The following is a 54335-nucleotide window of genomic DNA, read 5'->3' on the forward strand; positions in this document are numbered from 1 at the left end:
GAAAAGCTACGTTGCATTCACAGAACTGACAACGAGCACATTGCATGCGATCGCCATCACCGCAGGTCAAGGCAGAGAAATCGTTGCAGTGACCCTGCTACTTAACGCAACAACCCACCCCCGTTCGTTGCAATGAAATGAGAGCGAACGCTATGCGGCGGGGTCCTGGCGCCTGGTCAGCCGGAAGAGTCTGATCTCCCGCTCCACCCGCGCCTGGTACGTGGCGTACGGCGGCCAGAACTCGAGCGCCGCCCGCCAGGCCTCCGCCCGTTCCTCCCCCGCGAGCAGCTCGGCCCGTACGGGCACGTCCTCGCCCTTCCAGTTCACCTCGACATCGGGATGGGCGAGCAGGTTCGCCGTCCACGCCGGGTGACCGGGGCGGCCGAAGTTCGAGCCGATGAGCAGCCAGCGCCCGTCCGGCTCCGGCATGCAGGCCAGCGGGGTCACCCGGGGGAGCCCACTCCTCGCCCCCCGGGCGGTGAGGACGACCCCGGGCAGCATCTGCGCGCTGAGCAGCACCTTCCCCTTGGTCAACCGGTGCACCGCCTTGTCCATCGCGGGCACGACACGGGGGCCGATCCGGGCGAAGGTCCTGGTCGAGGACATCTTCTGCATGAGTCTGCGTCCGACGGGCACCTACGCCGCCACCTCTCCGAAGAGTCCGGTCCGTTCCGCCGCCCGTGCGCGCAGCCGCCGCACGGGCCCGAAGAGCAGTTCGTCGGAGGCGGCCCGCTTGAAGAAGAGGTGCGCCTCGTGTTCCCAGGTGAATCCGATGCCGCCGTGGAGCTGGATGCACTCGCCGGCCGTGGCGTGGAGCGCCTCCAGCGCGTGGGCGAGGGCGAGCGGCCCGCTCTCCGGTCCGGGGCCGGGTTCCCTGGCCGCGCAGTAGGTGAGGGAGTGGGCCGCCTCGACCTGGACGAAGAGGTCGGCGAGGCGGTGTTTGACCGCCTGGAAGGAGCCGACGGGCCGGCCGAACTGCTCGCGGGAGCCGACGTGTTCGATGATCCGGTCGAGGGCGGCGCGGGCCGCGCCGACGGCCTCGGCCGCCAGCATGACGGCGGCGTCCCGGCCGGTGGCGGCGAGTTGGCCGAGGACGTCGGCCGGTTCCTCGCCGAGGAGTTCGGCCTCGGTGTCCCTGAACTGGAGGAGGGCCTGGGTCCGGGTGGGGTCCAGGGTGGCCTGCCGGGCGCGGACCAGTCCCCCGGCCTCCGAGGGCCCTGTCCGCACGAGGAAGAGCAGCGTGCGACTGCGGGCGAAGCCGCCGGCGTGGGCGGCGACGAGCAGCAGTCCGGCGCTGTGCCCGTCGACGACCTGGGCGGCCTCGCCGTAGAGCCGCCAGCCTCCGTCGACGGCGTGCGCCTGGACACCGCCGGCACGGCCTCCTCCGGACCAGTCCCCGGCGGTGTTGTCACCGGTGAGGCCGAGGGCGAGCGCGAGGGAGCCGCCGGGGACGGCGAGGGCGCAGGTGAGGCCTCCGTCGGCGAGGGGCGGGAGGAGGGCGGCGCGCTGCTCGGGGGTGCCGAGGGCGAGGAGGAGCGGGGCGGCGAGGACGCTCGTGGCGAAGAGCGGGGAGGGGGCGAGGGCGCGGCCGGTCTCCTCGCAGGCGAGGGCGAGTTCGGCGGGGCCGCAGCCGACTCCTCCGTACTCCTCGGGAAGGGCGAGCCCGGCGAGGCCGAGGGTGCCGGACATCCGGTCCCAGAGGTCGGGGTCGTACCCCTGGGGGGTGGCGGTGGCGGCCCGGTTCTCCTGCGGCCCGGCCCGTTCTGCGAGCAGGTCGCGCAGGGTGCGGCGGATCTCCTGCTGCTCCTCGGTGAGCGGGGCGGCGAGCGAGGCGTTTCCGGCGGCGGCGAGCGCTGCGCTGTCGGCGTCCATGGGGCTCCCTCCGTTTCTGACGGTGCGTCATGCTAGGCCCGCGCCGGGCCGGTTGCCAGAGTCGCGCCGGTCCCGATCGAATGAATCTGATGTACCGTCAGATTTATGCCGACCATCGCGCCCACCACCGCACGCAGCCCCCGCCGCGTCGCCGTCGCCGGCGTCGCCCTCGCCGACTGCGGCCGGGTCGACGAGGCCACTCCCTACGCCCTGCACGCCCAGGCCGCCCGGCGCGCCCTCGCGGACAGCGGCCTCGACCGCTCGCTGATCGACGGGCTCGCCTCGGCGGGGCTCGGCACGCTCGCCCCGGTCGAGGTCGCCGAGTATCTGGGCCTCCGGCCCCGCTGGGTGGACTCGACCGCCGTGGGCGGCGCCACCTGGGAGGTCATGGCGGCGCACGCCGCCGACGCGATCGCCGCCGGTCACGCGAACGCCGTCCTCCTCGTGTACGGCTCCACCGCGCGCGCCGACATCCGCGCCCGGCGCCGCACCGCGAACCTCTCCTTCGGATCGCGGGGCCCCCTCCAGTTCGAGGTCCCCTACGGGCACACCCTGATCGCCAAGTACGCGATGGCGGCCCGCCGCCATATGCACGAGTACGGGACGACCCTGGAGCAGCTCGCCGAGGTGGCCGTCCGGACGCGGGCGAACGCGGTGCTCAACCCCGAGGCGATGTTCCGCGAGCCGATCACCGTCGACGAGGTCCTGGGCGGGCCGATGATCGCGGACCCCTTCACCAAACTGCACTGCTGTCTGCGCAGCGACGGCGGCTGCGCGGTGCTTCTCGTCGCCGAGGAGTACGTCCAGGACTGCCGTACCGCCCCGGTCTGGGTGCTGGGCACGGGCGAGCACGTCTCCCACACCACGATGTCGGAGTGGGAGGACTTCACGGTCTCCCCGGCGGCGGTCAGCGGGCGGCTCGCCTTCGAGCGGGCGGGGGTGACCCCGGCGGACATCGATCTCGCCGAGGTCTACGACGCCTTCACCTACATGACCCTGGTGACGCTGGAGGACCTGGGCTTCTGCGCGAAGGGCGAGGGAGGGCCGTTCGTCCAGGAGAAGGACCGGCTGGCGGTGAACACGGACGGCGGCGGGCTCTCCGCCTGCCATCCGGGGATGCGGGGGCTCTTCCTGCTCGTCGAGGCGGTGCGGCAGTTGCGCGGGGAGGCGCCGGGACTCCAGGTGCGGCGGCCGGACGGGAGCCTGCCCGAGCTGGCGGTGGCATCGGGGACCGGGGGCTGGTTCTGCTCCTCGGGGACGGTGGTGCTGGGGCGCGGCTGAGCCGCGGGGGCCCCCGAGACGCGGTCGGCCGAGCCGCCGGCCCCTCCTAAGGAATCTATACAAGCGTCATAGACAAGCGTGTAGGACATCCGTATAGTCATGGCTGCGGGCAGGGGAACGGCCCGCGGCCACCGACAAGGAGTCCTGCCGTGAACAGCAGCGCGAACACCGCCACGAACAGCACCGTGAGCAGCCCCGCGGGCAGCCCCGCGAAGACGGTCCTCATCTCCGGCGCCTCGATCGCCGGCCCCGCCCTCGCCCTCTGGCTCCACCGCTACGGCTTCACCCCCACCGTCGTCGAACGCGCCCCCGAACTGCGCACCGGCGGCTACAAGGTGGACATCCGCGGCACCGCGATCGAGGTCTGCCGCCGGATGGGGGTCCTGGACGAGATCCGCGCCCACTCCACGGACATGCGCGGCGGTTCGTACGTCGACGACGCCGGCCGCACGATCGGCGAACTGTCCGCCGACGTCTTCGGCGGCCGCGTCGAGGAGGACGACGAGATCATGCGCGGCGAACTCGCCCGCATCCTCCACGAGCGGACCCGCGACGACGTCGAGTACCTCTTCGACGACTCGATCGCCGCCCTCGACGAGGACGCGGACGGTGTCACGGTCACCTTCGAGAGCGGCACCGTCCGCCGCTTCGACCTGGTCGTCGGCGCCGACGGACTGCACTCGAACACCCGGCGTCTCGTCTTCGGCGAGGAGAGCCGCTTCAAGCGCCACCTCGGCGCGTACGTCTCCATCTTCACCGCCCCCAACCACCTGGGCCTCGACCGCTGGGAGACGTACCACGCGCTCCCCGGCAAGCTGGTCTGCGTCTACAGCTCGGCCGGCGAGACCGACGCCAAGAACCTCTTCATCTTCTCCTCACCCGAGGAGCTCCCCGCCCACCACCGGGACGTCACCGCGCAGAAGCGCCACCTCGCCGAGCGCTTCACCGGCGACCGCTGGGAGATCCCCCGCCTCCTCGGACACGCCGCCGACGCCGACGACTTCTACTTCGACTCCATCTCCCTCGTCGAGATGGACCGCTGGTCGAAGGGGCGCGTGGTCCTGCTCGGAGACGCCGCCCACTGCTCCTCCCCCGCCTCCGGCCAGGGCACCGGCCTCGCCCTCACCGGCGCGTACGTACTGGCGGGCGAACTGGCCCGGGCCGGCGGCGACCACACCGTCGCCTTCGACCGCTACGAGGCGCACATGCGGCCCGGCGTGGAGCGCAACCAGCGGATGGCGGAGGGCTTCGTCAAGGAGATGACGGTGGAATCCAAGTGGAAGATCAAGCTGCGCATGCTCATGGTGCGGACCCTGCCGAGGACCCCGTGGAAGAACCTCATCGCGAAGAAGATCCGCGACGAGATCCAGGCGGCGGCGAACGCGGTCCCGCTCGTGGACTACCGGATGCCGGCCACCCGCGGCACCTCCACCGCACCGCGCCCTACCGTGGCCCCATGACGGACTTCCACCACGCCCTGCGCTCCCTGAAGGTCTGGGACACCGAACTGCCCGGCTTCGACCCGGCGGCCGCCCCGCCCGAGCCGCTCGCGCTCTTCCACGACTGGTTCACTGCGGCCGTCGCCGCCGGCCAGACCGAGCCGCACACCCTCTCCCTGGCCACCGTGGACGAGGAGGGCAGGCCCGACGTCCGGACGGTGATGCTGCACGACGCCGACGCACGCGGCTGGCACTTCGCCTCGCACGCCACCAGCGCCAAGGGCCGCCAGCTCGCCGCCCGCCCCGAGGCCGCGCTCGGCTTCTACTGGCCGGTGCAGGGCCGCCAGGTCCGGATCCGCGGCCATGTCGCCGTCGGCACGCCGGAGGAGGCGTACGAGGACCTCCACGCCCGCTCCACGGGCGCCCTGGCCGCGGCCCTGGTGGGCCGGCAGAGCGAACTCCTCGACTCCCCGGAGACCCTCGCGGAGGCGAGCGCGGCGGCCTGGCTCCGGGCCCGGGAGGAACCGGACGCGCAGGCCCCGACCTGGACCCTGTACGTCGTCGAACCGGCCGAGGTCGAGTTCTTCCAGGGCGACGAACAACGCCGCCACCTCCGCCTGCGCTACCGCCGCACCGCCGACGGCTGGACCCGCGAACTCCTCTGGCCCTGAGGGCCGGGGGCAAGCCGGAGTGCGGCTCCCCTGTTGCCGCGGGTGGATGGGCGTGGTCGTCCGTGCTCATCTGTCAGCCACTGCCCGGTACAACCTTTCACGACGTCAGAAGGTCGAACGGGTGTACAGCACCCGATGGCTTGGAGGACCTCGTGGCACGAGTACGTACGGCCGTGGTCGCGGCGGCATTGGTCGCGGCCCTGGCGCCGCTGACGTTCGGGGGTGCGACGGCCGTCGCCGCGCCCGTGACGACGACGGTCGCCGGGACGGCGGCGGAGGCGGGGTCGGTCGGGACGGTCGTCCAGCAAGGCGGTCGGCTGACCGTGCCGGCGGGTGAGGAAGGGGCGGTGACGTTGCGGTTCACCGCCACGCTGCCGGCGGGGACGCAGGGGCCCGTGAGTGCCGTGCTCCGCCTGCCCACCACACTGGTCGCGAGTGCGGGCGCTCCGCCGGTGAGCAAGGACGTGATCCGTTCGACCTGCGCGGTCAACGGCGCGGCGTACAAGGCGTGTCTGTGGGACATGCCCTACGTGCGCGCCGGCGAGGAAAAGGATCCGCCGTCCCTCGCCCTTCCGACCGTGACGGCCGCGGACACCCTCGCCTACGCCGTCACCATGGACGCGGACCGGACCGCGTTGGTCCTGGGCCACCCGGACGCCCGGGTCGAGCTGAAGGACAGCACGGGCACGGTGGTGGCCGAGGGGACGGTCGGCCTCGACTTCGTCCCCGGGACGCCCCCTCCGAGCCGGCGCGGCGCGCTGCACGGCCGGGACAAGTACGGCGTGCTGTGGCGGTACGAGGGCACCGGCGACGTCACCCGGCCGTTCGCGCCGCGCAAACGCGTCGGCGGCGGCTGGAACGCCTACACCGCCGTCACCACGCTGGACAGTCCCACCGCCGGGGGGACCGGCAGCCTCGTGGCCCGCGACCGGGCCGGGGTGCTCTGGTACTACGAGGGCACCGGCGACCCCGCCGCCCCGTTCGCGCCGCGCGAGCGCGTCGGCGGCGGCTGGAACGCCTACACCGCCCTCGTCGGCTCCGGCGACGGCGGTCTGGTCGCCCGTGACAGGGACGGCGTGTTGTGGGCCTACGAGAGGAACTACAACGGCTACAGCTGGCCGTTCGCGCCGCGCAAGCTCGTCGGCGGCGGCTGGAACACGTACAACGCGCTCGTCAAGTCGGGCGGGTACGACGGGATTCTGGGCCGTGACAAGGACGGCGTGCTGTGGAAGTACGACCGCCAGGGCTGCGCCCCCTGTGCGCCCTTCGAGCCGAGGCAGCGCGTCGGCGGCGGCTGGAACGTCTACACCGCCCTCGCCGGTACGGCGGAACTCGGGCGGGACGACAATCCCGACCTGGTCGCCCGCGACGCCGCCGGCAAGCTCTGGCTCTACCAGGGCGTGCGCTTCCCCAAGCCCGGCTCGTACGGGGGCACCATCGTTCCCGGCCCCACCCGCAGCCTCGTCGGCGGCGGCTGGAACGTCTACGACCTGATGTTCTGAGCGGTTCCGCGTACGGCAGCTGTGCCGGCCCGGTTCGGAGAGCTTGGGGAAAGAGTTGGGCCGTCTCTTCCGGATCCTGCCTGGCCGGCAAGATCCGGAAGAGACGACCTAGTCGACCGCCCCGGAGTCGTACATCTCGTCGATCTCCCGGGCGAAGTCCCGCAGCACCGCGCGGCGCTTGAGCTTCAGGGACGGGGTCAGATGGCCGGAGTTCTCCGAGAACTCGGCGGTCAGGACCCGGAAGGCGCGGATCGACTCCGCCCGCGAGACCAGCCGGTTGGCCTCGTCCACCGCGCGCTGGATCGCGCCGAGCAGCTCCTCGTCCCGGCTCAGCTCCCAGAGCGCCAGATGGTCCTTCTGCCGCATCCGCCGCCAGTGCGTCAGGCCCTCGTGGTCCAGGGTGATCAGGGCCGTGATGTACGGCCGGTTGTCGCCGAGGACCACACACTGGGCGACCAGCGGATGCGCCCGCAGCCAGTCCTCCAGGGGCGCCGGAGCGACGTTCTTCCCCGCCGTGGTGATGACGATGTCCTTCTTGCGGCCCGTGATGCGCAGATAGCCCTCGGCGTCCAGGGAGCCGAGGTCGCCGGTGGGGAACCAGCCGTCGTCGGTGTACGGCACGGCCGCCCCGCGCCGGGCGTCCCAGTACCCGGCGAAGACATGACCGCCCCTGAGCCAGACCTCGCCGTCGTCGGCGATCCGGACGGCGGTGCCGGGCAGCGGCCAGCCCACGGTGCCGGTGCGCGGCCGCTGCGGCGGGGTGACCGTCGAGGCGGCCGTGGTCTCCGTCAGGCCGTACCCCTCGAAGACCTCGACGCCCGCGCCCGTGAAGAACTCGACGAGCCGCGCGCCGAGCGGGGAGCCGCCGGAGATCACGTACTTCACCCGGCCCCCGAGCGCGGCCCGGATGCGCCGGTAGACGAGCGGGTCGTAGAGCGCCCGCGCGGCACGCAGCGAGAGCGAGGGCGCGGCCTCCTGCCCGTACTTGCGGGCGACCCGGGCGGCCCGATCGAAGGAGGCGGCCTTGCCGCCGCGTTCGGCGGTGGCCCGGGCGCTGTTGAAGACCTTCTCCAGGACGTACGGGATGGCGAGCAGGAACGTGGGCCGGAACCCGGCGAGATCGTCGAGCAGTTCCCGGCCCTCGACCGAGGGCGCGTGCCCGACCCGGACCCGGGCCCGTACACAGCCGATGGCGACCATCCGCCCGAAGACGTGGGAGAGCGGCAGGAAGAGCAGGGTGGCGGCGGGTTCCTTGCTCTCGGAGACGAAGACGGGGTGGAGGAGCCGGACGGCGTTGTCGACCTCGGCGAAGAAGTTGGCGTGGGTGAGGGCGCAGCCCTTGGGCCGGCCGGTGGTGCCGGAGGTGTAGATGAGGGTGGCGAGGGTCTCCGGGGTCAGCAGCCCCCGGCGGGCGGTGACGGCCTCGTCGGCGACCCTGGCACCCGCGGCGCGGAGCTGGTCGACGGCGCCGGTGTCGAGGACCCAGAGGTGGGCGAGACCGGGCAGCTGCCGCCGTTCGGCGGAGACGAGCCTGGCCTGGGCGGGGTCCTCGACGACGCAGGCGGCGGCGCCGGAGTCCTGGAGGATCCAGCGGGTCTGGAACGCGGAGGACGTGGGGTAGACCGGGACGGTGACGAGCCCGGCGGCCCAGGCGGCGAAGTCGAGCAGGGTCCACTCGTAGGTGGTCCTGGCCATGAGGGCGAGCCGGTCGCCGGGCCGCAGCCCCTGCGCGATGAGCCCCTTGGCGACGGAGTGGACCTCGGCGGCGAAGGCGGAGGCCGTGACGTCGTACCACTCCCCCTGCGGTCCCTTGCGGGAGAAGAGGACGGCTCCGGGGTCCTGGCGGGCGTTGTCGTACGGCAGGTCGGCGAGGGAGCCCCGGCGGACCACGGGCACGAGGGCGGGGACGGAGACCTCCCGCACCACCCCGTCCACCAGCGTCCTGGACGGCTCGACCGGTTCGCTCCCGGACAGTGCGGTGACGACGGACACGTGCGGCTCCTCGGTCTTCGCGATGAACTGAGGTCGTGCGTCGGTGAACCGGTCCGGTGCGGCCTCGAACTGCGCCGACGCGTCCGCGTACCGGTCCGTGCGGAGGTGAACTACGGCCGCATGACGGCACGTTGAACCCCCACAGGGCGTGACTAGCCGGTAACCTTACTGCGCGGTAAGCATCAACGGGGAGACCAGCGCTCGCTTTTCATGAGGTTCCCGAGCCCCGACCACGCGAAGTTCATCAGCGTCGCGGCCGCCTCCTTCGCCGTCACCCCCGGCGTCTCGTTGGCCCAGCCCGCCAGCGACTCGGCGGACCCCACGAGCGCCTGCGCGAGCGCGGCCACGTCCCGCTCCGTGATGGCGACACCCCCGCGCGCCTCCCGCGACGCCTCGCCGATCAGTCCGGCGACGAACGCCGTGATCTCGTCCCGCATCCGGGCCGCCTCCCCGGCGAACGGCTCCCCGTGCGTCCGCGCCTGCCGGTTGAGGACCGTCCAGGAGTCGGGATGCTCGGCGGCGTACGTGAAGAAGGCCAGCAGCCCCGCCCACAGACGCTCGTCGGGCGGCGCGCCCGGATCGACGACCGCCTCGGCCACCACCGCGAGAAGCGCCTGCGCCTCCCGCCGGATCACCGCGGTGAAGAGCTCCTCCTTGGAGTTCAGATACAGATACACCAGCGGCTTGGAGACCCCCGCGAGCTCCGCGATCTCGTCCATGGAGGCCGCCTGGTACCCGTGCCGCGCGAAGCTCCGCACGGCCGCGTCGAGCATCTGCCGCTCCCGCACGGCCCGCGGCAACCGCCGCGCCTTCACAGCCCCCACCCCGGCCAACCTTCCCTCCCGCACCCGCACGGGAACACCCCCGAGGAATCCCCCGCGAGCTCCCCGAGTAGTCCCCCGCCACCCTACAAAGCTCCCGACCCGGCCTCCCCGGGCCCGGCGGGCCCCGACGCACGTGTGCCCCGGACCCAAGAGGTCCGGGGCACACGGTCGTACGGGCAGAGCGAGGGGTCAGGCCGCGACCGCGACCTTCTCCTGGGCCTCGCGGCCGTCGGCCAGGTCGTCGATCGGGGACGACGAGGCGTTCTCGTACGCGGTGAGGTCGAGGATCTTCTCGCGGGCGGAGACGATCACCGGGACCAGCGCCTGGCCCGCCACGTTCGTGGCCGTCCTCATCATGTCGAGGATCGGGTCGATCGCCATGAGCAGGCCGACGCCCTCCAGGGGCAGGCCCAGGGTGGAGAGGGTGAGGGTCAGCATGACCGTCGCGCCGGTGAGGCCGGCGGTGGCCGCCGAGCCGATGACCGAGACGAAGGCGATGAGCAGGTAGTCACCGATGCCGAGCTGCACGTCGAAGATCTGCGCGATGAAGATCGCGGCGAGCGCCGGGTAGATCGCGGCGCAGCCGTCCATCTTGGTGGTGGCGCCGAACGGGACGGCGAAGGAGGCGTACTCCTTCGGGACGCCGAGGCGCTCGGTGACCTTCTGGGTGACCGGCATGGTGCCGACGGAGGAGCGGGAGACGAAGGCCAGCTGGATGGCCGGCCAGGCGCCCTTGTAGAACTGGACCGGGTTGACCTTGGCGACCGTCGCGAGCAGCAGCGGGTAGACGCCGAACATGACCAGGGCGCAGCCGATGTAGACGTCGGCGGTGAAGGTCGCGTACTTGCCGATGAGGTCCCAGCCGTAGTCGGCGATGGCGAAGCCGATGAGGCCGACGGTGCCGAGCGGGGCGAGGCGGATGACCCACCACAGGGCCTTCTGGAGGAGCTCCAGGATCGACTCGGAGAGGGTGAGGATCGGCTTGGCCCTGTCGCCGAGCTTGAGGGCGGCGACTCCGGCGACGGCGGCCATGAAGACGATCTGGAGGACGTTCAGCTCGGTGAAGGGCGTGATGACGTCCGTCGGGATGATGCCGGTCAGGAAGTCGATCCAGGAGCCCTCGCGCTTCGGCAGCTTGCCGTCCTGCGGGGTGAGGCCGGTGCCGGCGCCCGGGTTGGTGATCAGGCCGATGGCGAGGCCGATGGCCACCGCGACCAGGGAGGTGATCATGAACCAGAGCAGGGTGCGGGTGGCGAGCCTGGCGGCGTTGTTCACCTTCCGCAGGTTGGTGATCGAGACCAGGATCGCGAAGAAGACGAGCGGGGCGACGGCCAGCTTCAGCAGCTGGACGAAGATGTCGCCGACCTGACCGAGGGTCTCCTTCAGCCAGGAGACGTCCTGGCTGCGGGCGATCCAGCCGAGCAGGGCGCCGAGGACGAGACCGGCGATGATCTGGGCCCAGAAGGGAATCTTCGGTATGCGCGAGGAAGCGGGGGACTTCTGCTCGGGCGTGGTCGCGGACGCGGACACAGACACACTCCACAGGTGCGTATCGGGCAATACGGGACGGGGGTGCGGCACACACGCGTTGTCACGCGGGCCGCTGCATGATGCCGGGTCAGAGCTCGCGGCAACAGACCGCGGACATACAGCGGCAGAGGTCGACGTGCAGGCGCGCCACGAGCGGGGTGCTCGCGGCATGAGAGGGGCGCACTGCTGTCGTCATGTCGAACACGTTAACACTTGAACTTTGAGAACCTCAAAGGCCTTCTTTGAGGTGTACGGAGGCCCTTCCGCCTCCGAAACGCAGAACGCCCCGGCCAGGAGCCTTGGAAGCTCCCGCCCGGGGCGGATGATCTGTGATGAAGCTTACGCAGCCTTTACGGCTAGAGCATGTCCTCCTGGGACCGGTTCGCGGCCAGGCGCCCCTTGGCGCGGTCGACCTTCGCCACGACCTCGGCGCTCGCCTCGTCGCGCACCTTGCGCAGCAGGACGAAGCTCAGCGGGGCGGAGACGACGATGGAGAGGACGAGGACCCAGAGCAGGTTCGAGTCCCCGAGGCCGCGCGGCAGCACTTCGAGGTAGACGAGGCCCCACAGGGCGAGGAAGCATCCGGCGAAGATGCCGAGACGCATCAGCGTGTAGCGGAGCATGTCAGCCCACTCTTCCGATCCGACGTTTCCGAATAGTCCCCAAGATCCCCTACGGGACCGGAGCCCCTCCAGTGAAGCACGGGAGGCCGGGCACCCCGGGCCCGGGCCTCTTGAGCCCCCTGTACGTAATGGATAAGGTGCCCACATGACCCTTACTTTCGAGGTGGACCCGGTGGTCGACTCCGCCCTGCGCGACGGCGTCCTCTCCCTCTGGGCCGATGTCACCAACGCCGGCGGCTCGGTCGGCTTCGTACCCCCCGTCACCCCCGACGAGATCCGCCCCGCGCTGCTCAAGCACCTCGTCGCGATGACCGAGGGACGCACCCGCCTGCTCGTCGGCCGCGACGAGGACGGCGGGATCGCCGCCACCGCGTTCTTCACCTTCAACACCCACCCCCTGATGACGCACTGGGTGTGGCTCTACACGGTCATGGTCGACCCCGGGCGCCAGGGAGGCGGTTACGGCCGCGACCTCATGGCGGCGGTCGAGCACACCGCCCGTACCGCCGAGGGCTTCGAGGCGATCGAGGCGATCCGGCTGACCTGCCGGGGCGGCACCGGCGTCGACGGCTTCTACGCCAAGTGCGGCTACAAGGAGGTCGGCCGCGTCCCCGGTGCGATCCGGGTCGCCCCCGGCGACGACCGCGACGACATCATCATGCTGCTGCCCCTGACCTGACCGGAACGGGCACAGGATGTCGGGTTCGCGACCGCCCGGCCTTCCTACGGTGAGGACAAGGAAAAGGGAAGGACGGACCACGTGCTGGAGCGGCTCAACGAGGCACTCGGCCACATCGAGGAGCACCTCGTCACCGAGCTCCGCGGCGACCTCGACCCGGCCGAGCTGGCCCGGATCGCCGCGACCTCGGAGTACCACTTCCGGCGGGTCTTCTCGGCGCTCGCGGGGATGCCCCTGTCGGAGTACGTACGCCGGCGGCGGCTCACCGTCGCGGGCGCCGAGGTGCTCGCCGGGGAGCGGACGCTCCTGGAGATCGCGGTCCGGTACGGCTACGGCTCCGGGGAGGCCTTCGCCCGCGCGTTCCGCGCGGTGCACGGGGTCGGCCCCGGGGAGGCCCGCCGCACCGGAGCCGCGCTGCGCTCACAGCCGCGGATGTCCTTCCGCCTCGTCGTCGAAGGGAACAGCAGCATGAAGTACCGCACCGTGGCCAAGGACGCCTTCCGGATCGTCGGCAGCAGGGCCAGGGTCCCGCTCGTGTACGAGGGCGAGAACCCGGCGATCGCCGCCCAGATCCGAGGCCTCGGCCAGGAGACCCTGGACCGGCTCGCGGGCCTGTCGGCCGGGGCGCCCGCCGGGCTCGTCTCGGCCGTCGTCCACCTCACCTGCAGTCGCGACGAGGGCGCCGAGCTCGACCACTGGTACGGCGTGACCGGCGCGCCGGACGCCGCCCCGGAGGGCTTCGAGACCCTCGACCTCCCGGCCGGGACCTGGGCGGTCTTCGAGAACGAGGGCCCCTACCCGCAGGCGCTCCAGCACCTGTGGCGGGACGTCTTCACCCAGTGGTTCCCGTCCAACCCGTACGAGAGCCGCCCCGGCCCGGAGATCCTCTCGGTCCGGCCCTCGGCGGACTGGACGACGGCCGCGGCGGAGCTGTGGATCCCGGTGGAGCACACGGAGGCATGAGAGAAGGGCCGGTGGGAGTCCCCACCGGCCCTTCGCCTCGAACCTCGAACCACTCAGAACCGCATCGCCTGCGGCGACTCCCGCCGCTCGGTGTCCGGGCCCGGGTACTCGCGGATGATCTCGTACCGGGTGTTCCGCTCGACCGGCCGGAAGCCCGCGTCGCGGATGAGGTCCAGCAGGTCCTCGCGGCCCAGCTTGTTCGGCGTGCCGTAGTTGTCGGCGTCGTGCGTGATCTTGTACTCGACGACCGAACCGTCCATGTCGTCGGCCCCGTGCTGGAGCGCGAGCTGCGCGGTCTGGACGCCGTGCATGACCCAGAAGACCTTGACGTGCGGCACGTTGTCGAAGAGGAGCCGGGAGACCGCGAAGGTCTTCAGGGCCTCGGCGCCGGTCGCCATCTTGGTGCGCGCCTGGAGCCTGTTGCGGATCTTGCCGTCCTGCATGTCCACGAAGTCGTGCTGGTAGCGCAGCGGGATGAAGACCTGGAAGCCGCCGGTCTCGTCCTGGAGCTCGCGCAGCCGCAGCACGTGGTCCACGCGGTGACGGGGCTCCTCGATGTGCCCGTACAGCATGGTCGAGGGGGTCTTGAGCCCCTTCTCGTGGGCGAGCCGGTGGATCCGGGACCAGTCCTCCCAGTGGGTGCGGTGGTCCACGATGTGCTGCCGGACCTCCCAGTCGAAGATCTCGGCGCCGCCGCCGGTCAGCGACTCCAGACCGGCTTCGATGAGCTCGTCGAGGATGTCGGAGGCGGACATCCCGGAGATCGTCTCGAAGTGGTGGATCTCGGTGGCGGTGAAGGCCTTCAGGGAGACGTTCGGCAGGGCCTTCTTGAGCTCGGAGAGCGAGCGCGGGTAGTACCGCCAGGGCAGGTTGGGGTGCAGCCCGTTGACGATGTGCAGCTCGGTGAGGTTCTCGTTCTCCATCGCCTTCGCGAGGCGCACGGCCTCCTCGATGCGCATGGTGTACGCGTCCTTCTCGCCCGGCTTGCGCTGGAAGGAGCAGTAGGCGCAGGAGGCGGTGCAGACGTTGGTCATGTTCAGATGCCGGTTGACATTGAAATGGACCACGTCGCCGTTCTTGCGCGTCCGGACCTCGTGGGCCAGACCGCCGAGCCAGGCGAGGTCGTCGGACTCGTACAGGGCGATGCCGTCCTCACGGCTCAGCCGCTCACCGTCCCGGACCTTCTGCTCCAGCTCGCGCTTGAGCCCAGCGTCCATCTGCGGCCGCCTCCCTTTTCTCCGAAATCTGACGTCGTCGTTCACCGTACTCTCAGCCGTTCCGTCAGCTTTCTTCGGGCAGCTCTCCGACCCGGTTCTCCCACTTGGTGGAGAGCACGATCGTGGTGCGGGTGCGGGAGACGCCCTTGGTGCCGCTGAGCCGGCGGATCGTCTTCTCCAGTCCGTCGACGTCGCTCACACGGACCTTGAGCATGAACGAGTCGTCGCCGGCGATGAACCAGCAGTCCTCGATCTCGGCGAGGTCCTTGAGGCGGCGGGCCACGTCCTCGTGGTCGGCGGCGTCGGAGAGGGAGATGCCGATGAGGGCGGTGACGCCGAGGCCGAGCGAGGCGGCGTCGACGGTGGCGCGGTAGCCGGTGATGACTCCGGCCGCCTCAAGACGGTTGATGCGGTCGGTGACGGAGGGGCCGGAGAGCCCGACGAGCCGGCCGAGCTCGGCGTACGAGGCACGACCGTTCTCGCGCAGAGCCTGGATGAGCTGCCTGTCCACGGCGTCCATAGGTATGAAGCCTTCCATTGTCCAGCGATACCGCGAGTTTAGGTATAGAATCTAAGGTACACAGGGGCGACACCCTGTGAATCTTTTAGCTGATCAAAGACGATCTTTCAGGAGTGGTGTTCACCGTGTACACGATCGAGATGGCCTACGCCCGTATGCGCGAGCTGCAGGACCTGGCCAACCGCTCGCGTGCCCACCAGCCGACCGCCGCCTCGAAGCGTGCCGACAAGAAGCACGCCAAGAAGCGCTAATCCGACCGGGGGGTCGCTCCACCGAGCTCTCCCTCCCACCGGCGGTACAGCCGATGCGGCACCCCTGCCGCGTCGAGCACCCGCCCGGCGACGAAGTCCACCAGATCCTGGATGTGCGTCGCCCCCGCGTAGAACGCCGGAGAGGCGGGCAGCACCACGGCGCCCGCCTCGTCCAGCGTCACCATGTGCCTGAGCGTCTGTCCGTTCAGCGGGGTCTCCCGCACGGCGACCACCAGCGGCCGCCGCTCCTTCAGCGTCACGCTCGCGACCCGCTGCAGCAGGTCCTTCGAGAGTCCCAGTGCCACTCCCGCCACCGCGGCGGTCGAGGCGGGCACCACCAGCATCCCCTTCGCCGGGTACGAACCCGAGGACGGCCCCGCGGCCAGGTCACCGGCCGCCCAGTACCGCACGTCGTCGAGGGCGTCGGAGAGCTCCGGAGCCGATACGTCGAAGGTGTCGGGCTTCCCGTCGGCACCGCGCGCCAGCCAGGTCGCCAGGTCCTCCCGCCAGTGCGCGTCCCGGAAGGAGAGCCCCGTCTCGTCGAGCAGCGTGAGCCGAGAGGCCCGCGACACGACGAGGTCGACGCTCTCCCCCGCTGCAAGGAGACCCCTCAGCACGGCGGCGGCGTACGGCGTACCCGAAGCCCCGGAAACCCCCACGATCCAGGGGATGCGCTTGCCGTCGTTCATGCCGCCGAGCCTATCCGTCATCCGGGCGGTGCTACGGGGTGAGCCCGCGGACCAGCAGGTCCAGCAGGGCGCACACGAAGAGGGTGATCCCGATGAAGCCGTTCGTCGTGAAGAACGCCCGGTTCAGCCGGGACAGGTCGTGCGGCTTCACGATCGAGTGCTCGTAGCAGAACGCCGCCGCCACGATCACCAGGCCGGTCCAGAAGAAGAGACCGGCGTCGGTCACCAGGGCGTACCAGACGAGGAGCCCGGTGGTGACGACCGCCGAGGCGCGGGCGCCCCACAGCGCGGCCGGGATCCCGAAGCGGGCCGGCACCGACATCACACCGTGGGCCCGGTCCGCCTGGACGTCCTGGCAGGCGAAGATCAGGTCGAAGCCGCCGATCCAGACACCCACCGCGAGGCCCAGGATCACCGCGTCCCAGGACCACTCCCCGGTCACCGCGAGCCAGGCGCCGATCGGCCCTATGGCCTGCGCGAGACCGAGGATGGCGTGCGGGAAGTTCGTGAACCGCTTGCCGTACGGGTAGACCACCATCGGCACCACGGCGAGCGGCGCGAGTGCCAGACAGAGCGGGTTGAGCAGGGCCGCGGCGCCGAGGAAGACGACGACGGCGATTCCGGCCCCGGTCCACGCCGAGCGCACGGACACCGCTCCGGTCACCAGCTCGCGGTGGGCGGTGCGCGGATTACGCGCGTCGATCTCGCGGTCGATGATCCGGTTGCAGGCCATGGCGAAGGTCCGCAGACCCACCATGCAGACGGTGACGAGGAACAGCGTCCACCAGTGGATGTTCTTGTCCGTCTGGTACATCGCGGTGAGCGCGGCGGTGTACGCGAAGGGCAGCGCGAAGACCGAGTGCTCGATCATCACGAGCCGCAGGAACGACTTCGTACGGCCCGGCTGGGCGCCGGGCACGGCGGCCGTGGTCACAGCCCGTACTCCTTCCAGCGGCGGTCCACGAGGGCGGCCGTCGCCGGGTCGGACTCGACCATGTCCGGCCAGCCGCCGTCCCGGGTGTAGCCCTCCTCGGGCAGCTTCCTCGTGGCGTCGATACCCGCCTTGCCGCCCCAGAACTGCTGGTAGGAGGCGTGGTCGAGATGGTCGACCGGTCCCTCGACGACCGTGAGGTCACGGGCGTAGTCGGTGTTGCCGAGGGCCCGCCAGGACACCTCGTGCAGATCGTGGACGTCGCAGTCCTTGTCCACGACGACGATCAGCTTGGTCAGCGACATCATGTGCGCGCCCCAGATGGCGTGCATGACCTTCTGCGCGTGCTTCGGGTACTTCTTGTCGATCGAGATGATCGCGCAGTTGTGGAAGCCGCCCGACTCCGGCAGGTGGTAGTCGACGATGTCCGGCACGATGATCTTGAGGAGCGGCAGGAAGAAACGCTCCGTCGCGCGCCCCAGCGGGCCGTCCTCGGTCGGCGGTCTGCCGACGACGATCGACTGCAGCAGCGGACGCTTCCGCATGGTGATGCAGTCGATCTTCAGCGCGGGGAAGGGCTCCTGCGGCGTGTAGAAGCCGGTGTGGTCGCCGAAGGGACCCTCCGGCAGCATCTCGCCCGGCTCCAGCCAGCCCTCGACGACGACCTCGGCCTGCGCCGGGACCTGGAGCGGAACGGTCTTGCAGTCGACCATCTCGATCCGCTTGCCCTGCACGAAGCCGGCGAAGAGGTACTCGTCGATGTCGCCGGGCAGCGGGGCCGTCGAGGCGTACGTCACGGCCGGCGGGCAGCCGAAGGCGATCGCGACCGGCAGCCGCTCGCCCTTCGCCGCCGCGACGGCGTAGTGGTTCCGGCTGTCCTTGTGGATCTGCCAGTGCATGCCGATGGTGTGCTTGTCGTGGCGCTGGAGGCGGTAGAGCCCGAGGTTGCGGACCCCGGTCTCCGGGTGCTTGGTGTGGGTGAGCCCCAGGTTGAAGAAGGAGCCGCCGTCCTTCGGCCAGGTGAACAGCGCCGGGAGGAGGTCGAGGTCGACGTCGTCCCCGGTGAGCACGACCTCCTGGACGGGCGCGTTCTCGGCCTTCACCTTCTTCGGCGGCACGTGCACCATCGAGCCCAGCTTGCCGAAGGCCTCGCGGACCCCGACGAAGCCGTGCGGCAGCTCGGGCTTGAGCAGCCCGCCGATCTTCTCGCTGATCTCGCCGTACGACTTCAGACCGAGGGCCTTGAGCAGCCGGCGGTCGGTGCCGAAGACGTTCATCGCGAGGGGCATCGAGGAGCCCTTGACGTTCTCGAAGAGAAGCGCCGGGCCTCCTGCCTTGTTCACCCGGTCGACGATCTCCCCGACCTCCAGGTACGGGTCGACTTCGGCCTTGATGCGCTTGAGGTCGCCTTCGCGCTCGAGGGCCCTGAGCAGCGAGCGGAGATCGTCGTAAGCCATAGGGGTCAGTATCGGTCACCGGCTACCCTTGACCTGTCACCGGGGCCGCCGAAACGCGCCCCCGCCACCGCTTCCAGGGGGCTGTCCCACATGCTCAGGGCGCTGCTGTTCATCCTGCCGCTGGCGCTGATGATCTACGCCTTCATCGACTGCCTGAACACCCCGGAGGAAGAGGTCAAGCACCTTCCGAAGCCGGTCTGGGCCATCGTCGTCCTGCTGTTCTCGGTGGTCGGCGCGATCGGCTGGATCGTGGCGGGCAAGGAACGGCGCCCGCGGACCGGGCGCGGAGCGGGAACGGGCGGCTGGGTCGCCCCCGACGACAACCCCGAGTTCCTGAAGTCCCTCAAGGACGAGAAGCGGGACGACATCCCCGACCCCGACCCGCGTGCGGACGAGGACCCGAAGAAGCGCGAGCGCGACGAGGACACCGAGAACTGATGGAGCTCCGGCTCCTGACCACCTTCGAGAAGGTGGCGACGGTCCTCTCCTTCACCCGTGCCGCCGCCGACCTCGGTTACGCGCAGTCCAGCGTCACCGGCCAGATCCGCTCCCTGGAGTCCTCGCTCGGCGTGGAACTCTTCGAGCGCCTCGGCAGCCGCATCCGGCTCACCGAGGCCGGGGAGCGCCTCCTGCCGTACGCCCGCCGGATGGGCGAGCTGGCCGAGGAGGCCCGTACCGCCGTCGCGAGCGCCGCGGAGCCGTCGGGGACGATCGCCGTCGGCACGATGGAGTCCCTCACCTCCTACCGGCTGCCGGCGCTCCTGGAGTACTTCCACCACCGCTACCCGGCGGTGCGGCTGACGCTGCGGCCCACGCTCGGCGACGAGACCCGGCAGGCACTGCGGCAGGGCACGTACGACGTCGGCTTCCTGATGGAACCGGACACGGAGCACGAGGGCCTGGAGTCGGAGGTGCTGGCGCCCGAACCGCTGGTCCTGGTGGCGGGCCCGGACCATCCGCTGGTCGGCCGGACGGGCCTGACCGCCGCCGACCTGGCAGGGGCGCGGCTGGTGGGCACCGAGCCGGGCTGCCCGTACCGCGACCTCTTCGAGGCGGAGCTGCGGGAGTGGGCGCCGCCGTTCATGGAGTTCGGCACGATCGAGGCGACCAAGCGCGGGGTGGCCTCGGGGCTCGGGGTCGCGCTGCTGCCCCGGGTCGCCGTCGCGGCGGAGCTGACGTCCGGGACGCTCGTCGCGCTGGACTGGGAGGCGCCGTTCACCCTGTTCACCCAGCTCGCGTGGCGGCGGGGGAAGCGGCTTCCGGCTCATGTCCGGCTGTTCGTGGAGCAGGCGCGACGACTCGTGCGGGAGCAGAGCCCGACAGGGTGACCTTGAGGCTCGCGAGGACGATCAGCGGGACGCCGAGCGCCTGGACGAGCCCGATGTGGTGCCCGTACACCGCCCAGTCGACGCCCATCGCGACCGCCGGGTAGGTGAAGGCGAGGACCGCGATCTTGGCGGTGGGCAGCTTGGCGTAGGCGGCGTACATCAGCACGTACATCAGCCCGGTGTGGACGATCCCGAGCCCCACGAGCCACAGCCAGCCGGTGCCGAGCCCGCCCACGGCCCCGAAGTCGGCGAACGGCAGCAGCAGCGGCAGACCGGTCAGGACCTGCACGAGGGCGATCAGATGCGGCCGTACGCCGGTGATCCGCTTGGTCACGAAGGTCGCGAGGGCGTAGAGCACGGCGGCGGCAAGCGCGAACCCGAGCCCCTTGAGGGACGCCGTCTCCCCGGGCCGCACCCCGGAGACGAGGACGAGTCCGGCGAAGGCCAGCGCGAGCCATCCGAGCTTCCCCGCGGAGATCCGCTCCCGCAGGAGGACCGCCCCGAGCAGCACCAGGAAGAAGGGCTGGGTGTGGTAGACGACGGTGGCCAGGGAGATCGAGGTGGCCTCGTACGCCTCGAAGAGGAACACCCAGTTGAAGACGATGAACACCCCGCCCAGCGCCGCGAGTCCCAGCTTCCGCCCGGTGAACCCGTGCCCGGTGAAGAACCCCCGCGCCAGGCTGTACGCCCCGAGTGCGGCGGCCCCGAACAGGCACCGGAAGAACACCACCTCGAAGGGTGAGGCCCCGGACTCGACGACGAAGACGCCGAGGGTGCCGGAGAGCACCATGGCGAGGGTGAGTTCGACGGTTCCCCGCGTTTCGTTTCTCATGGGAACGACGCTACGAAGCGGGCCCGGAGCGGTCCACGGGCCAGTGGGGGAAGCTCCCGATACCCCCGATCGGCACAGCCGATCGCTCCGCCTCCCCGGGGGCGGCGGAGCGATCGGGGGGCGTCAGTTGTCGGAGCCGACGGTGTTGTCGTGGCCGGCGTTGAAGACGTCGTCGTGGGCGAACTGGAGCCAGTCGCCGAACACGACGGTGTGCGAGGTCTCCGGCTCGTATTCGACGTACACGTCGGCGCAGGCGGCACCGGCGGCGCCGAGGACGAGGGCACCGGTGGCGAGGGCGGTCAGCAGGGAACGCATGGAGGACCTCTCGGTAGAACGACGGAAACGCCCCGCGCGACGGCGGAGCACCCGCAAGCCAAGCCCACCCGCCGCCCGTCCCCCCGCGCACCCGGCCGGTACGGCCCCGGGCCTCAGCCGATCGGCGGAGAAGTGGACCGTTCCACCGGCGCGCGAATGGACCGGAGCGGTGGGACACCCGATGCCTGACGTTGCTCTGTCGGCAACGGTGGGCGACTCACGGGCCGCTCCGGCCCAGGGAGTTCCGTGCTCACACGCTTCATGCCGGCCCCGGGGCCCGCTCGGACAGCCGGCCCGGCCGCCGGCCGGAGATCCACCGGCAGGCCGGGTTCACGGACGTGACGAGGACGTCAGGGCAGGGTGGGCGGCGCCTGGTGGCAGGGGCACGCGCACACGAGATGACGGACCCCCTGCACGCCGCTGTCGCGGGGCACGTGGTCCCGGCAGCGGTCGTGGCGGCCGACCGTGCAGCGCGGTGAGGTGAACTCCGGCTCGGGCTCGGTCGTGAGCGCGTGGGTCAGCAGCGACAGACTCACGGCGTCGGCGATCTCCGGCGTCACCCACCAGCCGTCACCGGCCCGGTCGCGGTGGTGGCCGTCGTGCCCGACGGCGAGCACGCAGACCGAACCGCCCCACACCGCCCGTACCACGTCCGCGACGGCGAACACGGACCGTCGCGCCCCGCAGCGGCTCATCGGGCACTCCCGGCGTGGATGTTCCGCTGGTCGACATCGACCCCGACCGTCGCGAACCACAACGCCCGCCGGCGCCGCCGCTGCACGGCCCGAGCCGAGGCCGCCGCGAGGTAGGGCCGTTCCAGGGGCGACCGAGCGCCGTCGAGGAGCGTCGTCTGCTCCCGGGCGTACGGAGAGCGCCGGGTCGGGACGCGATGGCGCGGCGCGGGGGCCGCGGAGGGGCGGGGCCGGGGTGAGCGGTGGGCGACCGGCCGGGGCCGGTGCCTGCCGGTGGGCGGCAGGGTCAGCATGAGCAGCCAGAGGAGAAGCGGGATCCAGGCCCGGCCCAGTACTCGCGCGATAGGGTTCCGCACGTCATCAACTCCGTTGGTAGTTGGTGGCCATGCCCCGGGGCCGGTTGCAGCGGTCGCCGGGGTCTTCCGTTCGTGCCCACACCGTAGTGCGTGATGCACCGTGATGCATCACGATGTAGCTAGAGCCACCCAAACGTGCCTTTGTATGACTATCTAGCGTTGGACCATGACCCTTGACCCGAAGTCGGGACGCCCGCTGTACATGCAGCTTGCCGACGTGATCGCAGCGAAGATCGCGACCGGGGAGTACGCCCCTGACCGGGTGATCCCCACACCCGGCCGATTCGCCGAGGAGTACGGCATCGCCGTGCTGACCGGCCGCCGGGCCATGCGCGAACTCCGGGAGCGCGGGCTGATCTACACGGTTCCGGGCAAGGGCTCCTACGTCACCCCCACCGACGCAAAGGACACCCCTTCGCCGGAGGCGTAGCCCCCGCTTCCCACGTGATACCGACGGCCCGGCGGGGAAGGCTCCCCGCATGGACCAGGAACAGGCCCGCAGATGGCTCGCGACCGCCGTCGCCGAGGCTCGTGCCGGGCTCGCCGAGGGCGGGATCCCGATCGGGGCCGCGCTGTACGGCGCGGACGGCGCGCTGCTCGGGCGCGGGCACAACCGGCGCGTGCAGGACGGGGACCCGTCGACGCACGCGGAGACCGCCGCCTTCCGGGCCGCCGGCCGGCAGCGCTCGTACCGGGGGACGACGATGGTGACGACCCTCTCGCCCTGCTGGTACTGCTCCGGTCTGGTGCGGCAGTTCGGGATCTCCCGGGTGGTCGTCGGGGAGGCGGAGACCTTCCACGGCGGGCACGACTGGCTGGCGGAGCACGGGGTCGAGGTCCTCGTGCTCGACGACCCCGAATGCACCGCGCTGATGCGGAAGTTCATCGCCGAACAGCCGGCTCTGTGGAACGAGGACATCGGCGATGAGTGAGTCGACGAGCCGAGCGGGCGGTACGGCGAGCCTGCCCACGATCGATCTGGCCCGCGCCACCGACCCGCAGCTGCCCGCCGTCGACCGCGCCCTGCGCGAGGCCGGCTTCCTCCTGGTGACCGGCCACGGTGTCGACCCGGGGCTCCGGGCCGAGATCCGGGCGGTCGCCCGGCGCTTCTTCCACCTCCCGCCGGAGGTCAAGGAGCGGTACGCGGTGCGGGTCGGCGGCCGGGGCTGGCTCGGGCCCGGCGCGGAGGCCAACGGGTACGCGGAGGGCACAGTGACCCCGCCCGACCTGAAGGAGTCGCTCTCCTTCGCGGCGGACGAGCCGACCGGGGACCCGGCCGTCGACGCCGAGTGGTTCCTGCCGAACAGCTGGCCCGCCGAGGTGCCCGAGCTGAAGCCGCTGGTGGAGACGTATCTGGCGGGGATGAAGGAGCTCTCGGACCGGGTCCTGGACCTGCTCGGCGTGGCGCTGGGCGAGGAGCGGGACTTCTTCACCCGGCACACCGGACACCCCACCTTCGGCTTCAACATCAACTGGTACCCCGGCCGGGAGCGGACCGGCGACCCGGAGCCGGGCCAGTTCCGGATCGGCCCGCACACCGACTTCGGCACGGTGACCGTCCTGGACCGGGAGGCGGGCAAGGGCGGGCTCCAGGTCTTCACCGACGCCGGCGGCTGGCAGGACGCCCCGTACGATCCCGCCGCCTTCACCGTCAACATCGGTGATCTGATGGCCGGTTGGACCGGTGGGCGGTGGCGTTCGGGACGCCACCGGGTGCTGCCCCCGCCGGCCGACGCACCCGCGGAGGAGCTGATGTCGCTGGTGTACTTCTACGAGTGCACCCCCGGGACGACGATCCACGGCATCGAGTCCCACGGATATCTGCGGGCCCAGCTCGACGCGATCGCCACGGACTGACGCCCCCCGCACTCGGCCGCTTCAGCACACCCATGAGCCGATGTTTATGTCGTACGCTATGTTTATCGCGTAAACCTGATGCGATGATCCTGCCCACGGGAGAGGTCCATGCCTCGCGCAGATCGTTCCGCCCGCCCCACCGGCTCCACCGGCTCGACCGACCTGAGCGCGGTCGCCGACCTGCTGTGGCGTGCCGACCCCGCACATCCCGAGCGCGCCGAGGAGACCCGCCCCCGGCTCGGCGTCCGGCTGATCGTGAACACCGCCGTCGCCGTCGCCGACGCCGAGGGACTGGACGCGCTCTCGATGCAGCGCGTCGCCTCCGAGCTGGGCTGCAGCGCGATGGCGCTCTACCGCCACATCCCCGGCAAGGACCAGCTCGTCGCCGCGATGACCGACGCCGCCACGGGCCGACCCCCCACGCCACCCCCGCCCTCCCCCGGCTCCCCTGCCACACCCTGGCGCACCGAGGTCGAGGCATGGGTGGAAGCGCTGTGGAATCTCTATCTCGGCCACCCGTGGATGCTGCGCGCCCCCACCCTGAGCGCGCCGGTCGGGCCGAACGAACTCGCCTGGTTCGAGGCGCTCCTCAGCCCCCTCCACCGGTCCGGCCTCGACCGCCGGGAACTCATCCCGGTCGCCACGTTCGTGTCCAGTGCCGTGCGCGATCTGGCACGGGTGGCCACGGAGCTCGACCCCGCGGGTGCCGCCGCGTACGGCGAGGTCCTGGCCCGGCGCCTGGACCCGGCGCGCTTCCCCACCCTGTACTCGCTCGCGGGCGAGGAAGGCCTCGACGAGGCGGAGGACGGCGATGTGACGCCGATCGTCCGCCACGGGATGGAGTTCCTGCTCGACGGCATCGAGGCCCGGATCACGTCCTGAGCCGAAGCCCGGATCGAACCCCGCGCCGAACCCCGGGCCGAACCCCAAGCCGCGCCAACTCTCCTACGACGGAAGGAAGAACGACATGAACGACATCTCCGTACGACGGCTGATGAGCGTCTGCGGCATCGCCGCCGGCTTACTCGCCGCGGTCGGTGTCCCGCTCTACTTCGTGTACTCCGGAGCGCCGCCCGCTTCGAACGTCCTCGCCAGAATCCTGCTGAACATCCTCACCTGCGGCGCCCTCCTGGTCTTCCTGACCGGGCTGCGCCATCTGATCCGCACCGCGGGCGCCGGCTACGAATGGCTCGCGAGCCTGGTGTTCGGCTCCGGACTGGCGTACGTCGTCGTCACCCTGGTCGCCGCGTCGATCGAGGCCGGCACCGTCCTCGAACATCCCGACGGGACACTGGACCCGACGGTCGACGGCACACTGGCCCACGCCAACATGCTGCTGCACGGATCGGTCGCCAGACTCCTGACGGCGATCCTGCTGGCCGCCGCCGGATACGCGATCCTGCGCAGCGGGGTACTGCCCCGCTGGACCGGACGCCTCGCCCATGCCGTCGCGCTCGTCAACATCGCCTTCGTGCCGTCCCTGTTCTTCGGCACGGACGCCGCCGACTTCTACAGCGCCGTCGGCTGGGGCAACACCGCCCTGACCGCCGCGCTGGTCGTCTACTGGGCCCTGGCCGTCGGTATCGCGGTCAGGCCGCGCTCCTCCCGGCACCGGCCGCCGACGCCGCCGCGGCACGGCGCACGCCTGGCCTGAGGACACGCCTTCGCAACGACTCGACAGCAGACCCGAAAAGCCGACCGCTTTCCCAACACACCGTCGATATCCTTGAGTTGACTGTGACGGGGGTGACGGTTCGTGGACAGGGAGCTGTACGGCCGCGAGGCGGCCTTGCACGATGCCGGACTGGTCGCGCGCCTCAGCGGCCTCACGAAGCACGGCGCCTCCCGGGTGCCGTTCGAGCACGGCGACGACCCACCGGTCACCGTCTTCACCGGCGGGCGCGGCACCGGGAAGACGGCCCTGCTCAAGGAGGTCCGCAACCGCTACCGGGGATACACCCCGCTCGCCCTCCTCGACTGCGCGCACATCGAGCCGCCCGCCGACCACGGCCCCGGCTGGACCCCGCTCACCGGGGCGCTCTCCGAGCTCGCCGTACAGCTGTCGCCGAAGGTGCTCGGGGCCCGGCCCGTGAGGTTCCCCCGGCTGTCGCTGGGTCTGGTGGCCGTCGCCTCGCTCGGCTGGTCCCAGGAGGACGACGAGCGGGCCCGCCGCGACCTCCAGCGGCTCGGCCCGCTGCTGGCGACCGTCGACCCGACCAGGGGCGCCGCCACCCACTGGGTCGGCAAGGTCCTCGCCAAGCTGGCGGCCACCTTCGCCGAGGCCACCGTCCCGCTCGCCGGGCTGCTCGCCGAGGCGACCGTGGAGACCGTCCTGGAGGAGGTGTTCGGGCGTCTGCAGCGCGCCTCGGAGGCCTGGTACGGCACCTACCGGAACGCGGGCGGGCGCGGCAAGGCCGGTCTCCAGCAGCTCGCGATCGACTTCGAGCAGGGCGGTCGGCGGCGCGCCGAGGCCGAGGGCTTCCTCGTCGGCGCCCTGACCGAGGACCTGCTCCACCCGTACGTCGGAATCCGGCGCGGCGGCCGGATCGGCCGTCCCCTCGTCCTCCTCGACAACGCCCACGAGCCACTCGGCCGGCAGCTCGTCGAACCGATTCTGCGGGCCCGTGCCGAGGGCCGCCGCGACCGGGCCGTCGTCCTCGCCACCTCCCGGGTCCGCGAGCACGAGGGGCTGAGACACGCCACCCGCACCCGGCTGCCGGAGACCGCGCACCGGGCGCCCTGCCCGCGCGACACCCGTGTCGGCTCCGGCATCCTCGCCGTCGAGCTGACCCCGCTCTCCCCCTCCCAGACCCGCTCGGCCTTCGACCGCCACGACCCCACCGGCCGGATACCCGCCGAACTGGCCCGCGCGGTCCACCGATTGACCGGCGGACGTCCCCTCGGTGTGGCACTCCTCGGGCGGGCGGCCGGAGAGGCCCCGGAGCAGCTGCGGGCCGGCCTCACCCCGGGCGGACTGCTCGACCTGACCGTGGAAGTGCGCGAGGACGCCCCGCCGGTGCCCGTCGCCCCCACCCTCCTCGCCGAACTCCTCCCGGTCCGCCGCCCCGGCCCGTACGCCGTGCTCGCCGCCGCCCACGACGAGGAGTCGGCCCGGATGCTCGCCCACGCCCGGCTCCAGGGCGAGTCCCTGGACGGGGACGTGGCGCTGCGCGTCCGCGACCAGCTGCGCTCCGAGGACTGGCAGGAGGGCCCGGGCCACTTCGTCGCCGATCCCCTCCTGCGTGCCCTGCTCCTGCACCGGCTCCGCTTCGAGGACGGCGACGACCCCCGCTACACGGCCTGGCGGGCGGTCCACGAGACCCTGCACCGGCACTACGGCCCCGAGCCCGGCCCGTACCGGCTCCACCACGATCTGGCGCTCGGCCGCACCGAGGAGGCCGTCACCCATCTGCGGGTCACCTTCCCCGAGCAGGACGTCCTCGGCTGGCTGGGACGGCTGCGGTTCATCGGCGCCGCCCCCCACCCCCGGGAGCGGAACCGGACCGGGCCCGACCCGCGCAGGGCGCTCGCCCTCGGCCAGGGGCCGCCGGGAGACCTCCCGCCCGGTCTCGACGCCGACACCACCGAACTCCACCTGTCCGTACGGCGCCTGCTGCACGCCGTATGGCTGCTGACCGATCCGCTCGCACTGCCCGACGACGAGGTGGCCGACCGGCTCGCGCACGAGCTGCGCCGGCTCTCCGGCCGTCATCTGACGGGCAGCGGTTCGCTCTGGGACGCGGCCACCCACTGGCCGCGCGACATCCGTGCCTGGCGGGAGCTCTCGCTGCCGCCGGGCCGTGAGGACGGAGTCTGAGCATGCCCGACCGACCGCTCGACCGGCTGCGGCGCCGCGTCCGCACCCCCCGCCAGAAGCTCGTCGCCTCCGTCGTCGCCGCCGCCGTCGTCCTCGGCCTCGGCGGGTACGGCATCGCCCGGCTCACCACCCCGGAGGACCGTTCCTGCGCGGCGGGCGTCGAACGCCCGGAGGGCAGCTCCGAATGCGTCGGCGTCAACGGCGACGGCCATGCCTTCGGCATCCCCGAACTCGCCGAGGTCGCCCGTGCCATCGGCGCCGAGAACGCCACGCTGAAGGCCGGCGAGTACGCGACCGTCGCCGTCCTCCTGCCGATGACCTCCACCGACAGCGGCATGCGGGTCAAGGTCCTGCACGAGATCCAGGGCGCGTACGCCTACCAGTACCGGGCCAACCACGAGTCCAACAGCGAGACCCCCAAGATCCGCCTCGTCCTCGCCAACACAGGGAAGAACAACGCCCACTGGCGCGGCACCGTCGACCGGCTCGTCGCCATGACCGGCGCCCCCGACCTGCTGCGGGCCGTCTCCGGGGTCGCCACCTCCTCCACCGAGGTACGCGAATCGGTGGCCGCCCTCACCGGCGCCGGGATCGCCGTCGTCGGCACCACCATCACCGCCGACGACATCGCCAACGGACCCGGCCCCGGACACAACCGCTACCCCGGCCTCGCCCGGGTCTCCCCCACCAACAGCGACGAGGCCAAGGCCCTCGCGAACTTCGGCCGGGTCGACGCCGCCAAGGCGCTCCTCGTCCAGGACACCCGCAGCGGCGACCACTACACCGACACCCTCAAGGCCGCGTTCGCCGCCTCCCTCAAGGGCGCGCCCTACGAGCCGCAGCTCTTCACCTCGCCCGCCGACCCCACCGACGAGGGCACCACCGCCAACACCTTCCGCCAGATCACCCATCTGATCTGCGACACCCGCGCCGAGACGGTCTTCTTCGCGGGCCGCCACACCCAGCTGCGGCAGTTCATCAACGCGCTCGGGGCGCGCGGCTGCGTCGACCGCGCCTTCACGATCCTCACCGGCGACGAGGGCTCGTACCTGGGCGCGGACCGGAAGCTCGACCGGAACGCCCTCAAGGCGAAGCTGACCGTGCGGTACGCGGCGCTCGCCCACCCGGACGCCTGGCGGCCGGCCGCCGGGCGGCAGGTCCCGGCGACGGGCGGTTCGGTGGTGGCGTACTCGACGTTCCTGACGGACATCGCCCGCGCGTCGAAGGAGCCGGTGGCGCTCGCTGACGGCCAGGCGATCGTCGCGTACGACGCGATGGCGACGGCGGTCCACGCGATCCGCCAGGCCACCCCCCAGGGCTCCCAGTACCCGGAACTCGCGGACGTGGTCACCCAGTGGCCGCAGGTCAAGGGCTCGCTGCGGGTGCAGGGCGCGAGCGGCTGGATCTGCCTGGACAACTACGGCAACCCGTACAACAAGGCGGTCCCGATCGTGGAACTGGCCCAGGACGGCTCCCAGCGCTTCGTCCAGATCGCCTGGCCGGAGGGCCGCCCGCCCACCACGGCCTGCCTGCCCCCGAAGCGGGGCTAGAGGGTGCCCGGAAGACGGCCTGGCTCGCTCGGCCCGGAGGGGCCTCGGCCTACGGCTCCCACTTGGGCCAGCGCGCCTCGTCCCGCTCGTACAGCCTCCGCAGCTGCTCCCACCGCTCGGACGACCACGCACCCCAGTCGGTGCGGTCGCCGTCCAGCGCCGCGACCAGCAGCTCGAAGTGGTCGTGCCAGTCGGCGAGACGGTCCAGCCGTTGCTCCCGGCCGGCCCGCGTCTCGTGGGTGAAACGCAGCACGGTCGACCCGCCGTCGCCGGACGTCCCCGGCTCCAGATGGAACCGGATCCGTCCGTGCGTCGGATCGACCGTGTACTCGGCCACGTACGGGGGATCCCAGGCGGTCACCCGACCCGGGACCAGCGTGCCGGCGCCCCGCCAGCGGAGGCCGACCCGGCCGCCGAGCCGGGGTTCCAGCGGGTCCGCCACGCAGAGCCAGCCCGCCAGGCCCTCGGGGGTGGCGACGGCGTCCCACACGTCGGGCAGGGGGTGGGACAGCTCGACGGCGAACCGCAGCAGATGCGGTTCGCCGTCGTGGGTCTCGCACCTGCCCCGGGGTATCTCGCTCATACCTCAAGCGTCACCCCGGGACGGGCCCGGTGCCAGCTCAGACGCCGGCGTACGAGTGCTTGCTGTTCACGAAGATGTTCACGCCGTAGTAGTTGAACAGGAAGCAGGCGAAGGCGATGAGCGCGATGTACGCGGCCTTCCGCCCCTTCCAGCCGGCCGTGGCGCGCGCGTGCAGGTACGCGGCGTAACCGACCCAGGTGATGAAGGACCAGACCTCCTTGGCGTCCCAGCCCCAGTAGCGGCCCCACGCGTCGCCGGCCCAGATCGCACCGGCGATGATCGTGAAGGTCCAGAGCGGGAAGACGGCCGCGTTGACCCGGTAGGAGAACTTGTCGAGCGAGGCCGCGGACGGCAGCCGCTCCATCACCGAGCGGGCGAAGGAGCCCGGGTCGCCGCCGCCGGCGAGCTTGTTCTCGTACGAGTCGCGGAAGAGGTACAGCAGGGTGGCGACGGCGCCGAGGTAGAAGACCGCGCCGCAGAAGATCGCGGTGGAGACGTGGATCCACAGCCAGTACGAGTCGAGCGCGGGGACCAGCTGGTCACTGGGGGTCTTCAGCCAGGTGGTGGCCATGCCCAGGTCGAGCAGGACCGTCGTGACCAGCGGCAGGCCGAGCCAGCGCACGTTCTTCTTGGCGACGAGGAAGCCGAGGTACGCGCCGACCGCCACCGTCGAGAAGGTGGTGGAGAACTCGTACATGTTGCCCCAGGGGGCCCGCTGCACGGAGAGCGCCCGGGTGACCACGCCCGAGGCCTCGACCAGGAAGGCGAGGACGGTCAGCGAGACGGCGATACGGCCGTACAGATCGCCCTTGACGGTGCCGCCGGCCGCACCGGGGCCGTCCGGCACGTCACGGGAGCCGGCCGCGGACCGGGTGACGACCTTCGGCTTCTCCAGGACGGCGGTGCCACCGGCCTTCTTGACCTGGACGGTCACGGCGGAGGTGGCGGCCGGGGCGCGGGAGGTCAGCGCGGCGGCGGTGCGGCCGACCTTGCTGCGGCTGCCCAGCACCCACTCGGCGATGTGGGCGAAGAAGGCCAGGGTGTAGACGGCCATCGAGGAGTAGATGAGCAGGTCGCTCATCCGCGCCAGGCTCTCGTTGGTCGTGGCGGCGAGGATCACTTGTCGGCCTCTCCAGAAGGGGCGGGGTCTTCTGCGGGTTCTTCCGCGGGTTCCGGTACGTCTTCCGGATCGGCTTCGGGTGCCGGCGGCGCGTCCGCCGTGAGCGCGACCGCGAGGTCGCCGAGCTCCTCGGGGAGCTTGGCGGACTCGCTCCGGCCCAGGCCCGCCATCTCGACGACGGTCACGCCGTCCTCCCCGCGCACGGCCCGGACCCAGACCCGGCGCCGCTGGATGAAGAGCGAACCGGTCAGACCGGCGATCGCGGCGATCGCGCCCGTGAGGGCGAGCCCGTTGCCGGGCTGCTGCGAGATCTGGAAGCTCGCCCACTCCTTGACGTCCTTCTCGAAGGTGATCGAGCCGGCGCCGCCGGGGAGCGTCATGGTCTCGCCGGGCAGCAGCCGCTGCGCGAGCTTGTTGCCGGACGCGTCCGTGAACTGCTTCATCTTGGACTTGTCGAGCTGGTACACGTTCTGCGGAAGTCCGGAGTCGACCCGCAGGTCGCCGTGGAAACCGGTGAGCGCCATGACGGGGAAGTCGAGACCGGGGAACTGCGAGAACATCGTGCCCTTGCCGGCGCCCGCGAAAGTCGGCACGAAGAAGGCCTGGAAACCCAGCTGCTCCTTCTTGCCGTTCTTGTCGCGGTAGCCGTCCATCACCTTGATGGCGCCGGTGGAGGTGATGTTGTTGTCGACGGGCAGCAGCGGCACGGCGCCGTGGAAGACGACCTTGCCGCTGCCGTCCTTGACGGTGACGGCGGGCGCGTAGCCGTGGGCGATCAGATAGACCTTGGAGTCGCCCACCTTGAGCGGCTCGTTGACCCGGATGACGGCCTTCTTGTCGGCCCCGCCCTCGGAGTAGGAGACCTTCGCCTCGAAGGTGCGCGGGGTGCCGCGCTGCGGGCCGTTCTTCTCGTACGTGCCGTCGAAGGCGTCGAGCTTGAAGCTGAACGGCTCCAGCTCGTCGATGCCGAACTGCGAGCCGGACTTGAAGTCGTCGTACTGGGTGAGCGTGTTGGAGAAGCCGTCGCCCTCGACGATCAGCTTGCCGCCCTCGGACTTGAAGAGCTGGCCCCAGGCGAAGGCGACGAGCATGACGATCAGGGCGACGTGGAAGGCCAGGTTGCCGGCCTCGCGGAGGTAGCCCTTCTCGGCGGCGATCGCGTTCCCGGCCGTGTGCGCGCGGAAGCGGCGTCCCTTGAGGAGGGTGAGCGCGGCCTCGTGGACCTGCTCGGGCTCGGCCCCGGTGCGCCACGTCGTGTACGCGGGGAGCCGGTCGAGGCGCTTGGGGGCGCCCGGCGGACGGCTGCGGATCTGGCCGACGAACTGCCAGCTGCGGGGCACGATGCAGCCGATGAGGGAGACGAACAGCAGGATGTAGATCGCGGAGAACCACACGGAGCTGTAGACGTCGAAGAACTGGAGCTTCTCGTACAGCGGCGTCAGCGTCTCGTGGGCGTCCTTGAAGGCCTGCGCCTTGATCTCGTCCACGCCGGTCTGCGGGATGAGGGAGCCGGGGACGGCGCCGAGCGACAGCATGAAGAGCAGGATCAGCGCGACCCGCATGGAGGTCAGCTGCCGCCAGAACCAGCGGACCCAGCCGACGATCCCGAGGGTGGGACCGCCGATGACGCTCTCGCCCCGGTCCTCGACGGGGGCCGTGGAGAGCTGGGCGCCGGCCGCTTCGTCGGCCCTGCGCTCGGTCTCCGTCGTATCGGTCTTGCTCATGGAACTCAGATCCCCACCGTGAAACCGCTGGACCAGCCCTGCATCGTGGCGACCATGTTGTCCCACGCGCCCGTGAGGAGCAGGACGCCGGTGGCGATCATCATGCCGCCGCCGATCCGCATGACCCACACGTAGTGCCTCTTGACCCATCCGAACGCGCCGAGCGCCTTGCGGAAGGCGACGGCGGCGACCACGAACGGTACGCCGAGGCCGAGGCAGTACGCGAAGGCGAGTATCGCGCCGCGGCCCGCGCTGGCCTGCTCCAGGGCGAGGGCGTTGACCGAGGCGAGCGTCGGGCCGATGCACGGGGCCCAGCCGATGCCGAAGAGCGCGCCGAGGACCGGCGCGCCGACCAGACCGGCGACGGGCTTCTTGTGGAAGCGGAACTCGCGCTGGGTGAACCAGGGCATCAGGCCGAGGAAGAAGACGCCCATGAGGATCATGAGCACGCCGAGGACCAGGTTGAGCGTGTCGCTGTACTTCTGGAGGTACGTCCCGAAGTAGCCGAAGAGCGCCCCGCCGGAGACGAACACGGCGCTGAAGCCGAGGACGAAGAGGAGGGCGCCCGCGGTCATCCGGCCGCGGCGGCTCTCGGCGAGGTCGGTGCCGGAGACGCCGGTCACGTACGACAGGTAACCGGGGACGAGCGGGAGCACGCACGGCGAGAAGAAGGAGACCAGGCCGGCGAGGAGGGCGACGGGGAAGGCGAGGAGCAGGGCTCCGCTGGTGACCGTCTCGTTCACCGGCTCACTTCTCCTTGAGGAGGGGCTCGATCATCGACCGGAGCTTCTCCTCGTCCAGCGCCATGAGCGAGCGGGCGGCGATCTTGCCCTCCTTGTCGAGGACGACGGTGGAGGGGATGCCCTGCAGGCTGAGGGTGCCCTTGGGGAAGCCGAAGAGGATCAGCTTGCCCTGCGGGTCGTAGAGGCTCGGGTAGGGCACCCCGTAGTCCTCTTCGAAGGCGATCGCGGGCTGCTTGTTGGGGTCGCGGGTGTTGAGCCCGACGAACTCGACGCCCTTGCCCTTGAGGTCCTTGGCGACCTTCGCGAAGTGCGGGGCCTCGGCGCGGCAGGGGCTGCACCAGGAGCCCCAGGCGTTGAGGACGACGACCTTGCCCTTGAGGTCGGCGACGTCGAGCTGCTTGCCGTCGAGGGTCTCGCCCGCGAGCTTGCCGGTGGAGGCACGCTTCCCCTGGGGCGCGGTGGCGATACCGCCCGTGTTGGTGACGAAGTTGGTGTTGCCACCGCCGCCCGACTTGCCGTTGCTGTCGCCGCTGCAGGCCGAGAGCGTGAGGGCGGCGGACAGCACTCCGACGGCGAGCAGGGTGCGTCGAGGGGCACGGCTAAGGCTCATGTGAAAAGTTTCGCATGGGCGTTTGGGGGATCTTGGGCACCCCCCTACGTGCCCGTAAAGCCCCTTGTCAAGATCGCCTAAGCGAACACGGCGTCCGACTATGCGGACGGGGTGGACGAGGGTGCCGTGGCGGGCCTGAGGAAAGTATTCCAGCCGCCGGTCGGCTTCTCCCCCACCTCCAGCGAACGCAGCTTCTGGAGGATGTCCGGGTCCTGGACGTCGAGCCAGTCCACGAACTGCCGGAAGGAGACGAGCCGGACGTCCTTCTTCCCGGCCATTCCCTTGAGCGCGTCCTCGACGGCGTCCATGTAGATGCCGCCGTTCCACTGCTCGAAGTGGTTGCCGATGAAGAAGGGCGCGCGGTTCGACTCGTAGGCGCGCGTGAAGCCGCCGAGCAGCGCGTCGGTCGCCTGCTTGCGCCAGCCCGGGTAGCGCGAGGGCATTCCCTTGGTGGTGTTCTTCGACTGGTTGGCGAGCATGTTGTAGTCCATCGACAGGACCTCGAAGGAGTGCCCGGGGAAGGGCACGGCCTGGAGGGGGAGGTCCCAGATGCCCTGGCGCTTGGTCGGCCAGGTCTGCCGGCCACCGGGCGAGCTGGCGTCGTACCGCCACTTGAGCCGCTTGGCGGTGGGCAGCAGGTTGTCCTGGCCGAGGAGGCAGGGGGTGCGGCCGCCGACGAGCTCCTTGGAGTAGTCGAAGGGCAGCGGGTCGAGGTCGGTCCAGCCGCTGTTCGTCTTCCACTCGGTGACGAACTTCATGGCCTGGTCGATCTCGCTCTGCCACTGGGCCGGGGTCCAGTTGCCGACGGAGCCGGAGCCGCCGCAGAAGTGCCCGTTGAAGTGGGTGCCGATCTCGTGGCCCTCGAGCCAGGCCTGCCGGACGTACTTCAGCGTGTCCTTGATGTGGTCGTCGGTGAGGTAGCCGATGTCGGAGGCGCCGACGCGGTTGTTCGGAGGGCGGTAGAGGTTCGCCTTCGACTCGGGGAGGAGGTAGATCCCGGAGAGGAAGAAGGTCATCGCCGCGTCGTGGTTCTTGGCGAGTTCGAGGAAGCGCGGGAAGAGGCCGTTGCCGACCTCCCCGGCGCCGTCCCAGGAGAAGACCACGAACTGGGGCGGGGTCTGGCCGGGTTCGAGCGGGACGGGGGCGTCGGGCTGGTGCGGCTGCTTTCCCGTGTCGGCGGTGGAACCGTCGCCGATGGGCCGTGCGTCGTCCTTGGTCGGGGTCGCCGTACTCGGGTTCGAGGAGGCGTCACCTCCCTTGCCCGGACCGGAACGTCCGGACTTGTCCTGATTGCCGGTGCTGCACGCCGCGATACCCATCGCCGCCGCGGCACCAACGCCCGCTCCGAGCAGCCCCCTTCGACTGATCCCACTGATCCCGCGCATGACATCCCCATTCGCGCTGACGTATGACCTGAACGTCATCCAAACCGACAATGAGTGAGATGCCGGGAGGAACACGTAGGTTCCGGGAATTCGCACAAAAATTTCAGGGCGGTCGGTTGGCATGAACACCACCCGACCGCCCTGAACTGTGGACCGTGCACTCCCGCGCTGTCCAGTGGGGGGCCCCCGTTGCGGAGCCTTACGCTCCGAAGGCCTTCGCCTTCCCCTTGACCGGCTTCGCACCCGCCAGCAGATGCGCCGGAACGAGATCCCGGGCCGGCTCGCTGTACCCGACCGAGACGATCTTGTCGCCCTGGTACGTGAACGAGGTCAGCGAGGCCAGCGTGCACTGCCGCCGGCGCGGGTCGTGCCAGAGCCGGCGCTTCTCCACGAAGCTGCGGACGATCCAGATCGGCAGCTGGTGGCTGACGCAGACCGCCTCGTGCCCCCGGGCCGCGTCCTTCGCCGCGTCGAGCGCGCCCATCATGCGGACGACCTGCTCGACGTACGGCTCGCCCCAGGACGGCTGGAACGGGTTGGTCAGGTGCTTCCAGTTCGCCGGCCTGCGCAGCGCCCCGTCCCCGACACCGAAGGTCTTGCCCTCGAAGACGTTCGCCGCCTCGATGAGCCGCCCGTCGCTCGCCAGATCCAGACCGTGGGTCTTGGCGACCGGCATCGCCGTCTCCTGCGCCCGCTCCAGCGGGGAGGCGACGACGTACGTGATGTCCCGGGCGGCCAGGTGCTCGGCGACCCGGTCCGCCATCTGCCGGCCGAGCTCGGAGAGGTGGTAGCCGGCGCGGCGCCCGTAGAGGACACCGTCGGGGTTGTGCACCTCGCCGTGCCGCATCAGGTGGACGACGGTGATGTCCTGGTCGCTCTTCGGGGAGCTCGTCGCGCCGCTCGTGCCCTCGCTCATGCCCTCGCTCATGCCGTCGCCTCCGCGGCGGCGCGGGCGGCGGCCGGCAGGGCGGCGGCGATGCGCTCGATCGCCCGCTCGTCGTGCGAGGCCGAGACGAACCAGGACTCGAAGGCGGACGGCGGCAGGTAGACGCCGTCGGCCAGCATCGAGTGGAAGAAGGCGTTGAAGCGGAAGGCCTCCTGCTGCTTCGCCTCGTCGTAGTTGCGCACCTCGTCGGCGGTGAAGAACACCGAGAACATGTTGGACGCGGTCTGCAGCCGGTGCGCCACGCCCTCCTTCGCCAGCGCGCCGGTGACCAGGCCCTGGATCTCCTGGGAGACCGCGTTCACCTTCTCGTACGCCGCGTCGTCGAGCAGCCGCAGCTGCGCGAGCCCGGCGGCGGTCGCGATCGGGTTACCGGAGAGGGTGCCCGCCTGGTAGACCGGCCCGGCCGGGGCGAGGTGCCCCATGACGTCGGCGCGGCCGCCGAACGCGGCGGCGGGGAAGCCGCCGCCCATGACCTTGCCGAAGGTCAGGAGGTCCGCCTTCACCCCGTCGACGCCGTACCAGCCGGCCTTCGAGGTACGGAATCCGGTCATCACCTCGTCGGAGATGTACAGCGCGCCGTTCTCCCGGCACAGATCGGCCAGACCCTGGTTGAAGCCCTCCGCCGGCGGGACGACGCCCATGTTGCCGGGAGAGGCCTCGGTGATGACACAGGCGATCTCGCCCGGGTGCGCGGCGAACGCGGCCCGCGCGGCCTCCAGGTCGTTGTAGGGCAGCACGATCGTGTCCCCGGCCTGCGCGCCGGTCACGCCGGGCGTGTCGGGCAGCCCGAGGGTGGCGACACCGGAACCGGCCGCGGCGAGCAGCGCGTCCACGTGGCCGTGGTAGCAGCCCGCGAACTTGACGACCTTGGCACGCCCGGTGAACCCGCGGGCGAGCCGGATCGCGGACATCGTGGCCTCGGTGCCGGAGGAGACGAGGCGCACCTGCTCGACCGGCTCGACGCGCGCCACGATCTCCTCGGCGAGCGCGACCTCGCCCTCGCCGGGCGTGCCGAACGAGGTGCCGCGGGCCACGGCGGCCTGCACCGCGGCGGTGACCTCGGGGTGCGCGTGACCGAGGATCATCGGCCCCCAGGAGCACACCAGGTCGACGTACTCACGGCCGTCCGCGTCGGTGAGGTAGGGACCGGAACCGGACACCATGAACCGGGGCGTTCCGCCCACGGCCCGGAAGGCACGCACCGGTGAGTTCACGCCGCCGGGCGTCACGAGGGAAGCGCGGTCGAAAAGCGTCTGTGAGACTGGGGCTTCGTATGAATACGGCACTGTGATCCTGACCTGCGAGAACGACTTCGGGCACGACATCGGGAACGGAGGGACGGCGTGGACATCCTGGGTATTACGCCGGGGCGTTCGCCCTCCGCGTCTGCGAAACTGGGGCGTCATAGGGATGACTCACGGAATCCATGGTGTCAGAGGCCACGGCGTTCTTGCGGACAGGTGTTTCACCGTACGAACGTGGGGGAGGTCACTGACACGATGATCGGGTTGCGCGGCGGGGTCGTGTTGCCGAGAAAAAGCAGTCGGGTGGAGATATGCATCGCGGTGGCGGACCGGGCGAGGGGACGGACGATCTGGGTCCGGAGTCTGCCCGCCGGGGGAGGCACCGGCGCCGGCGGAGCGAAGACCCGAGCTCCGGGAATCCGGGCGCTCCAGGCACTTCGGGCACACCCGGGAGAGCGGGTTCCCCGGGAGAACCGGTCACCGGAAGCGGGAGTGGCCGGTTGGGGGTGACGTACAAGTACTTCGGCGCGCCCGACGGCGCCACGGCGGCCCGCGTCCCGATCTCGATGCGCCCGGAGGAGCTCGGCGGCGACGAGCTCGGCATGGGCGGCATGTTCACCAAGATCAAGCCGGAGACCATAGCGGCCATGGTCCTGACCGGCATCCAGGGCATGCCCCTGAACAAGGTGCCCCCGCTGGAACTGGTGGTGCTCCACCCGGACTACGCGGTGGTGAAACTGCCGATGACCGTGGTCGACCCGCTCCGTGCGATCGGCGAGGAGTCGGTCGGTGCCGCGGCCTTCATCTGGTCCACGGTCCCGGACCGCGGAGGCCCGCGCGACGCCTTCGACGTCTACCAGCTGCTCCACGAGTGGCAGGACTTCTCCGTCCGCCTCCACGAGGCGGGCCATCAGCCGTACTGCCTGGTGTGGCCGTAGGGATCCGGTAACACCGGGGAGGACCGGCCCGCGGTCAGGTCCGGTCCTCGCCCGCCTTCGCGGCCTCCGCCGCCTTCGCGCGCTCGGCGGCGAGCTCGCGGGCCGAGGCGAGCCGGTACGGCACGTCGATGACGACCACGTTCTTCATGAACAGCAGCCGGGTCTTGAGCCGCAGCGCGCTCTGGTTGTGGAGCGGCTGCTCCCACCAGTGCCCCACCACGTACTCGGGGATGACCACCGAGATCACCGCGTCCCCCTTCCGTTCGGGCGCCTCCCTGACGTGCCGCAGGATCGGCTGGACGATCGAGCGGTACGGGGAGCCGAGCACTCGCAGGGGTACGTCGATGCCGCGGGCCGCCCAGGTCGCGCGGAGCACCTCCGCGTCCGCCGGGTCCTCGGCGACGGTGACGGCCGTGAGCGAGGTGGGACGCAGGGTCTTCGCGTACGACAGGGCCCGGAGGCTGGGTGCGTTGACCGAGGCCACCAGGACCAGGACGTGGTTCTCGGCCAGCGCGCGGGGCCTCTCGAGGGGACCGACGGCGACCTCGGCGGACACCGCGTCGTAGTGCCGCCGCACCCCCTTCATCCCGGCGAAGAGCACCGGCATCGCGATGACGACGATCCAGGCGCCGTGGGTGAACTTGGTGACGAGGACGATGACGAGGACGACCGCCGTCAGGAACGCGCCGAAGGCGTTGATCGCCAGACGGCGGTGGATGCCGCGGCGGTCGACGCCCCCGGCCCGCCCGCCGCGGGTTCCCGCGCCGGCGGGCCTGGCGAGTTCTCGCCGCCAGTGCTTGACCATGCCGGCCTGGGAAAGGGTGAAGGAGACGAAGACGCCGAGGATGTACAGCTGGATGAGGCGGGTCAGCTCCGCGTCGAAGGCGACGATGAGGAGGATCGCGGCGAGCGCGAGGAGGACGATGCCGTTGGAGTAGACGAGCCGGTCGCCGCGGTGGAAGAGCTGGCGGGGCGCGTAGCGGTCGCGGCCGAGGACGGAGGCGAGCATCGGGAAGCCGTTGAAGGCGGTGTTGGCCGCCAGGATCAGGACACCCGCGGTGACGGCCTGGAGCACGTAGAAGAGGATGTGCCAGTCGCCGAAGGTGGCCCGTCCGATCTGGGCGAGCGCGGTGGACATCGGCGTGCCGGGGGCGAGGCCGAGCTCGGTGGGGTCCTCGGCGACATGGACCTCGTAGACCATGGCCAGCACGGTGATCCCGAAGAACATCGTCACGGAGAGCGCGCCCATGATCGCGAGCGTCATGGCCGCGTTGCGGCTCTTGGGCTTCGCGAACGCCGGGACGCCGTTGCTGACGGCCTCGACGCCGGTGAGCGCGGTACAGCCGGAGGCGAAGGCCCGCAGGGCGAGCAGCACAAGGGCGATCCCCGAGTAGGTGGAGACCGCGTGGACGGGCAGATCGGCGGACTCGGCCCGGATCGTCGAACCCGTCGCCATCCGCACCGCGGCCACCGCGAACATCAGATAGATGACCGCGATGAAGGCGTACGTGGGCAGGGCGAACCAGCGCCCCGACTCGCGCACTCCCCTCAGGTTCAGCCAGGCGAGCACGGCCACGAAGAACACCGACAGGGCCACGGCGTGCCCGTCGAGCGAGGGGACGGCCGAGGTGATGGCGGCGACCCCGGAGACGACGGAGACGGCCACGGTCATCACGTAGTCGATGAGCAGCGCGGACGCCGCGGTGAGCGCGGCGGTCTGCCCCAGGTTCTCCGCGGAGACGACATAGGCCCCGCCGCCGCCCGGATAGGCGTAACAGGTCTGCCGGTACGAGGCGACGACCACCAGCAGCAGGATGACGATGCCGGCCGCCGCGTACCAGGTCAGATGGAGCACGGCGAGGCCGCCGAGGGCCAGGATCAGCAGGATCTCCTCGGTGGCGTACGCGACCGAGGAGAGCGGGTCGCTGCAGAAGATCGGCAGGGCGACCCGTTTGGGCAACAGGGTCTCCCCGAGCCGGCCGCTGTCCAACGGACGACCTACGAGCAGGCGTTTCGCCGCACTTCCAGCTCTCATAAGTGCTGAAGTTAGGACGAATGGTATGTAATGCGCGGAAGCCGCGCCCTGTGGGAGCCCCCGTACGCCCTGTGGGAGCCCCGTACGAGGAAGGACCCTGACGCGTGAGCGGAGTACGAGGAGTGCGGATGACCGGCGAGCCCCTGCAGATCGGCGAGGTCGCCGCACGGACCGAACTGCCCCTGCGCACGATCCGGCAGTACGAGGACAGCGGCCTGGTCGTTCCCTCCGCCGCCTCGCCGGGCGGCTTCCCGCTCTACACGGACGCGGACGTGTCCCGGCTGATGGTCGTCCGCCGGATGAAGCCGCTCGGCTTCACCCTCGACGAGACCCGCGAACTCCTCACGGCCATGGACCGGCTGGCCGCCGAGCGCGCGGGCACGGACACGGAGCTCGACCCGGACGAACGAGCCGGGCTCCTGGCCCGTGTCCGCCGCTACGAACAGGCCGCGGCCGAGCGGGTCGCGGAGCTGCGGGCGCAGCTCTCCCGTGCGGAGGAGTTCGCCGACTCGCTGCGCCGCACCCGCCTCACGACGACCCCGGCCTGACCGTCGGCCGGCTTCTCCCCGGTTCGGTCCGTGCGGGTTCAGCCCGTCGGTGCGAGTGCCTCGGCGAGGTCGCGGAAGAAGCGCGCGTAGGCCGCCGGGCTGGGCGGGGTCTCGGGGTTCCACGGCGTGGACCGGACGCCGGACAGGGCCCCGTCGGGCGGCGTGGCGTGGGCCCTGCTGTCGAAGAGGACCAGGCCGGGACGGAGCTCGGCGGCGCGGCCCCAGTCGGCCGTGAGCCAGTTGGCGCCGGGGCCGGGGCCCGGGTCGACCAGCCGGACTCCGAGCTCGGTGAGACGCGCCAGCTCGGGCCAGGCGAGCGGCCGGGCGAGGTGCACCTGGTCGGGACCGGCGCCGGAGAGCGCGAGGACGCCGAGTCCGGAGCGCGCGGCGGCCTCCCGCAGCGCGTCCTCGGCCGCCCGCAGGTCGCCCGGGAAGGCCGCGGCGGGCGTTTCGGCGGCCGACGAGGCCCCCAGACTCACGGCCAGCGCCCCGAATCGCTCCAGGATGGCCGGCAGGCCGAGCTCGTTGCCGACCGAGAGTGCGACGAGCGGCACCCCGAGGCGTTCGGCGACGGACTCGTCGAGCGCGTACGGGCTCTTCCCGTCGTAGGTCACGTCCACGATCACGTCCGGCCGCAGCTCCCGCAGCCGCCCCTCGTCCAGGACCCTGCCGGGCCCGAGGTAGGTCACCGCGGCCGACCGCAGCCCGCCTTCCTTCGCCGGATCGAGGACCTCGCCGTCGTGCCCGGAGCCGTACACCGCGACGGGAGTCACCCCCAGGTCACACAGGGCCGCGCCGGCCCGCACGTACGCGACCACCCGCCGCGGCACCCGGGCCGCCCCGAGCTCCGCACCTCTGTCGTCCGTGAATCCCCATGCCTCTGCCCCGGACATACGGCTGCTCCCTCCCCGGCCGGAATGTGCCTCTTCCGTCACCTTGGAGCGGTTCCGCGGCCCGCACAAGAGGGCATGCCCGGCCCGGCCTGCGCCGGGTCCGCCGGGTCCGGGACCAAGGTCCCGGACCCCCCTGCCGAAAGTCCCCCAGGTTGGTGTTAACTGAACAGGTCGGGAGGAAGCAGTAGGAATCGCCGCTGCCCTCGTGCCCGCGCGCCACCTGCCGGGGCGCGCCGCGCACGGGCGGCCCTCACGTCCTGGAGTGAGTCATGTCCTTGCCCGGCCCGTTCTCCGACCCCCGTGTGCTCACCCTGTTCGGCCTGCTCGCCGTCTCGACGGTGGTGTGGCTGTCGCTCGGCCTCCGGGCCCGGGCCCGTGATCGCCGCGACGGGACGCGCACCCCACTGGAGCGGATCTGGCACCCGCAGGAGTCGGTGGAACTGACGCCCGCGGAGGAGCATGCCTTCGGCCAGGTCGTCTCGCGGCTCGGCCTGGGTTCGGCGGGCCGCCTGCGCTGAGCGCCGGGCACCCGCGGACGGGACTCGCCTCAGCCTTCCCACGCCCGCGGATCGCGGCCCGTCGTGGCGAGCAGCCGCTCGAAGGCGGTGGCGTCGCCGGGCAGCTCGGCGGGCTCCCCGAAGACACCCGCCTTCCGGGCCATCGGCGCCATCCGCTCCACCTCCTCGACGAGCCCGGCGACCACGGCGGGGTCGGGTTCGAAGCTCCGGCCGGTGGCGCGGGCCAGGTCCCAGGCGTGCACGGTCAGGTCGAGCAGCACCATGGACCCGACGGTCCGCGCGGGCAGCGCCATGGCCCCGGTGCTGCCCTCCTCGGCGCCGGGCGCCGACCAGGCCTCGACCAGCTTCTCGGTCTCGGCCTCGAAGCGGTCCCGCCAGCCGGGGTCGGCGAGCCAGTCCGTACCGACGGCGAGATCGGCGGGCTGCTTGGCGGCGAGGGCCTGGAAGTGCACGACGACACCGAGGAGATGGTTCAGCAGGGCGCGGACGTCGTACTCGGCGCAGGGCGTGGGCGCGCCGAGCGAGGCGTCGGCGACGCCCCCGACCAGGGGCGTGGCACGGGTGGCGGCACTGCGGAGCAGGTCACCGATGCGGGGCGGGGCCTCGTTCGTCATGGGAGCGACGCTAGGCGAGCATGCCCACCCGGGTCTTGAAGAAACACGCCACACCGGGCCCGGGCCCCTGCGGGTGCCCAGGTCGTCTCTCTCGGATCTTGCCGGTCAAGCGGGCGTCGCGGGCCGGGCGGGATCCGGAAGAGACGACCTAGCATCGGACGCATGTCGGACTCCGCTCCCCGCCGGGACACCCGGGGCATCGTCGATCCCGCCGAACTGCTCACCCACGTCCGCTTCCGCCGTCACGTCCCGGCCCCGGAACTGCGGCCCTATCTGGAGCACTACTGGCTGATCGACTGGGAGCTTCCGGAGCCGTACGCGACCCATGTCGTCCCGCATCCGTCGGTGAACATCGTCTTCCAGCGGTACGGGGCGATCGGCGCCCCGGCCGCGGAGGCGGACGCGTCCGCCGAGGTCGCCGGGATCGGGCTCGGTCTGTTCACCCAGAAGCTGACGGACGCGGGCCGGGTCTGCGGGGTGCAGTTCCGCCCCGGCGGCTTCCGCCCCTTCGCGCCCGCGTGGCCGGTGTCGGCCTGGACGGGCCGCCGGGTCCCCCTGCCGGAGGTCTTCCCGGGCGGGGGCGACGACGATCCGCTGTCCGGCGTCCTCTCTCCCGACACCGACCACGCGCGCGTGGCGGCGCTCGACGCCTTCCTGCTGGCCCACGGTCCCGCCCCCGACCCGGCGGCCGACCGGGCCATGGAGCTCGTGGAGCTGATCCGCGGCGACCGCGCGATCCGCAAGGTGTCCCGGCTGTCCGCGGCGTCGGGCCTGTCGGCGCGCTCGCTCCAGCGCCTCTTCTCGACCCATGTCGGCGTCGGCCCGAAGTGGGTGATCCTGCGCTACCGCATCCACGAGGCCCTGGAACGCGCCGAGGCGGCGGAGACCGAGGGCACCCCGGACTGGGCGGCCCTGGCGGCGGAGCTCGGCTACAGCGACCAGGCCCATCTCGTACGGGACTTCACGGCGACGATCGGGGTGCCGCCGACGGCGTACGCCCGGGGAGTGTCGGTGAGCTGACCTACCGTACGGGCATGGACAACGACACCGGCTCGCCCGTACGGCTCGAACCCTGGTCCGAGGCCGACGCCGGCCTGCTGCGCGCCCTGAACGCGCCCGAGTTGACGGAACACCTCGGCGGACCGGAGACGGAGGAGCAGCTCGTCCGGCGCCACCGGCGGTATGTGGACCTGAGCGCCGACGACACGGGCGCGGGGCGGATGTTCCGGATCGTGCTGCTACCTGAGGAGGCGGTGGCGGGCAGCATCGGCTTCTGGGTGCGGACCGGGGACGGCGAACCGGTGTACGAGACCGGGTGGGCCGTGCTGCCGGGCTTCCAGGGCCGGGGCGTGGCGACGGCCGCCACGCGCGCGGTGGCCGCGGAGGCCCGGGCCGCGGGCCTCCACCGCCGGCTGCACGCGTTCCCTTCGACGGACAACGCCGCTTCGAACGCGGTGTGCCGCAAGGCGGGATTCGAACTGCTCGGCGAGCGGGACTTCGAGTACCCGCCGGGACACCCGATGCGCTGCAACGACTGGCGCCTCGACCTGCGGAAGCCGGTGTGGGCGGGCGGGCCCGAAGCCGGTCGGTGAGCCGGGCCGGAAGCCCGTCTAGGAGGCGTCTTCCGGTGCGGTGAGCGGCCGGGCGAAGTGGAAGGCCACGATGTCGAAGCGCTCGCGCAGGTAGAAGCGGTGGGCTCCGGTGCGGTGGGTGCCGGAGTCCAGGTCGAGCTCGTGGCACCCGGCGGCGCGCGCGTGGCCGTCCAGATGCTCGACGAGCGCGTGGCCGACCCCGGTGGAGCGGGTGGCGGCGGCGGTCACCAGGTCGTCGATGTAGAGCTTGCGCAGGGAGCTGGTGGTGCTGATGATCCGCCAGCCGGCCGCGCCGACGCAGCGGCCGTCGTCCGCGTAGGCGGCGCTGAAGCGCAGTCCCTGGGGGTGCCCGGCCTCGTACACCTCGCGGAAGAGCTCCGGGGTGAGGTGGGGGCGGAGTTCGAGGAGGACGGGCAGGAGGTCGTTCTCCAGCCGGGTGTCGCCGGGCTCGAGGTCGATGATCTTCATGCCGGGACGGTACCTCAGGGTTTTGTCCGGGTTGACGCACAGGGCGCGAGCTTGGATATTTATCTGCGTAACGCAGACAATGCGTTGCGCAGTCACCTCTGCTCGCACTCCCATCGGAAGGACACCTCCCATGACCGTTCTCGTCACCGGCAGCCGCGGCCGCGTCGCCTCCACCCTGCTCGGACTGCTCGACGCCGCCGGCGTCAAGGCCACAGCCGGCTCCAAGAACCCCGCGGATCTCTCCCCACCCACCGGGGTCGGCACCGTGCGCTGCGACCTCACCGATCCGGCCACCTTCGACACCGCCCTGGCCGGCGTCGACTCCGTCTTCCTGTACGCCGAGGCCACCCACGTGGAGGCCTTCGCCGACCGGGCCCGTGCCGCCGGCGTCGAGCATGTCGTCCTCCTCTCCTCCAGCTCCGTCCTCGCCCCGGACGCCGCGGAGAACCCGATCGCCGCCTCCCACCTCGCGGCCGAGCGCACCCTCTCCGCCGCCGCGGACGCCGGGGCCTTCGAGGCCACCCACCTCCAGCCGGGCGCCTTCGCCACCAACGCCCTGCAGTGGGCCGGGGCGCTCCGGGACGGTCGCGGCCCCGCCCTGCCCCACCCCCACACGTACGGCGATCCGATCCATGAGCGCGATGTCGCCGAGGCCGCCTTCGCCGTGCTCACCGAGCCCCGGCTGCGCGGTTCCTCGTATCTGTTGACGGGCCCCGAGTCCCTGACCTTCGTCGAGCAGCTGGCGATCCTCGCCGAGGTGACGGACCGCCCCGCGCCCCACTCGGTCGTGACGCCCGAGGAGTGGAAGGGGTCGGTGGCCGGCTTCCTACCGGAGACGTTCGCCGACGCGCTGCTGTCCTACTGGGCCTCGCACGACGGCCGGCCGACACCGCTGACGCGCACGGTCGAGGAACTGACCGGCCACCCGGCCCGTACCTTCGCCACCTGGGCCGCCGACCACGCGGCGGACTTCCGCCCCTGACCGGCCACCACAGGGCGCTCCCCCGCACCACCGCCCCGCACCACCGGCGCCGCTCCCCCGCCACGGCGACGAATTCCGTGGCCGCCGGTCCCGCCCCGGTGCGATCCTGTCCCCGTGAACGGACCGGAGATCCACATCAGCTTCGCCCCCGACCTGGGGCTCTTCGTCGCGGCGGAGCGGCGCTCGGGCCGCACGGCGGTGACCACCGACGGCTCCTCCTCGCTCGGCCATGTCGTGGAGTCGCTCGGCGTGCCCCTCACCGAGGCCGGGCGGCTCCTGGTCGACGGCCGTCCCGTCGACACCTCGCACGTCCCCGCCGCGGGCGAGACGATCGAGGTGGAAGGCGTCTCCCGCCCGCAGCCGGTGCGGCCCGGCGCGCCGCTCCGGTTCCTGCTCGACGTGCACCTCGGCACGCTGGCCCGGCGGCTGCGGCTGCTCGGGGTGGACGCGGCGTACGAGAGCGAGGACATCGGCGACCCCGCCCTGGCCGCGCTCTCCGCACAGGAGCGGCGCGTCATGCTCTCGCGGGACCGCGGGCTGCTGCGGCGCCGCGAGCTGTGGGCGGGCGCCTACGTCTACAGCGACCGGCCGGACGACCAGCTCCGTGACGTCCTGGAGCGCTTCGCACCGCCGCTCGCGCCCTGGACGCGCTGCACGGCGTGCAACGGGCGACTGAGCGGCACCGACAAGGACGCGGTGCGCGAGCGCCTGGAGCAGGGCACGGAGAAGACGTACGACGTGTTCGCCGAGTGCGTGGAGTGCGGCAGGGTCTACTGGCGCGGCGCCCACCATGCCCGCCTGGAGGCGATCGTCTCCGACGCGGTGCGGGAGTTCGGCGGGGCGACGACCGGCTGACGCCCCGGCCGGCGCCCGGTCAGTCCAGGTCGCCGCCGCGCAGCCGCTCGATCTGGACGGCGCTGACGTCGACGGTGCGCCGCATATGGGCGATGAGCAGGGCAACCTCGGCGTCGGAGTAGACATCGAACATGGTGCCCCAGGTGGCGTTGAGCTTCCGCCACAGGGCGCCGAGTTCGGCGATCCGCTCGGGCACGAGCGCCACCAGCACCCGGCGGCGGTCCTCGGTGTCCCGTTCGCGGGTCACGTACCCGGACCGCTCCAGGCGGTCGACGAGCCGGGTCGCGGAGCCCGTGGTGAGCCCGGTCAGCTCGGCGATCCGCCCGGTGGTCACCGGCCCCTCCTCCAGGCTGAGCAGGTTCAGGCACTGCACATCGGTCGGATGGAGCCCCAGATGGTCGGCGACGGCCTGGTTGAACAGGGCGTAGGCCGCCATGTAGCGGCGGGCCTCCCCGTACAGCTCGGACATCAGCGCCTCGCGCCGGGCGGAACTCTTCTGCGGCATGCAGAGATTGTACGAACCAGCCACCGTCCCGGCCCGGCCCGCTTCCACGGGTGGGGTCAGGGAGCCTCGGCGGTCAGATAGCGCTGCACGGTCGGGCCCAGCCAGGCGACGATCTCCTCCGGGGACATCTCGACGGCCGGGGGGATCCGCAGCACATAGCGGGTGAGCGCCATTCCGAGGATCTGGGACGCGACGAGAGCCGCCCTCCGCGGGGCGTCCGCCGGGTCGGGACAGACACCCCGGGTGACGGGCCCGAGCTGCTGGGCGAAGATCGCCTGCATCCGTTCGGCCCCGGCGGTGTTGGTGACCCCCACCCGCAGCAGACCGGTGAGGACGTCGTCCCGCTCCCAGCGCTCCAGGAAGTGGGTGACCAGAACGGCCCCGATGTGCTGCGCGGGCAGCGAGCCCAGCTCGGGCAGGCCGATCTCGATCTCCGACGCGGCGGCGAACAGCCCCTCCTTGTTGCCGTAGTAGCGCATGACCATCGACGGATCGATCCCGGCGTCACGGGCGATGGCCCGGATGGTGGCGCGGTCGTATCCGTCGGAGGCGAAGCGCTCACGGGCGGCCTCCAGGATGGCGGCCCTGGTGGCGTCGGAGCGGCGGGCGGTCGTCATACCAACGACTGTAGGCCAACAGGCGTTGACACTCCATCCGAGCCACCCCTACAGTTGCCAACAAGCGTTGACCAACACTTGTTGGCCAACGATCGTGGGCACCCTGGAGGCAGCCATGAGCACCACGGAGAAGACCGACACCCAGGTACTCGTCGTCGGCGCGGGCCCCACCGGCCTGCTCCTCGCCGGCGACCTCGCCACCGCCGGCATCGACGTCACCCTCGTCGAGCGCCGCCCGCACGGCCTGGCCAACATGACCCGCGCCTTCGGCGTCCACGCCCGCACCCTGGAGCAGCTCGACGCCCGCGGCCTCGCGGACGAACTCCTCGCCACCGGCACGACCCTCGACCGCGCACGGCTCTTCGGCCGCCTCGACCTCGACCTCACCCGACTGCCCAGCCGCTTCAACCACCTGCTCGTCACCCCGCAGTACGAGGTCGAGCGCCTCCTGGAGCACCGGGCGACGACCGCCGGGGTCACCTTCCGATACGGCACGGAGCTGCGCGCGCTGCGCCAGGACGCCGACACCGTCACGGCCGAGCTCACCGGCCCCGACGGAGCCCCCCTCACGCTCACCGCCCGCCACCTGGTCGGCACCGACGGCGTCCGCAGCGCCGTCCGCACCGCCCTGGACCTGCCCTTCCCCGGCGGCTCCGTGATCCGCTCCATCGTCCTCGCCGACGTCCGGCTCACCGAGGAACCCGCCGACGCGTTCAGCGTCAACGGCTCCGGCGACAGCTTCGCCTTCCTCGCCCCGTTCGGCGACGGCTGGTACCGCGTCATGGGCTGGAGCCGCACCCGCCAGGTCCCCGACACCGAACCCGTCGACCTGGCCGAGATCCGCGAGATCACCCGCCGCGCCCTCGGCACCGACCTCGGCATGCACGACCCCCGCTGGATCTCCCGCTTCCACAGCGACGAGCGCCAGGTCCCCTTCTACCGCGTGGGCCGGGTCTTCCTCGCCGGGGACGCCGCCCACGTCCACTCGCCCGCCGGCGGCCAGGGCATGAACACCGGCCTCCAGGACGCGGCCAACCTCTCCTGGAAACTCACCGCCGTCCTGCGCGGAGACGCACCCGACCCCGAAGCGCTCCTCGACAGCTACCAGTCCGAACGCCACCCGGTCGGCGCCGCCGTGCTGCGCACCAGCGGCGCGCTCGTACGCCTCGCGATGGCCCACACCCCGCTCACCCGCGCCGCCCGTTCCCTCGCCGCCCGCCTCCTGAGCACGGTCCGGCCCGCGGCGACCCGCGCCATGGGCATGATCAGCGGCATCGGCATCGCCTACGCGCCCCCGGCGGGTGCGCGCCGCCCCGCGGGCCGCCGCGCACCGGACGCGCGCCTGCGCGAGGGACGGCTCTACGAACTGCTGCGCGAGGGAGAGTTCGTCCTGATCGCCCCGGAGGGCAGGCCCCCGGCCCTGCCCGACACCGCCCCGGTCTCCCCCGAGCGCCTCGTACGGGCCACCTGGACCGACCCGGCACGGCGGACGTCGGTGCTGGTCCGCCCCGACGGCTACGTCCAGTGGGTGAGCGGCTGAGCCCCCGCACCCGTCACGCCGGAAGGCCGGAAGGTTCGGGAACCGTCAGAAGACGTAGGGATCACCCGTGGCGAGCACGAGCACCCGATGCCGGTCGTTCCCCGGATGCCGGTCGGCCGCCCCGTCCCGCCAGGCCGTGGTGATGTCCACGGTCAGCTCGTCCGGGAGACCCGCGGTCCTCAGATCGAGCCCCAGCTCACCGATGCCCCCCGTGACCCGCAGCTCGCCCGTCCGGCAGGACACCACCCGGTCACTGCTCCACAGACAGGCCGGCGGCAGCTCCTGACCACCCGCCATCGGCACGGAGAAGGCGAGCCGGACCGTCGCCTGGGAGAGATCGGAGGGGCCGAGGTTCTCGCTCACCAGCCAGACGCCGACCCGCCCGTCCCAGAGGGAGACATGGCCGTGATGGGCCACATCCGCCTCGGCCCCGACCACCGGCACCGGCATCGACGCCGCCTCCGTCGCTGCCTCCGTCGCCGCCTCCAGCACTGGCACCGGCCCCACGGCACCGGCACCCGCACTCGCACCCATCACCACCGTGGCCACGAGAGCGACCCCGAGCACACCTTTCCGGATTCCACGCATAGGGCCAAAATACCCACAGATCATCCGATATTCGGACAGGTCATCGGTCAGCGTGTCCCATGGCACCCTGCCTCCATGCTCACCGCCCGCTCCCTCGCCCTCTTCGCCCTCGCCGCACTCTTCGAGATCGGCGGTGCCTGGCTCGTCTGGCAGGGCGTCCGCGAGCACCGGGGCTGGATCTGGATCGGCACCGGAGTCCTCGCCCTCGGCATCTACGGCTTCGTCGCCACCCTCCAGCCCGACGCCGAATTCGGCCGCGTCCTCGCCGCCTACGGCGGAGTGTTCGTCGCGGGCTCCATCGCCTGGGGCATGGCGGCCGACGGCTACCGCCCCGACCGCTGGGACGTCATCGGCGCGCTCGTCTGCCTCGCCGGCATGGCCGTGATCATGTACGCCCCGCGGAGCCGCTGACCGACTCCACCTATCCTGGCCGGGCGATCGACGTAATCGACCACCTGCGCGAGGAGCACCACGTCATGACTGCCCCCGGTACCCCCATCGCCGTCATCACCGGAGCGAGCAGCGGAATCGGCGCGGCCACGGCCAGGCAACTGGCCGCCGCCGGCTACCGCGTGGTCCTCACCGCCCGGCGCAAGGACCGCATCGAGGCCCTGGCCGCCGAACTCGACGCCGCCGGGCACCAGGCCACCGCCTACGCCCTCGACGTCACCGACCGCGCCGCCGTCGACGAGTTCGCCTCCGCCTTCCGCACCCTCGCCGTCCTGGTCAACAACGCCGGCGGCGCCCTCGGCGCCGACCCCGTCGCCACCGGCGACCCCGCCGACTGGCGCCAGATGTTCGAGGTCAACGTCATCGGCACCCTGAACATGACCCAGGCCCTGCTCCCGGCCCTCACCGCGAGCGGCGACGGCACGGTGGTCGTCCTCTCCTCCACCGCCGGCCACTCCACCTACGAAGGCGGCGCCGGGTACGTCGCCGCCAAGAACGGCGCCCGCGTCCTCGCCGAGACCCTCCGCCTGGAGATCGTCGGCACGCCGGTCCGCGTGATCGAGGTGGCCCCCGGCATGGTCAAGACGGACGAGTTCGCCACCACCCGCTTCCGCGGGGACACCGACAAGGCCGCCAAGGTCTACGCCGGTGTGGCCGAGCCCCTCAGCGCGGACGACGTGGCCGACACCATCACCTGGGCCTGCACCCGCCCCCCGCACGTCAACATCGACCTCCTGGTCGTCCGCCCCCGGGCCCAGGCCTCGAACACCAAGGTCCACCGAGAGCTCTGACACCGCGGCCCCGTCCGTGGCACGAAGGCCTCGGCCGAAGCGCCGGGTCGGCCCTGGGCCCCGGCGTGGACGCCGGGGCCCAGGGCCATGTCGACCTCAGCCCTTGACGCAGATGACCTGCTTCAGCTTCGCGACGACCTCCACCAGGTCCCGCTGCTGCTCGATGACCTTCTCGATCGGCTTGTAGGCGCCCGGGATCTCGTCCACGACGCCGGAGTCCTTGCGGCACTCCACACCCCGCGTCTGCTCCTCCAGGTCCTGCGTCGAGAAGCGCCGCTTCGCCGCGCTCCGGCTCATCTTCCGGCCGGCGCCGTGCGAGGCCGAGTTGAACGACGCCGCGTTGCCCAGGCCCTTCACGATGTACGAACCGGTGCCCATGGAACCCGGGATGATCCCGAACTCCCCGGAGCCGGCCCGGATCGCGCCCTTCCGCGTGACCAGCAGGTCCATGCCCTCGTACTGCTCCTCCGCCACGTAGTTGTGGTGGCAGGAGATGACCTGGTCGAAGGTCACCCGGGCCTTGCGGAACTCCCGGCGGACGACCTCCTGGAACAGCGCCATCATGATCGCCCGGTTGTACTTCGCGTACTCCTGCGCCCAGAAGAGGTCGTGCCGGTAGGCCGCCATCTGCGGGGTGTCCGAGACGAAGACCGCCAGGTCACGATCGACGAGGCCCTGGTTGTGAGGCAATTTCTGCGCCTCGCCGATGTGGTGCTCGGCGAGCTCCTTGCCGATGTTCCGGGAGCCGGAGTGGAGCATGAGCCATACCGAACCGACGGAGTCGATACAGAGTTCGACGAAGTGGTTCCCCCCGCCGAGCGTTCCCATCTGCTGTCGCGCCCGTTCCTGACGGAACTTGACCGCATCCGCGACCCCGTCGAACCGCGACCAGAAGTCGTCCCAGCCCGACGTCGAGAACTGGTAGAGCCGCCCCGGGTCCACCTCGGACCGGTGCAGCCCCCGCCCCACCGGAATCGCCTGCTCGATCTTGGACCGGAGCCTCGACAGGTCACCCGGCAGGTCGTTCGCCGTCAGCGACGACTTGACGGCCGACATCCCGCAGCCGATGTCCACACCGACCGCCGCCGGACAGACCGCACCCTGCATCGCGATGACCGAGCCGACCGTCGCGCCCTTGCCGTAGTGCACGTCCGGCATCACGGCCAGACCCTTGATCCACGGCAGTGTCGCCACGTTCTGCAGCTGCTGCATGGCCCCGCCCTCCACCGTGGAGGGGTCGGCCCACATCCTGATGGGAACTTTCGCCCCCGGTACCTCTACGTACGACATACTTCCTCGATTCCCCCGAAAAGTCTTATAACGCAAAAACCGGAGCCAAAGCCCGTACAGGTGACAGCGGACCGGCATCAACAGCTGCGTGTGCGATAGACATTGTGTCCACCGGCCGGGTTCGCGCGGCAAACAGTTTTCGGGAAAGACTTCGGGAGAAGGGAGCCTGGGACCGTGCAGCGAAAGAGGTACACCCCCGGCCGCACCGGGTCCGCGGCTCGCACCGCCGTCGTCCTCACCCTCGGCCTCGGCCTGGGGATCGGCCTCACCGCGTGCTCCGCCGGCACTCCGGCCGAGGACGTGGCCGTCGACGCCAAGGCCGGCCCCGCCGCGCCCGTCGCGCCCCCGGGCCGCTACCGCACGCTCTTCGAGGCCTGCGGCGCCGTCCCGCAGGCCACGCTCAAGGACCTCCTCCCGGGCGCCGCCGCCCTGGCCGACCCGGAGCGCGACAAGGCGTACCGCGGTGTCGCCGCCGTGACGTACGACACGGACCGACGTGTCGGGTGCACCTGGAAGGCCGACACCCCGGACATCTCGCACCGGCTCGAGCTCGACATCGAGCGGGTGGTCTCGTACGACACCGCCGTCAGCGACGACGACCGGGCGCAGGAGGTGTACGTCCGCAAGCAGCTCGCGGCGGGCATCCCGCTGCCTCCGACCGCGCCGCCCACGACCACCCCGCCGACGTCCCCGGGCACGGGCACCCCCTCGCCCGGCGCCCCCACCCCGGGCAGGACCACGTCGGGCGCGCCGGGCGCCACGGCCGGCAAGCCCCCGGCGGACGGCACGTCCCCCGCGGCCGGAGCACCGTCGTCGGGAGCCCCCGCCACGGAGGCGCCCGCCTCCGGAGCGACCCCCGCCGATCCCGCCTCCACCGGTCTCGAACCCCGTGTCCTCGAAGGTCTCGGGGAGATCGCGTACCTCGACGACGCCCTGATCACGGTCGGCGCGAACGGCAGCCAGCGTGCGATCAGCGTGGTGTTCCGCACATCCAACGTCATCGTGACCGTCTCCTACCAGGAGCAGACGACCGGCTCCGTCGAGCCCCCCGACAGCGGGGAGCTGCAGGAAAAGGCCCGGAATCTGGCCCGGCTGCTCGCCGAGCGCCTGGAGGAGTAGCCCTCGGCGTCCGCTCCGCGAGCGGGCGGACACCACGTAACGTGTCGGCGTACCCGTGGCCCCACGCCGTGGCCGTACCCGTGGCCGCCGGAGCACCGGCCGGACCGTACGACGAGCGACTGAAGGAACCATGCAGCGAACAGCCCCGCGACTCACCCGCATACTCGCCTGCGCCGCCGTCCCGGTGATGCTCGTCGTCGCGGGCTGCTCCTCGGACTCCGGCGACGGGGCGAAGGGCTCGAAGGACAAGGCCGGCGCGCCGTCGTCCGCCACTCCTTCGCCGTCGCAGACGACGAAGAAGGTCGAGCCGGCGAAGTTCGCGGAGCTGCCCCAGGCGTGCAAGTCGATCTCCGCGAAGACGACCGCGTCGCTGGTGCCCAAGGCGAAGACCAAGAACGGCACGCCGGCCATCTCCAGCGATCTCTCCAGCCGTACCGGCTGCTCGTGGA

The 54335-nt window shown here is 71.5% G+C and carries 59 protein-coding genes (1 of these 59 running past the window's edge); 28 read left to right on the forward strand and 31 right to left on the reverse strand.

Going from position 1 to position 54335, the window contains the following annotated elements:
- Positions 1-150: 150 nt before the first annotated feature.
- Together IE311_RS33230 and IE311_RS33235 are read right to left on the reverse strand one after the other, a co-directional pair.
- The gene (locus IE311_RS33230; RefSeq protein WP_229902327.1) at positions 151-636 is read right to left on the reverse strand and encodes a nitroreductase family deazaflavin-dependent oxidoreductase; all 486 of its coding nucleotides are present in this window, start codon (positions 634-636) and stop codon (positions 151-153) included.
- The gene (locus IE311_RS33235) at positions 637-1872 is read right to left on the reverse strand and encodes an acyl-CoA dehydrogenase family protein (protein WP_189835600.1); all 1236 of its coding nucleotides are present in this window, start codon (positions 1870-1872) and stop codon (positions 637-639) included.
- Positions 1873-1977: 105 nt separating this feature from the next.
- On the opposite strand from IE311_RS33235, the gene IE311_RS33240 reads away from it, so the two are divergent.
- From IE311_RS33240 to IE311_RS33255, 4 genes are all read left to right on the forward strand, one after another.
- A complete protein-coding gene (locus IE311_RS33240; RefSeq protein ID WP_189835601.1) occupies positions 1978-3153 on the forward strand; it encodes a thiolase C-terminal domain-containing protein in 1176 nt (391 codons plus the stop codon).
- 149 nt (positions 3154-3302) lie between these two features.
- Positions 3303-4613: an FAD-dependent monooxygenase gene (locus IE311_RS33245; RefSeq protein WP_229902328.1), complete on the forward strand. Its 1311-nt coding sequence runs from the start codon at positions 3303-3305 to the stop codon at positions 4611-4613.
- Entirely contained in the window at positions 4610-5263 is a 654-nt protein-coding gene (locus tag IE311_RS33250; RefSeq protein WP_189835602.1) for a pyridoxine/pyridoxamine 5'-phosphate oxidase, read from the forward strand. Before IE311_RS33245 ends, IE311_RS33250 begins: the two co-directional genes overlap by 4 nt.
- 152 nt (positions 5264-5415) lie before the next feature.
- On the forward strand, positions 5416-6765 hold the full coding sequence (locus IE311_RS33255; RefSeq protein WP_189835603.1) for a tachylectin-related carbohydrate-binding protein: 1350 nt from the start codon (positions 5416-5418) through the stop codon (positions 6763-6765).
- A 108-nt stretch (positions 6766-6873) separates the two neighbouring features.
- Here IE311_RS33255 and IE311_RS33260 read toward each other — a convergent pair whose 3' ends face one another.
- The 4 genes from IE311_RS33260 to IE311_RS33275 all read right to left on the reverse strand — a co-directional run bounded on the left by IE311_RS33260 (position 6874) and on the right by IE311_RS33275 (position 11734).
- A complete protein-coding gene (locus tag IE311_RS33260) occupies positions 6874-8757 on the reverse strand; it encodes an AMP-dependent synthetase/ligase (protein ID WP_189835604.1) in 1884 nt (627 codons plus the stop codon).
- Between the two features lie 182 nt (positions 8758-8939).
- Positions 8940-9581, reverse strand: coding sequence for a TetR/AcrR family transcriptional regulator (locus IE311_RS33265; protein WP_229902329.1), 642 nt, complete (start codon positions 9579-9581; stop codon positions 8940-8942).
- A 189-nt stretch (positions 9582-9770) separates the two neighbouring features.
- Complete coding sequence (locus IE311_RS33270; protein WP_189835605.1) at positions 9771-11111, reverse strand: dicarboxylate/amino acid:cation symporter; 1341 nt, start codon at positions 11109-11111, stop codon at positions 9771-9773.
- Between the two features lie 356 nt (positions 11112-11467).
- Positions 11468-11734, reverse strand: a complete 267-nt coding sequence (locus tag IE311_RS33275; protein ID WP_189835606.1) for a DUF4229 domain-containing protein — start codon at positions 11732-11734, stop codon at positions 11468-11470.
- Between the two features lie 145 nt (positions 11735-11879).
- Here IE311_RS33275 and IE311_RS33280 point away from each other — a divergent pair, with 145 nt between their 5' ends.
- On the forward strand, positions 11880-12413 hold the full coding sequence (locus tag IE311_RS33280; RefSeq protein WP_189835607.1) for a GNAT family N-acetyltransferase: 534 nt from the start codon (positions 11880-11882) through the stop codon (positions 12411-12413).
- Between the two features lie 81 nt (positions 12414-12494).
- Entirely contained in the window at positions 12495-13376 is an 882-nt protein-coding gene (locus IE311_RS33285) for an AraC family transcriptional regulator (protein ID WP_189835608.1), read from the forward strand.
- Positions 13377-13429: 53 nt separating this feature from the next.
- Here IE311_RS33285 and mqnE read toward each other — a convergent pair whose 3' ends face one another.
- Both mqnE and IE311_RS33295 read right to left on the reverse strand, forming a co-directional pair.
- Positions 13430-14593 carry an aminofutalosine synthase MqnE gene (gene mqnE, locus IE311_RS33290; protein WP_189835609.1) on the reverse strand — a complete coding sequence of 388 codons (1164 nt, stop codon included), beginning with the start codon at positions 14591-14593 and terminating at the stop codon, positions 13430-13432.
- Between the two features lie 64 nt (positions 14594-14657).
- Positions 14658-15113, reverse strand: coding sequence for an Lrp/AsnC family transcriptional regulator (locus tag IE311_RS33295; protein WP_189835610.1), 456 nt, complete (start codon positions 15111-15113; stop codon positions 14658-14660).
- Between the two features lie 113 nt (positions 15114-15226).
- On the opposite strand from IE311_RS33295, the gene IE311_RS33300 reads away from it, so the two are divergent.
- Positions 15227-15364 carry a hypothetical protein gene (locus IE311_RS33300; RefSeq protein WP_167346897.1) on the forward strand — a complete coding sequence of 46 codons (138 nt, stop codon included), beginning with the start codon at positions 15227-15229 and terminating at the stop codon, positions 15362-15364.
- Here IE311_RS33300 and IE311_RS33305 read toward each other — a convergent pair.
- The 3 genes from IE311_RS33305 to IE311_RS33315 are packed head-to-tail and all read right to left on the reverse strand — an operon-like array spanning position 15361 to position 18441.
- Positions 15361-16053: a UbiX family flavin prenyltransferase gene (locus IE311_RS33305; protein WP_189835611.1), complete on the reverse strand. Its 693-nt coding sequence runs from the start codon at positions 16051-16053 to the stop codon at positions 15361-15363. The genes IE311_RS33300 and IE311_RS33305 overlap by 4 nt on opposite strands.
- Before the next feature lie 31 nt (positions 16054-16084).
- Positions 16085-16987, reverse strand: coding sequence for a menaquinone biosynthesis prenyltransferase MqnP (mqnP, locus tag IE311_RS33310; protein ID WP_189835612.1), 903 nt, complete (start codon positions 16985-16987; stop codon positions 16085-16087).
- Positions 16984-18441 (reverse strand): menaquinone biosynthesis decarboxylase, encoded by a 1458-nt coding sequence (locus IE311_RS33315; RefSeq protein ID WP_189835613.1) that lies wholly within the window; start codon positions 18439-18441, stop codon positions 16984-16986. The genes mqnP and IE311_RS33315 overlap by 4 nt, the downstream gene beginning before the upstream one ends.
- Before the next feature lie 90 nt (positions 18442-18531).
- Between IE311_RS33315 and IE311_RS33320 the strand changes: the two genes are divergently transcribed.
- Together IE311_RS33320 and IE311_RS33325 are read left to right on the forward strand one after the other, a co-directional pair.
- The gene (locus tag IE311_RS33320) at positions 18532-18879 is read left to right on the forward strand and encodes a PLD nuclease N-terminal domain-containing protein (RefSeq protein WP_189835614.1); all 348 of its coding nucleotides are present in this window, start codon (positions 18532-18534) and stop codon (positions 18877-18879) included.
- Positions 18879-19769: a LysR family transcriptional regulator gene (locus tag IE311_RS33325; RefSeq protein ID WP_189835615.1), complete on the forward strand. Its 891-nt coding sequence runs from the start codon at positions 18879-18881 to the stop codon at positions 19767-19769. Before IE311_RS33320 ends, IE311_RS33325 begins: the two co-directional genes overlap by 1 nt.
- On the opposite strand, the gene IE311_RS33330 is transcribed toward IE311_RS33325, so the two are convergent.
- The 4 genes from IE311_RS33330 to IE311_RS33345 form a co-directional block, all read right to left on the reverse strand.
- Positions 19666-20601 (reverse strand): DMT family transporter, encoded by a 936-nt coding sequence (locus tag IE311_RS33330; RefSeq protein WP_189835616.1) that lies wholly within the window; start codon positions 20599-20601, stop codon positions 19666-19668. The genes IE311_RS33325 and IE311_RS33330 overlap by 104 nt on opposite strands.
- Before the next feature lie 123 nt (positions 20602-20724).
- Complete coding sequence (locus IE311_RS33335) at positions 20725-20916, reverse strand: hypothetical protein (protein WP_189835617.1); 192 nt, start codon at positions 20914-20916, stop codon at positions 20725-20727.
- A gap of 350 nt (positions 20917-21266) precedes the next feature.
- Positions 21267-21611, reverse strand: a complete 345-nt coding sequence (locus IE311_RS33340; protein ID WP_189835618.1) for a hypothetical protein — start codon at positions 21609-21611, stop codon at positions 21267-21269.
- A complete protein-coding gene (locus IE311_RS33345; RefSeq protein WP_189835658.1) occupies positions 21608-21964 on the reverse strand; it encodes a hypothetical protein in 357 nt (118 codons plus the stop codon). Before IE311_RS33345 ends, IE311_RS33340 begins: the two co-directional genes overlap by 4 nt.
- A gap of 166 nt (positions 21965-22130) precedes the next feature.
- On the opposite strand from IE311_RS33345, the gene IE311_RS33350 reads away from it, so the two are divergent.
- From IE311_RS33350 to IE311_RS33380, 7 genes are all read left to right on the forward strand, one after another.
- Positions 22131-22394 carry a GntR family transcriptional regulator gene (locus IE311_RS33350; RefSeq protein ID WP_189835619.1) on the forward strand — a complete coding sequence of 88 codons (264 nt, stop codon included), beginning with the start codon at positions 22131-22133 and terminating at the stop codon, positions 22392-22394.
- Between the two features lie 49 nt (positions 22395-22443).
- Positions 22444-22896, forward strand: a complete 453-nt coding sequence (locus tag IE311_RS33355) for a nucleoside deaminase (protein ID WP_189835620.1) — start codon at positions 22444-22446, stop codon at positions 22894-22896.
- Positions 22889-23821, forward strand: a complete 933-nt coding sequence (locus tag IE311_RS33360) for an isopenicillin N synthase family dioxygenase (protein WP_189835621.1) — start codon at positions 22889-22891, stop codon at positions 23819-23821. The genes IE311_RS33355 and IE311_RS33360 overlap by 8 nt, the downstream gene beginning before the upstream one ends.
- A gap of 108 nt (positions 23822-23929) precedes the next feature.
- On the forward strand, positions 23930-24703 hold the full coding sequence (locus tag IE311_RS33365; protein ID WP_189835622.1) for a TetR/AcrR family transcriptional regulator: 774 nt from the start codon (positions 23930-23932) through the stop codon (positions 24701-24703).
- Between the two features lie 85 nt (positions 24704-24788).
- Positions 24789-25475 carry a hypothetical protein gene (locus IE311_RS33370; RefSeq protein WP_189835623.1) on the forward strand — a complete coding sequence of 229 codons (687 nt, stop codon included), beginning with the start codon at positions 24789-24791 and terminating at the stop codon, positions 25473-25475.
- Positions 25476-25577: 102 nt separating this feature from the next.
- Entirely contained in the window at positions 25578-27638 is a 2061-nt protein-coding gene (locus IE311_RS33375; RefSeq protein WP_189835624.1) for a hypothetical protein, read from the forward strand.
- A 2-nt stretch (positions 27639-27640) separates the two neighbouring features.
- The gene (locus IE311_RS33380; protein ID WP_189835625.1) at positions 27641-29188 is read left to right on the forward strand and encodes an ABC transporter substrate-binding protein; all 1548 of its coding nucleotides are present in this window, start codon (positions 27641-27643) and stop codon (positions 29186-29188) included.
- A gap of 49 nt (positions 29189-29237) precedes the next feature.
- Here IE311_RS33380 and IE311_RS33385 read toward each other — a convergent pair whose 3' ends face one another.
- The 8 genes from IE311_RS33385 to hemL form a co-directional block, all read right to left on the reverse strand.
- Entirely contained in the window at positions 29238-29771 is a 534-nt protein-coding gene (locus IE311_RS33385) for an SRPBCC domain-containing protein (RefSeq protein WP_189835626.1), read from the reverse strand.
- A 37-nt stretch (positions 29772-29808) separates the two neighbouring features.
- On the reverse strand, positions 29809-30891 hold the full coding sequence (ccsB, locus tag IE311_RS33390; protein ID WP_189835627.1) for a c-type cytochrome biogenesis protein CcsB: 1083 nt from the start codon (positions 30889-30891) through the stop codon (positions 29809-29811).
- The gene (gene resB, locus IE311_RS33395; protein WP_189835628.1) at positions 30888-32615 is read right to left on the reverse strand and encodes a cytochrome c biogenesis protein ResB; all 1728 of its coding nucleotides are present in this window, start codon (positions 32613-32615) and stop codon (positions 30888-30890) included. The genes ccsB and resB overlap by 4 nt, the downstream gene beginning before the upstream one ends.
- Before the next feature lie 5 nt (positions 32616-32620).
- Complete coding sequence (locus IE311_RS33400; protein WP_189835629.1) at positions 32621-33358, reverse strand: cytochrome c biogenesis CcdA family protein; 738 nt, start codon at positions 33356-33358, stop codon at positions 32621-32623.
- 4 nt (positions 33359-33362) lie between these two features.
- Positions 33363-33968: a TlpA family protein disulfide reductase gene (locus tag IE311_RS33405; protein WP_189835630.1), complete on the reverse strand. Its 606-nt coding sequence runs from the start codon at positions 33966-33968 to the stop codon at positions 33363-33365.
- Between the two features lie 98 nt (positions 33969-34066).
- Positions 34067-35344, reverse strand: coding sequence for a polysaccharide deacetylase family protein (locus tag IE311_RS33410; protein WP_189835655.1), 1278 nt, complete (start codon positions 35342-35344; stop codon positions 34067-34069).
- 208 nt (positions 35345-35552) lie between these two features.
- Positions 35553-36281: a histidine phosphatase family protein gene (locus tag IE311_RS33415; protein ID WP_229902330.1), complete on the reverse strand. Its 729-nt coding sequence runs from the start codon at positions 36279-36281 to the stop codon at positions 35553-35555.
- Complete coding sequence (gene hemL, locus IE311_RS33420) at positions 36278-37624, reverse strand: glutamate-1-semialdehyde 2,1-aminomutase (protein ID WP_189835631.1); 1347 nt, start codon at positions 37622-37624, stop codon at positions 36278-36280. Before hemL ends, IE311_RS33415 begins: the two co-directional genes overlap by 4 nt.
- 230 nt (positions 37625-37854) lie before the next feature.
- Between hemL and IE311_RS33425 the strand changes: the two genes are divergently transcribed.
- On the forward strand, positions 37855-38481 hold the full coding sequence (locus IE311_RS33425) for a hypothetical protein (protein WP_189835632.1): 627 nt from the start codon (positions 37855-37857) through the stop codon (positions 38479-38481).
- A 34-nt stretch (positions 38482-38515) separates the two neighbouring features.
- Here the strand turns inward: IE311_RS33425 and IE311_RS33430 are convergent, their stop codons facing one another.
- Complete coding sequence (locus IE311_RS33430) at positions 38516-40516, reverse strand: APC family permease (protein ID WP_189835633.1); 2001 nt, start codon at positions 40514-40516, stop codon at positions 38516-38518.
- A gap of 128 nt (positions 40517-40644) precedes the next feature.
- On the opposite strand from IE311_RS33430, the gene IE311_RS33435 reads away from it, so the two are divergent.
- Positions 40645-41064 carry a MerR family transcriptional regulator gene (locus tag IE311_RS33435; RefSeq protein WP_189835634.1) on the forward strand — a complete coding sequence of 140 codons (420 nt, stop codon included), beginning with the start codon at positions 40645-40647 and terminating at the stop codon, positions 41062-41064.
- A gap of 38 nt (positions 41065-41102) precedes the next feature.
- Here IE311_RS33435 and IE311_RS33440 read toward each other — a convergent pair whose 3' ends face one another.
- Complete coding sequence (locus IE311_RS33440) at positions 41103-41957, reverse strand: substrate-binding domain-containing protein (protein WP_189835635.1); 855 nt, start codon at positions 41955-41957, stop codon at positions 41103-41105.
- A gap of 269 nt (positions 41958-42226) precedes the next feature.
- Here IE311_RS33440 and IE311_RS33445 point away from each other — a divergent pair, with 269 nt between their 5' ends.
- Complete coding sequence (locus IE311_RS33445) at positions 42227-42475, forward strand: hypothetical protein (RefSeq protein ID WP_189835636.1); 249 nt, start codon at positions 42227-42229, stop codon at positions 42473-42475.
- A gap of 29 nt (positions 42476-42504) precedes the next feature.
- Here IE311_RS33445 and IE311_RS33450 read toward each other — a convergent pair whose 3' ends face one another.
- Positions 42505-43089 (reverse strand): TIGR03086 family metal-binding protein, encoded by a 585-nt coding sequence (locus IE311_RS33450; RefSeq protein ID WP_189835637.1) that lies wholly within the window; start codon positions 43087-43089, stop codon positions 42505-42507.
- Positions 43090-43251: 162 nt separating this feature from the next.
- On the opposite strand from IE311_RS33450, the gene IE311_RS33455 reads away from it, so the two are divergent.
- A complete protein-coding gene (locus tag IE311_RS33455) occupies positions 43252-44109 on the forward strand; it encodes a helix-turn-helix domain-containing protein (RefSeq protein ID WP_189835638.1) in 858 nt (285 codons plus the stop codon).
- Positions 44110-44123: 14 nt separating this feature from the next.
- A complete protein-coding gene (locus tag IE311_RS33460; RefSeq protein ID WP_189835639.1) occupies positions 44124-44681 on the forward strand; it encodes a GNAT family N-acetyltransferase in 558 nt (185 codons plus the stop codon).
- Between the two features lie 18 nt (positions 44682-44699).
- On the opposite strand, the gene IE311_RS33465 is transcribed toward IE311_RS33460, so the two are convergent.
- On the reverse strand, positions 44700-45149 hold the full coding sequence (locus tag IE311_RS33465) for a GNAT family N-acetyltransferase (RefSeq protein WP_189835640.1): 450 nt from the start codon (positions 45147-45149) through the stop codon (positions 44700-44702).
- Positions 45150-45279: 130 nt separating this feature from the next.
- Here IE311_RS33465 and IE311_RS33470 point away from each other — a divergent pair, with 130 nt between their 5' ends.
- Positions 45280-46131, forward strand: a complete 852-nt coding sequence (locus IE311_RS33470) for an NAD(P)H-binding protein (RefSeq protein WP_189835641.1) — start codon at positions 45280-45282, stop codon at positions 46129-46131.
- 114 nt (positions 46132-46245) lie between these two features.
- The gene (locus tag IE311_RS33475; RefSeq protein WP_189835642.1) at positions 46246-46986 is read left to right on the forward strand and encodes a Mut7-C RNAse domain-containing protein; all 741 of its coding nucleotides are present in this window, start codon (positions 46246-46248) and stop codon (positions 46984-46986) included.
- Between the two features lie 19 nt (positions 46987-47005).
- Here the strand turns inward: IE311_RS33475 and IE311_RS33480 are convergent, their stop codons facing one another.
- Together IE311_RS33480 and IE311_RS33485 are read right to left on the reverse strand one after the other, a co-directional pair.
- On the reverse strand, positions 47006-47491 hold the full coding sequence (locus IE311_RS33480; RefSeq protein WP_189835643.1) for a MarR family winged helix-turn-helix transcriptional regulator: 486 nt from the start codon (positions 47489-47491) through the stop codon (positions 47006-47008).
- A 56-nt stretch (positions 47492-47547) separates the two neighbouring features.
- Complete coding sequence (locus tag IE311_RS33485) at positions 47548-48108, reverse strand: TetR/AcrR family transcriptional regulator (RefSeq protein WP_189835644.1); 561 nt, start codon at positions 48106-48108, stop codon at positions 47548-47550.
- Positions 48109-48223: 115 nt separating this feature from the next.
- On the opposite strand from IE311_RS33485, the gene IE311_RS33490 reads away from it, so the two are divergent.
- On the forward strand, positions 48224-49648 hold the full coding sequence (locus IE311_RS33490; protein ID WP_189835645.1) for an FAD-dependent monooxygenase: 1425 nt from the start codon (positions 48224-48226) through the stop codon (positions 49646-49648).
- Positions 49649-49693: 45 nt separating this feature from the next.
- Here IE311_RS33490 and IE311_RS33495 read toward each other — a convergent pair whose 3' ends face one another.
- On the reverse strand, positions 49694-50146 hold the full coding sequence (locus IE311_RS33495) for a hypothetical protein (protein ID WP_229902332.1): 453 nt from the start codon (positions 50144-50146) through the stop codon (positions 49694-49696).
- 165 nt (positions 50147-50311) lie between these two features.
- On the opposite strand from IE311_RS33495, the gene IE311_RS33500 reads away from it, so the two are divergent.
- Both IE311_RS33500 and IE311_RS33505 read left to right on the forward strand, forming a co-directional pair.
- Entirely contained in the window at positions 50312-50647 is a 336-nt protein-coding gene (locus IE311_RS33500) for a YnfA family protein (RefSeq protein ID WP_189835646.1), read from the forward strand.
- A gap of 65 nt (positions 50648-50712) precedes the next feature.
- Complete coding sequence (locus tag IE311_RS33505) at positions 50713-51477, forward strand: SDR family NAD(P)-dependent oxidoreductase (RefSeq protein WP_189835647.1); 765 nt, start codon at positions 50713-50715, stop codon at positions 51475-51477.
- Between the two features lie 96 nt (positions 51478-51573).
- Here IE311_RS33505 and IE311_RS33510 read toward each other — a convergent pair whose 3' ends face one another.
- Positions 51574-52767 carry an RtcB family protein gene (locus IE311_RS33510; RefSeq protein WP_189835648.1) on the reverse strand — a complete coding sequence of 398 codons (1194 nt, stop codon included), beginning with the start codon at positions 52765-52767 and terminating at the stop codon, positions 51574-51576.
- Between the two features lie 174 nt (positions 52768-52941).
- On the opposite strand from IE311_RS33510, the gene IE311_RS33515 reads away from it, so the two are divergent.
- The gene (locus tag IE311_RS33515) at positions 52942-53886 is read left to right on the forward strand and encodes a DUF3558 domain-containing protein (protein WP_189835649.1); all 945 of its coding nucleotides are present in this window, start codon (positions 52942-52944) and stop codon (positions 53884-53886) included.
- Positions 53887-54016: 130 nt separating this feature from the next.
- Positions 54017-54335: the 5' portion of a DUF3558 domain-containing protein gene (locus tag IE311_RS33520; RefSeq protein WP_189835650.1), read on the forward strand. 410 nt of this gene lie beyond the right edge of the window; only the first 319 of its 729 coding nucleotides appear in the window; it begins with the start codon at positions 54017-54019; the stop codon falls past the right edge of the window.

It is taken from the genome of Streptomyces zaomyceticus, from assembly GCF_014656215.1.
GTDB lineage: Bacteria > Actinomycetota > Actinomycetes > Streptomycetales > Streptomycetaceae > Streptomyces > Streptomyces zaomyceticus.

Excerpts from the sequence above, each read along its gene's own strand:
- IE311_RS33430 (WP_189835633.1), bottom strand. The coding sequence starts at position 40,516 with ATGAGAGCTGGAAGTGCGGCGAAACGCCTGCTCGTAGGTCGTCCGTTG.
- IE311_RS33470 (WP_189835641.1), top strand. The coding sequence starts at position 45,280 with ATGACCGTTCTCGTCACCGGCAGCCGCGGCCGCGTCGCCTCCACCCTG.
- IE311_RS33385 (WP_189835626.1), bottom strand. The coding sequence starts at position 29,771 with ATGAGCGAGATACCCCGGGGCAGGTGCGAGACCCACGACGGCGAACCG.
- IE311_RS33335 (WP_189835617.1), bottom strand. The coding sequence starts at position 20,916 with ATGCGTTCCCTGCTGACCGCCCTCGCCACCGGTGCCCTCGTCCTCGGC.
- IE311_RS33465 (WP_189835640.1), bottom strand. The coding sequence starts at position 45,149 with ATGAAGATCATCGACCTCGAGCCCGGCGACACCCGGCTGGAGAACGAC.
- IE311_RS33235 (WP_189835600.1), bottom strand. The coding sequence starts at position 1,872 with ATGGACGCCGACAGCGCAGCGCTCGCCGCCGCCGGAAACGCCTCGCTC.
- IE311_RS33490 (WP_189835645.1), top strand. The coding sequence starts at position 48,224 with ATGAGCACCACGGAGAAGACCGACACCCAGGTACTCGTCGTCGGCGCG.
- IE311_RS33445 (WP_189835636.1), top strand. The coding sequence starts at position 42,227 with ATGTCCTTGCCCGGCCCGTTCTCCGACCCCCGTGTGCTCACCCTGTTC.
- IE311_RS33435 (WP_189835634.1), top strand. The coding sequence starts at position 40,645 with ATGACCGGCGAGCCCCTGCAGATCGGCGAGGTCGCCGCACGGACCGAA.
- IE311_RS33340 (WP_189835618.1), bottom strand. The coding sequence starts at position 21,611 with ATGAGCCGCTGCGGGGCGCGACGGTCCGTGTTCGCCGTCGCGGACGTG.
- IE311_RS33505 (WP_189835647.1), top strand. The coding sequence starts at position 50,713 with ATGACTGCCCCCGGTACCCCCATCGCCGTCATCACCGGAGCGAGCAGC.
- IE311_RS33360 (WP_189835621.1), top strand. The coding sequence starts at position 22,889 with ATGAGTGAGTCGACGAGCCGAGCGGGCGGTACGGCGAGCCTGCCCACG.
- IE311_RS33510 (WP_189835648.1), bottom strand. The coding sequence starts at position 52,767 with ATGTCGTACGTAGAGGTACCGGGGGCGAAAGTTCCCATCAGGATGTGG.
- IE311_RS33315 (WP_189835613.1), bottom strand. The coding sequence starts at position 18,441 with ATGGCTTACGACGATCTCCGCTCGCTGCTCAGGGCCCTCGAGCGCGAA.
- IE311_RS33455 (WP_189835638.1), top strand. The coding sequence starts at position 43,252 with ATGTCGGACTCCGCTCCCCGCCGGGACACCCGGGGCATCGTCGATCCC.
- IE311_RS33380 (WP_189835625.1), top strand. The coding sequence starts at position 27,641 with ATGCCCGACCGACCGCTCGACCGGCTGCGGCGCCGCGTCCGCACCCCC.
- IE311_RS33280 (WP_189835607.1), top strand. The coding sequence starts at position 11,880 with ATGACCCTTACTTTCGAGGTGGACCCGGTGGTCGACTCCGCCCTGCGC.
- IE311_RS33500 (WP_189835646.1), top strand. The coding sequence starts at position 50,312 with ATGCTCACCGCCCGCTCCCTCGCCCTCTTCGCCCTCGCCGCACTCTTC.
- IE311_RS33250 (WP_189835602.1), top strand. The coding sequence starts at position 4,610 with ATGACGGACTTCCACCACGCCCTGCGCTCCCTGAAGGTCTGGGACACC.
- IE311_RS33480 (WP_189835643.1), bottom strand. The coding sequence starts at position 47,491 with ATGCCGCAGAAGAGTTCCGCCCGGCGCGAGGCGCTGATGTCCGAGCTG.
- IE311_RS33460 (WP_189835639.1), top strand. The coding sequence starts at position 44,124 with ATGGACAACGACACCGGCTCGCCCGTACGGCTCGAACCCTGGTCCGAG.
- mqnE (WP_189835609.1), bottom strand. The coding sequence starts at position 14,593 with ATGGACGCTGGGCTCAAGCGCGAGCTGGAGCAGAAGGTCCGGGACGGT.
- hemL (WP_189835631.1), bottom strand. The coding sequence starts at position 37,624 with ATGTCGTGCCCGAAGTCGTTCTCGCAGGTCAGGATCACAGTGCCGTAT.
- IE311_RS33450 (WP_189835637.1), bottom strand. The coding sequence starts at position 43,089 with ATGACGAACGAGGCCCCGCCCCGCATCGGTGACCTGCTCCGCAGTGCC.
- IE311_RS33485 (WP_189835644.1), bottom strand. The coding sequence starts at position 48,108 with ATGACGACCGCCCGCCGCTCCGACGCCACCAGGGCCGCCATCCTGGAG.
- IE311_RS33350 (WP_189835619.1), top strand. The coding sequence starts at position 22,131 with ATGACCCTTGACCCGAAGTCGGGACGCCCGCTGTACATGCAGCTTGCC.
- IE311_RS33370 (WP_189835623.1), top strand. The coding sequence starts at position 24,789 with ATGAACGACATCTCCGTACGACGGCTGATGAGCGTCTGCGGCATCGCC.
- IE311_RS33365 (WP_189835622.1), top strand. The coding sequence starts at position 23,930 with ATGCCTCGCGCAGATCGTTCCGCCCGCCCCACCGGCTCCACCGGCTCG.
- resB (WP_189835628.1), bottom strand. The coding sequence starts at position 32,615 with ATGAGCAAGACCGATACGACGGAGACCGAGCGCAGGGCCGACGAAGCG.
- IE311_RS33330 (WP_189835616.1), bottom strand. The coding sequence starts at position 20,601 with ATGAGAAACGAAACGCGGGGAACCGTCGAACTCACCCTCGCCATGGTG.
- IE311_RS33295 (WP_189835610.1), bottom strand. The coding sequence starts at position 15,113 with ATGGACGCCGTGGACAGGCAGCTCATCCAGGCTCTGCGCGAGAACGGT.
- IE311_RS33440 (WP_189835635.1), bottom strand. The coding sequence starts at position 41,957 with ATGTCCGGGGCAGAGGCATGGGGATTCACGGACGACAGAGGTGCGGAG.
- IE311_RS33320 (WP_189835614.1), top strand. The coding sequence starts at position 18,532 with ATGCTCAGGGCGCTGCTGTTCATCCTGCCGCTGGCGCTGATGATCTAC.
- IE311_RS33355 (WP_189835620.1), top strand. The coding sequence starts at position 22,444 with ATGGACCAGGAACAGGCCCGCAGATGGCTCGCGACCGCCGTCGCCGAG.
- IE311_RS33275 (WP_189835606.1), bottom strand. The coding sequence starts at position 11,734 with ATGCTCCGCTACACGCTGATGCGTCTCGGCATCTTCGCCGGATGCTTC.
- IE311_RS33425 (WP_189835632.1), top strand. The coding sequence starts at position 37,855 with ATGCATCGCGGTGGCGGACCGGGCGAGGGGACGGACGATCTGGGTCCG.
- IE311_RS33405 (WP_189835630.1), bottom strand. The coding sequence starts at position 33,968 with ATGAGCCTTAGCCGTGCCCCTCGACGCACCCTGCTCGCCGTCGGAGTG.
- IE311_RS33240 (WP_189835601.1), top strand. The coding sequence starts at position 1,978 with ATGCCGACCATCGCGCCCACCACCGCACGCAGCCCCCGCCGCGTCGCC.
- IE311_RS33325 (WP_189835615.1), top strand. The coding sequence starts at position 18,879 with ATGGAGCTCCGGCTCCTGACCACCTTCGAGAAGGTGGCGACGGTCCTC.
- IE311_RS33415 (WP_229902330.1), bottom strand. The coding sequence starts at position 36,281 with ATGAGCGAGGGCATGAGCGAGGGCACGAGCGGCGCGACGAGCTCCCCG.
- IE311_RS33305 (WP_189835611.1), bottom strand. The coding sequence starts at position 16,053 with ATGAACGACGGCAAGCGCATCCCCTGGATCGTGGGGGTTTCCGGGGCT.